We start from the raw sequence: 55712 nt of genomic DNA, 5'->3' as shown, positions 1-55712 counted from the left end.
AGGCCACCGGCGGGGCGGTGCTGACCTTCGCGGTCGACGCGATTGCCGTCGACCAGCCGTGCACCTCCGAGTACCCCGAGCCAGCCGAGAACGGCCACTTCGTCGTCATCGACCTTCGGATGGCCACTGCACCGGAGCTGGCCGACTCGTCCCTGGGCGGCTGGTTCAGCGTCAGCCCGTACGACTTCCGGGTCATTGGCCCGGACGGGCTCACCGTTGATGAGCTGGGCACCTTCGCCGCCTACTCCTGCCTTGCCGACACGGAGACGTTCACGTCCGACGCGCTGCGCCCCGCCCAGCAGTACGTCGGCAAGGTCGCCCTCGACGTGCCGATCACCAGCGGCACGCTGATCTACCAGCCGTCGGCGGTCTACGACGGCGGCTGGGAGTGGACCTTCTGACGAGGGGTACGTGAGAAGCCCTCATCCTCCGTGTGCGGGGACGAGGGTCGGTGGCAAGGCCGCCGATCTCAACCGGACTGCCAGCTCGGCGGGACCCAACTGATCTCGTCCGTGTTCTCAGCTGTCGCCAACTGCTTGTCGGTGAGGGACCTGTCAGTCAGTGTCGCCTCGTAGAGGTTGGCGCTGGTCAGGGTCGCCTCGTAGAGGTTGGCGCCGGTCAGGGTCGCCCCGAAGAGGTCGGCGCCAATCAGGTTCGCCCCGAGAAGGTTGGCGCCGGTCAGGTTCGTGCGGCTCAGGTCGATGGGGCGTTCGCCGTCCACGGGATGTCGGCGGCCGAGCACGGTCAGGACCGCCTGGACGTCCTCGGCGGGATGATACGGGGCCGGCGGGGGCGTTCCCCTCGCCAGCAGGACGGGCCGGGAACTATGCGGAGCGTGCTGGCGAACGAAGGCGGCCAGTGTCTCCATGATGGTCGGCTGGTCGGCCGGGTTGTCATGCATCAAGCGTTCGAGGGCGTAGATGCCACCGAGGCGGACCTCAATCTTCTCGTTGCCGAGCTGCTTAACGGCCTTGGAGAACCGGTCGGTGATGTGGCCCTCCCGGCTGAGGCGATAAGTCTCTTGGCTGAGCCGGTGGTTCTCTTGGCCGAGCCGATAGGTGCGGGCGGTGTAGGCCAGACCTCCGGCGGCGCCGATGGCGGCGAGCATGGCCACCAGGCCGGTGCGGGTGTCAGTGACCGCCTTGTGCCGCTCGGCTGGGTTATCGAGCTGGGGATGTCGGGTGAGCACCGACGGCAGGACCCAGACCACGACCACGAGGGCGGCGACGGCCACGACTCCGAGGTAAATCAGGACGGGCAGGCGTCGTTGTTGCAGGCGCTGACGTACGCGCTTGTGCCAGGGGACCGGCTCCCTGTCTGGCCGGGTGAGGTCGCTGGGGTCCTGCTTCTCTGCTCGCCCCGGTACCAGAGCAAGCAGCGCCCCGGCTGCGCCGAGCACGATCGCCAGGCCGCCCCACCACCAAGAGGCCCCCACCGTGGCAGTGTGTCGTGCCCTGACCGACGCGGGCACCCGCGGCTCTCTCGAGCAACGTGGGGAGCGTGTGAACGACGAAGGCCCCGCCCTCCACAAGGAGGACAAGGCCTTCACCAGCTGTGCTCAGGTGGTGTCCTGCTGCTCGGCCTCCCGGCGGCGGAGCAGGTCGGCGATCTCCTGAGCCTCCTCCGGGACGAAGTTGAGCAGCACGCGGCGGCCGTCCATCAGGAGCGACACGCGGCCAAAGTCGTCGCCGGGTAGGTGGTCGATGTGGAGGTCACAAGGCACGGGCTCGGCTCCTCTGAGGACGGAGTCCTGTCCGGGTGAGTGTGGATGAGGTCAGCCCGGCCAAGGAGTCACTCGTTGCTGGCGTTTCTTGGCGATTACCCAGGCACCCAAGGGGAACGGGACCACTTCGATGGCGTCGGCCAGATCACCAGGGTGCTGGCCGGCCGGGCCGACACCGAGCGCCTGGCCAACGCCCTCTACCAGCAGGCCTTCGCTGCGCGCAGCAGCTCGCAGGAGCGCGGGCCTGCTACGACGCCCAGCGCGCCTGCGCCGCCACCCATCACCAGCCCCTGCGGGTCTATCGCCCGACTCATCGGCAGTCTGTACGGCTATCGGCGCCAGCACACCGGCTATGTGGAAGCCCCTCGCCTGGCACGCCGGCTCCTGCCACGAGACCGTTACTCGACGGCTTATAGCCGTGGGATGTCTGAAGCCGCGCTAAAAGACGAACGTTGCCCGACGGCGGTGCTAGTTGCCGGCGGCGCGGTACTGCTCAACGACCTCGGCCTTGATCCGGCCACGCTCGTTCACTTCAATGCCGTTCGCCTTTGCCCAGGCGCGCACTGCGGCCGGGTCGACCTTGGACTGTGTGCGGGTAACTGGCCGGCCCGACTTGCTAAGCTTGCGGGCCGCTTTGACGTAGCGAGATAGCACCTCGCGCAGCTCGGAGGCATTCGCTTCTGTGAGGTCGATCTCGTAGTCACGGCCGTCGAGCCCGAAACGGACCGTGGTGTCCGCGGCTTCATCGGTCAGGTCATCCACCAGTACAACGCTTGTCTTGGTTGCCATGCCAACATGCTCCGGTCATCGACGGAGAAGTCAAGTAGGCCCATCGGTCAATTGCCCCTATTGAGGTGTCCAGAGCTAGCCTCAAAGGGCAATGACGGGCGTCGTTGTGCCCAAGGCCTTCCAGGAAGCCTTCGCACACGCGCGGTGTCAAGCAGAGACATGTTCATTTCCAATGCCGCCTATCCGGCGACATGTGCACCACCAAGTACGCCCCGGACATGAGCTGGCGCAGTCGCTATCTGATGCCAGACCTGACGGTGGCTGGCCACGAACGCATCAGTGTTGTCGATCAAGCCATGCGCGTCGTCGAGGCGGTGGAACTCCAGAAGCACCAACCCACAGGACTACGACGATCCCTCGTCGTCCGAACCGACAGTGTCTTGAGGCAGCGACTCGGGTCGTCGCCAGGCCCAGGGCACTTCGCCCCTGTTCTGACGCACGGCCCACCGAGGACACTCGATGACCCAACGTCCCTTCTAGGGGGAGGTAGACGTGCCTGAGTACCGGACTATGGCCGACAAATTCAGGGAAGACTTCTTCGGCCTTCCCCCGAAGCCGTCCACGCGCGCGCCGTACAAGACCTTGGCGGACAAGTTCGACGAGGACTTCAACGATCTGCCTCCTCGGCAAGCCGACCCGCGGTACAAGACCCTGGCCGAAAAGATGGCAGAGGAGCTCTGGGCGGCTAGGCACCGAGCACGCCACGACGGTTGACGCCGCGGCCGAGGCTGAACCCAAAATCTGGAACCTCCTGAACAACCGCCACAGGGCTGCTCATTGGGTCGCCGTGCGTCTTGCACGGCTATATCAAAGCTGGTCGAAGGTCCGCGCCTGCCGTGATGCAGGGGCCGTTGGCTGGCTGCATGACGGGCCTGCCCCCGGTCGTCCTACTACTCGAGGAGCGTCGCCTTTATCGCTGGCGGCCAGGACGGGCTTGATGAGCAGGCTCTCGACCTGCTCGGGGGTCAGGAGGACTTCGGCGGTGCCGGTGGTCAGGGTCATGCGTGCGACTCCGAGAGGTCGAGCCCCGGTGAGCGGGTGACTCCCGCGGGCCACGGACCCTCAGGTGCACCGCTGGCGCGTTGTGTCAGGCCCGGCATCAGATCCCAGATCAGAGACGCTCGAATCCAACTTGAATTGTACCCATGTCACCCGATAGGAAGCGATGGAGATCTTTCTCATTCTCCGTCTGACTTCTGCGGTTCCGCGCCCTCCTCATTAGTCGACCGCCCTGAAGGAGGATTTGCTAGGTGCCGAAAGCGATCGTGAAGGAGATCGGGCCACCAGTTCGACGCTTGCTCACATGGCATTAAGAAGGCCAGGTTGGTTTTCCCTGTGCCCTGCCCACCCACTACTGGGGCGAGTGGTGCCCCCTCGGTTATCGCTCTCGACACCACGAGAGCCAATGGGGACCGAGGAAGGTCACGTATTAGCGTCAGAATCTCTTCGAGCATCTCATACTCACTTCGTCGCGGCAGGGCCGCGGCAGGTGCACTCTCCGTGATTTCCACCAGCGAGTCCTCAAGCCAGGGCCACTGAATCTCGAAGAGGTAATTGACGACACTTGATTCGATCGGTTCACCCATCAGCTTATTCAAGCTAATCACCATGCGAGAGACGCCATCGCGGGTCGGCATGGTGTGTTGGAACTTACCGAGCGGACGAGGGACATCCGCAGGGCTGAGGCCGATAAGAACGGTCATCACGCGAGAGTGGCCCACGGCCTTGCCGATGGCCCCGGCCTCGTAGTGCAACCACGTCGACGCAAGATTCTCCGGGGTCAGAACGCAGATTCCAGCATTTGTTTCCTCAAGGCGCTCATCTAGTTCTTCTTCCCAGCGTCCGCCTGGTTCTAGGTCCTCGGTAGACATCCATGGATCGATCTGCCCTGGCAGCACCCGCTTCAGCCACTCATAAAGCTTTCCCGCAGCCCGGCGGCTGCGGTCCCCGGACCAACTGATGAAAACCCTCATCTGCGGCCCCTCCCGGGGTCCTGACGCGCGTGCTCGGAAGCGTAGCCCTGGACTGGCGCCGGCACGACCAACAACGACTGCCCCGGCAGGGGGCCGCTCACAGGCCGCCACAGCCCCTAGTCATGCCCGCGCAGGACGGCTCCCCAGGTGATGCCGCTGCCCTGGTCGACTGACATTTGGCGGCCCTGACCGAAGCTTCGCGAGGGCACGGCCGCCCCCTTGGCCAGCCCTGGCCGGGCGGCGATCAGCTCGGCGGCGACTGTCTTGACCTTGGTCGGGTCGACCATGCCGTCGTCGTTCAGGACGTCGGACAGCCTGCCGAACAGGACCAGGTCGCCGGGGTCGTGCAGGTACTCGGCGGCCAGCCGGGTGACTTCGGCCTCCTGCAGGTGGGCGACGCGCTCGGTCAACTCGGCGACCTGGGCGCGGGCCTCGTTGCGCTCGCGCCGATACCGGGCCTCCCGGCGGCCGGGGCGCTCGTCGTCTCGGTCCTCGTGGTCGGCCTCGGCGTCGTCCGTGCGCTCAGCGGCCGCCTGCCGGGCCTGGCGTGTCGTCGTAGTCAGCGGTCCCCGTCATGGCGTTCTCAGTCATGCTGCGCTCCCCTTCCTCTCATCCAGTGCCGCCGGATCACGCCCGGCGGCACAGGCGTGACGTGGGTCCACGGCTCGATGACGGCCGGGTCGGTCCCGACGGCGACCAGCAGGGTCCTCTCGGCGTCGGTGACCGGCCGGGCGAACGGCCCGAGCCACCCCGCCGGACCCCGTCGCCTCAACAGCTCCTGGTCGTCGCCCAGGACCAGTTCCAGCAGCAGGGCTACTGAGGCGGCCATGAAGGCCATCGCGGACCTGTTCGATGCCGGTCGCGAACTTGTGGCGGCTGCAGCGAGCGCTGGAGCGTCCGCACTTCCTGATGGAAGCAGTCCATGACGGAGTCCATCGAGCGTGCCGCGGCCGCCCTGGGGATCTCATCACCTTGGCCAGCCTCATCACTCGGCCGAAGTACGGTGAGGTCGCCGCGCATGAGTTCTCGAACTCGCAGTCCGCAGCCTTCCTCACCGCCGAGGTCGACTCATGCCGGTCCAGCTGCCACCTGAGCCCGTTCTGCGCCGGACGGCCCTCGCTCGTCTGCCGCTCCCTGCCGGCAGGTGGCTCGTCGCGCCCGGCCTGGAGGGCATTCCGTTCGCTGACTGCCCCGTGCTCGACGGGTCGGGCGACGTCACAGCCGTCTACCCGGTGACGGGATACCGCGAAGGGCATCCGTTGGCTTGGTCAGGCCAGCCGCCAGGGAGAGCTGCTCTTTGGCCGGCTCGCTGACCACGCCGGCGACCCCGGCAAGCGCGCGGCCTTTTCGACGGTCCGCTACCTGCACCTGGACGACTACACCCCCCCGCGCAGCCCTGGACGGCATCGAAGGCCGCTGCGCCGACCTCCTGGCGCTACGCGGGGTCATGGGTCGGCCTCAGTGGCCAGCAGCCGACGGGTGGGCGAACCTGGTCGCTTAACTCAAGTCGCGCGAGGCGGCCTCGGTGTGTGTTGCACGCCGACGGCCGCCTCGCGCCCCGCACGGCACCGCGGTTCACGAGTCATCACTACCCAGATGGCGCGGGACGCCGACCCAAGCACCAGCCGGGCGAGGGTGAAGCTGCCCCTGAGAAAACTCCGGACCACCAAGTTCAGGTACGGCGCGCCGCAACGAGCCCCCTCCCTGCTCCTAGCTATGCACAACACTGCGGGAGAGCCCCAGTTCGCCGACCATCAACGTCGGCATGACCCCCACCCAGCTCACCTGGGTCAAGCCCATGATGATCGCTCATTCACAGCGGCACCTTACCGAACGGCGGCCCGCAGGTCGGCCGCAAGCTGCTCATCGGAGGCGGGAGGAAAGCAATGGGGACCCGGGACAAGATTCGTGAGATTCTTGGGGCTCCTCATGGAGAGGTCCTGTCAGGCCTCACCATGCTAGGCGTTCTGGTGTACTCGGTCAGCTGGTTCGCCTACCGAGGCATTTATGGAGAGCTCGGCCTTGAGGCCAAAGATGTCGGCCTCACGTATTCATCCATCCTGACCTCCGCAGCACTCGGTATCGTTATGCTACTGGCTGCGTCCCTCCTTGTTCTTCTGGCTATTGGCCTGATATATGGCACAACGGAGGTCGACCCGCTGTTCCCCTCGGCTCCGATATCCCTGCAACTGCTCTACCGGCTGGGGTCAGGGATTGCAGTGTTGCTCCTTCTCAGGGGAGGTGTGTACATCGCTACGGACGTAACGGAGCCAATCGTCGACGTCCTCCCAAGGATCAGGAACGGACTCCTTGACACCCTTGTGCACGTGGCGGCATTTATCGTCTTGCTGCTGCTTTACCTCTCGCTGATCGGTGGAGCAATTGCCGTGGCGCCCCGGGTGCTGGGACCGGTCGCTCGGCGGGCCCGAAATTGGCTCTCTGAGACACTACCCCTGATCCTAGTGATCCTTATCGCGGCGCTTCCCTTTGCGGTGATCATCGGTCCCTATCAATTGGGTCGTCAGATCGGCGAGGAGATACGTGAGGGGAAGACGACCGGCCTTGTGGACTCGTTGGTGATTCGGTGGCTCTTAGACGTACAGGTAGAACGTGTCAATATCGCATGGTTAGGTGAACGCGGCCGGTGCAATGCCATGCCGACGCGCGACATCCTTTATCTTGGCGCAGCCGATGGGACGACTATCCTCTATGACCCCGACACTCATACCGTCTGCAGGACGCCCACCAGCTCGGTCCAGGTTGTGAGTACAGCCTAGCACTGCGAGCATTGGAACGGACGCGCGGCCAGCCGAATCAGTGGGCAAGGCAAATTCGCTCCGGCGGCACGGTCTGCAGGCGCTTGCCGCCGCCCCACTTGTGCTGCACCGAGGACTCGACCTTAGCCATCGACCCGCGGCCGTCGTTGCACAATAGTCGCCGACACAGGAAGCCGGGCCACCACTGACCGTCATGCTCGACAAGGATTGCGTCAGGTAGGTCGTACTGGTGTCCCTCGAGCAGCCGGATGCCGGCATGCTCCTTCATCACGTAGGCGCGAGGTGGCGTTTGGCCCGGCTGCGCCAGACGGCGTGACGAGTTGGCATCAATTGCCAAAGCGGTGTGTTGGCGATCCTGACCTGGTGACCTTCACCGCGCCCTCGGCGTGCCCGTAAGCCGACGAGGGGAGAGCCACCCTGGCGCTGCGCGGTCAATTGCGGGGCTCACGGCTGCGGCCATCGAGGCGCCCGACTGGTCAACCCTGGTCATCGCCCGGCCCTGCAGAGACCGTCGCCGCGCGCAGGCGAACCTGGTGGGTGCCTCCCGTCGAGAGCATTGCCGCATGGGTCGACCGCGACGCCCATCTGCCGCAATACTGCTTCGCGGCCGCCTCATTCCAGGGGGAGCTATGGCCGATGATGCAGGCCCAGTCCAACCCCGCCGGCCTCAGTGGTGGGAGCGCGTACCCAGACCTTGGCTCTGGCCTCTGGCGGCCCTCGCCGCGGTCGCGCTCGTCCTGTTCGTGCTCTTTGTGCTCTGGTGGGGCCCGTGGCTCTTCACTCGAGAACCCGACTATGGGCTCACCGCGGAGCAGGAGCTCAAGGCCAAGAGCGATGTCCGCACGGCCCTCGTGCAGGCCGTCGGTGGGCTCGCCGTGGCTGGCGGTTTGATCGTCACCTACCGCACCTACCTGCTGAACCAGCGCGATCAGGAGAACCAGCGACGAGAGCGGCAAAGGGCCTTCGACCAGAATCAGGAGGACTTGAGACAGCGGTGGAAAGAGCAGGAGCGCACCTACGAGCTGAACGTGTCTGCTCTGGTCACAGAGACGTATACCAAGGCCGTTGAACAGCTCGGCCACGACGAGGCCCCGGTCCGGCTGGGGGCGCTGCACTCCCTCGAACGCCTTGCCCAGGACAACCCTCCGCGACGGCAGACCGTCGTTGATGTGCTGTGCGCCTATCTGCGATTGCCCTACACGCCCTCGAATCGGCATTCTTCTGCAGGCGAATCCAACGCCAGTCCCGTGGGCTCTGGAGAGAACAAGGGGCGCGACGCCGCCCAGGAACTCCAGGTTCGTCAGACTGCACAACGCCTTCTTTTCGACCATATCCGCCGCCCACATGGCTTCTCTGAGGGGTCGTTCTGGCCCGGCATGAGCGTGGACCTCACCGGCGCAACCCTATATGATGTTGACCTGACGGGCGGGTCAGTCTCTAGTGCCTCTTTCAGGGGAGTGACCTTCCTGGGTGGGGCAGACTTCAGCCATGCCAATTTCGAAAGTGAGGCAGACTTCAGCGAGGCAGTCTTCACGGGAACGGCTGGCTTCTGGAGCGCACATTTCACCGTCGGCGCAAGCTTCGTCGGAGCGACCTTTCGCGAGAGAGTTTTCTTCCACAATGCACGGTTCGTGCGCGCTGCGGCGTTCCACCGAGCCCATTTCGAAGGGGATGCCGAGTTCGAGTACGTGATACTCGAGGGCGGGGCTGCCTTCAATGATGCCGTCTTCTCTGGAGCTGGACATTTCAAGAGAGTCAGCTTCCCTTTCGGTGCGTGGTTCACTGGGGCCAAATTCGAAGGGGTCGCCGCCTTTATCGATGCAGTCTTTAACGGCGATGCGTTTTTCAACGTGGCAAACTTTACCTCGGACGCATGGTTTACCGGCGCGGAATTCCATGGCGATACTCGGTTCAGTGGTTCCGTGTTCTGCAGGAGCGCTGGTTTCGTTGATTGCCAGTTTCTTGGCGCAGTCCGCTTCGTCAATGCGGCATTCGGCGGCAACGCGGGATTTGGCAGGGCCCGCTTCTCCAGTATTGCCCTCTTCGCGCAGGCGTCCTTCTCTGCCCCTATATCCTTTCGCGGGGCGAAAGTTCTCCACGTCGACGATCCTGACCTTAATAGACAAGCGCGTCGCGAGTGGCCTGACGGCTGGATGCTTCGCAAGGATGAGAGTGACCCGACGCAGGGCACGCTGGTCTGGGGTGACGGCGGGGAGGCGGCCGGGCCGGTCGAGGCTCCATCGGCTGCAACTTGATATGCCCGCGCAGTCGCTGTACTGGGTTTGGGCGAATGAAGCGGAGTTGCATTCCACACCTCCGCTGATGAGTATGACGTAGTCGAGGCCCGCCGGGCCAGCCGTGCTGTTCGTGGCAGTTCCTGCCGACGCGGCTGAACAAACTTCAGGCCTCGTTCAAGCGGAGTTGTCGAGCGGGAACTTGACCGGGCCCATCGGTTGTAGTCCTCCGGCCGGGGTGGCTGTACGGGTGCAGCAATGTATTTCGGCCATTGGAAGTCGGTCCGCCGGATCGAACGTCCGCAGCCGGGTCGGCGGCTCGGGGATGCTGCGGTCCCGATGCGGGCGTCGAAGCCTGGCGTTCGGCTCGTCCGCTCTTAGCCGCGACGACCCAAGGCGACGCGGCGCCGAGTGTGGCATCTCTCTTCTTGTGCACCAGGGTGCACGTTGCCGCCAAGCCTTGTCTACGACCGTCCGCGAGCCCTAGGTGGTTGGGGACGTCCAGCGAGCGTCATCGCTGGTCGAGGCTATGTATCGGATTACTCCGGGACGACCGGAACGAATCCTGTCGGTCATGCCGCCTATGGTGATGGACGTCGGCGCGAGCCCGGCCGACTGCCCACTGCGACGGAGGTAGCCCGTGTCGACCAGCAAGCCCGGTGGCCCCCCGGACGGCCTGCCGGAGCCGGACAGCGACGAGATCCGGCAGATGTTCTCCAACCGGGAGACCCGCGAGGCGTACCGGTTCCTCTACGAGCGCCGCAGCGGGCCTCTCCCGACGATGGGGGAGTGGGTCGCCGAGGCGGAGAGCGTCCTGGGTAAGGCCAACGTGCACACCCAGCGGCGGCTGCGCGATGTGCGGGACTACTTCATCGTCTCGACGCGGAAGGTCGGCTCGGACTGGGTCTACCAGCTCGAGGGGCGCAAGACGGACGCCGCTGCAGACGCGGGCGCCAAGATTTCCCCGCGCCTGCAGGCGGAGGTCTTCACGGTCAAGGGGCGGTTCTGCGCGATGTGCGGGCGCGGTCCCGCCGACGGCGTGAGGCTGCAGATCGACCACATCATCCCGCGGTCCTGGGGCGGGGAGACCACGGTGGAGAACCTCGAGCCGCTGTGCGTGGCGCACAACCACGGCAAGCAGGCCTTCTTCGAGTCGCTGAACCCCTACGCCGATGCGATCACCCGGGCGATCAAGCTCGAGACGCCGTGGGAGCGGATCGGCGAGCTGCTCATCGCGATGCGGGAGATTGGCAACCGGGTGCCGGCCGAGCTGCTGCCGATCGTGGGCCTCGAGAGCCACAAGGGCGACCCCGCCCGCCGCCTTCGCGACCTGCGCGTGGTGCTGGGCTGGGCGATCCGCGTGTACAAGCGCCGCGAGGGCCGAGCCACCGTCGTGGAGTACGAGCTGATCGAGGCCAAGCCGTGGCCGCCGGAGGGCCCCAAGGAGGCCGTCAACCGCTATGAGCGAGAGCGAAAGCGGCGCAAGGCCGCGCAGCGGTGCGGGGACGACCGATAGCTCGGAATGCGCCAACCGCGGTGCGGCCAGTCGGCGCTGCCGTCGGTGGACCCGTAGCCGTGGAAGTCCCCTGGCCCTGGTTACTCCAAAACCTTGGATGCCCGGGCATCGTCGAGGAGATCGAAACGCAGATCTGCGACGACCTGATTCAGGGTGATTACCCCTCGCAGCTTGTTGACGTAAGTGCGGAGGTCGCTCCAGGCGTCCCAGCCAATGTTTGCTGGGTTGCCCCGGATGTTTACGGTCGCCGGTTCGTCCGGTTCGTTACTCAGGTAACCGATCCGATACCGCTCGAGTTCGCCGCAGAGGTCGATGATCGTAGAAGCGTCGATTCTCAGTCGACGTTCGACTTCGAGCGCGCTGATCTCATAATCCGTCGCAGACGTCCAGCCCGACAGATCCTTTGCGTGGTCGAGCACGGTGACGACGAGTTCCCTGGCCTCCGGCGTGAGCTTCGCCAAAGCGTCTGCCAGCTGATTGAACCCCTGGATCGACTCGTCAAGTTGGTCCGCGTCCAGGTCGTTCCACTCGTCCATGATTTCCGAGAAGTCGCTCAGGCTGAGGCAGTACCGTACGCGAGGGACTCCAGTCGGCGCGGCCGACGCAAAGGATAGAGCTCCTCGACGTGCTCGAAGTCGCTTTAACTTGGCTACGTCAAGCGCAATGGCTGCCCCGACCTCGCGACGGAGGCTCGGAGCAGAGTTGTAGTCCTTGGTCAGTCCGTCTGCGCGCAGTTGGGAGATGTAATCCTTCAGCCGTACATACTCTGCGGGATTCAGATTGTTGGGCAGCGGCTTGGTGCAGACGAGAACGTGGACATCCTTCCCCATGTCGGTGGCTAGCGCAATCTCCTCGGCTGTCCCGGACGATGCCCGGGGTGTCGCTGTGCCAAGTTTCGAGTGAAGGAGTCCGATGACAATATCGGCACTTTCAACCTGTTGGTGATTAATCTGTTGCTGCCCATCGCCGCCCTGCTGTGCGACGGCTGATTCCCAGCCGACTGGCAAGAGCACGATCTGCTCATGCGCCGCGTTGTGGTCGTTCCACTCGAGGATTACTTGGGCTACCGTCTTGCGATCACGTTGAACATCGCCAGGCGACGCAATGAACACTCGGAGAACGTCAGCGGAGAACGGCACGTCGCCACGTTGTCACAGCCCGGCTGCCGGAGCCAGGCGACACCCCGGGGATCGGGGTTCACCGCCTTCCTAGCACCGCCTTGACGAGGGCTCAAGAGCGCGGCCGGGTCGGCGCTTCGCGACCTCCTCGTGTCGGAATCGGACAGGGCGGGGTCTTAGTTGTCCAGGGGTTGACTTCGCGCAGACCTGCGCCAGGTCCGCAGGCGAACCACGGTGAGTCAGCGCAACTCCCACGGGCGGTCAGCTCTCCATGTGCGGCCGCAGGTGCCTCGCGATGGCATGGGCGAGACCAACCGGCACTGCGTTGCCAATCTGCTTAGCCACCTGAATCTTCGATCCGCACCAGAGGAAGTTGTCGGGAAAGTCCTGCAGCCGCGCGGCTTCCAGGTGTGTGATCGGGCGGTTCACCCGTTTCGTAGGGTCCACGGCATCCCACTGCGGATGCAGGTACTGCCCCTTCTCAGGCTTGAAGAATTCGGTGCGGATAGTGAGCGACGGAGCATCCCAGCGCATGCGACCCATAACATCTGTGGTGCCGCTCGCCTTATTGCGCCAGCAGGCCGACTGCAGTTCGACGGGCAGGTCGAACCGCCCTCCGCCGGGAGGGATGTGGTCGTATCGCTCAAGAGACATCGGCTGCGCATTTCGGCCCACGTGAATATCGAGGCCCTTGAAGACGCCCGGCACCGTCTGGCCAAAGAAGGTTGCGGTGGACCTCGGCAATCCAGTGGTGCTGGGGAACGGCGGGAGGTCGGCAATCGCGCTGCGGACAGTCTCCCATGGCCTCAGGCCGCTGACCGGGGTCTTAGCGTGGGTCGGGGTAGGTAGGCCGATCCGGCCGATACGAGAACCGATGACGATGGCGCGGGGTCGGCGTTGGGCCACTCCATAATCGGCGGCGAGCAGCACGCCCCAGGATAGTTGGTAGTTCTGAATCACTCCGTAGTCGGCCTGGTTGAGAAGCATAGCGAACTCGCTGCTGGCTGGGAACCGCTCGACATTCTCCACGACGAAAGCCTTGGGCTGCACACGCTCGATGACGCGCAGGTACTGCTTCCACAATTTGTTGCGTGGGTCGTCGACGTTCTTGGTGCCGAGGTTGGAGAATCCCTGGCATGGTGGTCCTCCAATCACCACGTCGGCTTCCGGAAGGACCTGCGCATCAACCATCTCGATGTCGGCCCACACCATGTGCTCTCCACCGAAGTTGGCGGCGTACGTGGAGGCCGCGGGGAGGTCCCACTCAACCGCGCACACGGGCTCAAATCCGGCTTGAACGAAGCCGGCGGTCATGCCGCCGCAGCCGGCGAAGAGGTCGATCACGGTGGGGGAGGGCACGAGGCGGAGGTTAGGAGATGGCACCGACAACTTCCAGCTCGCCTAGAGCCAGCGGGAACGGTGGGGCCAGTGAAGACAAAGTGACCGGTTCCCCTGAACGGGCAAAGGGCAGACGGCCCTGGATGGGCTGACCTCTACATGGCGTGCTGCAACCGGCGCAGGTGCCGGGGTGGCACCCCACGTAACTCTGAGCCTATCCACCGAAGCTCAGTGCGGCCCCTGCTACCTCAGCGCCTCAGCCTGCTGAAAATTAGCCCACATTAGTTCGAGGACTGCACCTGCGGGCCGGTGCGCCGGTTCCTGCGGCGCGGCCAGCGGGGTCCCGTCGAGCACCTTGTACTCGGTGAAGTGCAGGGATCGTGACACCACTACGCGCCGCGACGCTGGGTCGATGGCAAGCAGCTGCAGGTCGAGCAACGTGTGGATGTCTGCTCGGAGCAGTAGGCCGTTAGTCACGGTGTTGGAGCTGGGCCCCCGGTACGGGCGCAGGTGTGCGGCCTCGAGCACCGCCTCGGCGGCGCAGCCGGTGATCGCACATCTGGCGTCGTAGGCCTTGAGCAAGGCGCGGCGGAAGGCTGGCTGGCCGCGGCGGCTGACGATCTCCCGGTAGGTGCGCCGCCGGGCTTCGTAGTCATCGGACGGCGGATCGGCGGGTGCCTGCCTCTCGGCTTCGGCTTCTGCGTCGGTGAGCAGCACGTCAGCCGCGGTGTCACCGCGAGGTCCCGCCGGCCCCTCGAGGCTCTCGAAGAAGAAGTATCCGTCCTCCCAGCCCACCGGGTAGGCCAGGCCCAGAACCCGGTACTGGGGACGTCGGCCGATCGGCGGCTCCTCGATCAGCACACCGACGGGCACACGGTCACGGATGCACGCCATCAGGCCGCGGTTGGTGAACAGGCGGTCGCGCTGCTGCGGGTCCGGCCCCTCCTGGTGGTAGGCGAAGAACCAGCTCCCGTCTGCCCTGTTTCTCACGCTGCCGTCCAGGTAGGGGCTGTCCCGCTTGATCTTGATGCTGAGCGCGTACTCGAGGTCCCTCGGCTTGTAGATCCCCTTGGGGGTGGAGACGAGGAACGCGCCGTCCTCCATGCGGCCTGGGAAGCCGGTCACCTGGCCGGCGCGCTCGGCGAACCAGGCGAGACGGCGCTGATGGCCAGCCTCGAGTTCTTCAAGGCCTAGAGCAGGTGGTGGGACGGTCACGAGGCCAAAGGTGACAGGCGCCGAGCGCGATGCGTGGCGCCACGCCGACGAGCCCGAGGCCAAGGACTTTCGTGGTGCCTCGCTTCACCCCATTCAGCGATGACGCCCACCGATGCCCTCCGAACCTGCGCGCGGCCTGCCGATTGCCTGCCTGACGGTCTGTAACGCGCTTCAGGCAGGGGCACCCATGAAATCCGCGAAGCTGGGCCGGTGGCGCCGCCCCGACTCATATGACGTGAGGCTCCTGGAAGGCCCCGAATGGGAAGCCGTTCTGCCTGGCGCCGCAGGGGAGGACCATTGCATCGTGCGCGTGGGCCGCGAGTGTGATGGCTTCCGCTATGCATGCTGGTGTGGGCGAGAGCTGGACGAAGTATGGAACGCAGAAATTGCGCTGCCGGGATCTTTTCCGGAGCTCGAACCGTGGTATGGCTGCACCCGGGCTCACGCGATTGCGCAGATGCCACTCGATTATCCGGCGATCGCTGCTGTCTTTGATGCCCTCGCTGGGAAGTGGCGGGGGTGGGGCGATGAGGCCGGATCTTTCGAGCAGGCCGCTGCCAAGGCGTCGTGGTTGTCATCGCAGCCCAGTCACATGCGACGGATTGCGCTGGACATCTGGCGCCATGCCCCCGGCCTCGGCGTGGACGCCATGGCGGAGGTGACCGCGGCGGCCACCACCTGAGCAGAGCGCAGGCCCGCAGTGTGGAGGAAGGCGATCCCTCGGCGATCGCCCCGCAACTCCGCGAAGGTAAGTCAGGGGCCCGCTTGATCGGGGCCTGTCCCGCTTCTGGTGCTGATGTGGGCCTTCGTTGCCTGCCCGCCTGGAGCCGCGGGTCAACCCCGACCCCTGTTCGCTGGAGTAGCGACGACGGTGGCCACGGTCAAGCGCTCGTCAATGGCGACGTGTAAGAGTTGAAGGGCCTCGGGGTCGCGGTTGCGCTTCCAGGCCCGGTAGAGGCCATGAATGGTTGCACCTGCCGCCGCGCCGCGGACGTCGCCGGGGAACGGCGGCGGCCGAGTTGACTAACTCGGCACGGAAACGCTGCCGACACGGATGCCATCTCGGCGCTGGTACCGCTCCTGATGCGGAGTGCCGCGTCGGCTCGCGACCTTCACGATGATGTCTGAGCCCGCTAACGGGACGACCGTGCCGATGGCCCGCCTGAAGTCCCGACCCGACTCGATGGTCACGGTGTCGCGGACCCTACTGAGATACGACAGGGCGTCGTTGACGGCTACTTCGCCGGCCAGCGGCAAGATCACGGGACCAGCGTGCCAGGCCCTCGTCCTCAGCGCGTGCAGGGAACACCTGACGCTTGAGGCGCCGGAGGTCAAGCCCACCTTCTTCTCGGTCGCCTGCGGTACCCCGTCGCGGCGGCTGGAGATCGCAGCGCCGCACAGATGCCGCGCCCACACGGCCACCTTTGCCGCACGAGCTGTTCCCTTATGAGCTTAGGGTGAGCCGGCTCGGTCACCGGCAGCACCAGGAGGATGACCGGTGCCGCAAGTGTCAGGGGCTCACTCTCCGGGGACCGACCGCCAGAGTGCCTGCGGACGGGTTGCACCCTGCCCGTTGCGACCTTGCCAGTCAGCCAGCACCTGGATTAGGGCACTATCCTGTTCGGACCTGACACAGGGGGCATCGATGCGGGGCTTCTTGCTCTCCGCCGGGGCGACCGTGATTGTTGTTGCCGGCGCCTTGACCGTCATAACCCTGGCCACCTATAGGAACTGGTGGCTTATTGCTGCATTAGGAGGGATAGCCCTTCTGATCTCTGAGCTATATAGGAAAGCGTCGCGGACGATACCTCGGCCAGGCCTGCCCACCGTGAATATCGAGCTCCGCAGACCCGACGACCGCGTAGTCCTTTCGGCTGGCACCCTTGAGCCGCCCAGCAGGCTGGCCGACGAGGATGTCGAACTGTTAGTTGCGCGTGTAATCAGTGGCCTATCCGAAAGCCGGTCCGACACCCAGCGAACCGACGCGTGGGCGCTCGCCCGCCAGTCGCTCGCCGCTACTGTCCGAGAAGGCAACGTAGCGATAGGAGGTCCTTCGCAGATGCGCCAAGGAAGCGTCGCGACGGTCGCCGTTACGATCTCCCCCGACCCGGCGGCCGGAGATGCCTTGCGCAAGGCGCTTAGCAAGTATGAGCAAGTGTCAGCGCAGGCGAGTCCCGTGAGTCCCGTCATGCGAGTTATGTGCGACGGCGACGGCTTCACTGTCAAAGCGCTGTCCGCGGAGGATCAACTTACAATCGATGGAGCAACTTGGACCTTTCGAGTACGCGCCGAACAGTCAGGACGACGAAGCCTGGTAATAACCGTCCAGATGAGGCTATCAACTGACGGAACCTGGATTTCCCGCCCCGCGCTAAGCCATGAAGTGCACGTCACCGTCGCGCCGGCGTTCGTCGCCCGGAGATTTATTGGCGACAATTGGCAGTGGGTCATGGGTGTTGCCTTAGGCGCCGCCGGGACGATCACCGCATGGCAGAAACTATTCTGAGGGTCTGGGAGGATGTGCCGCGCTACAGACCGCCGTCTCAGTTCTAGGCCTTACCCGTGGCTCAAGTGCACGGCCAAACTCGCCATACGGGTCGGCGAGAAGCCGGGCGTACCTCATGCCGTGCGCACGAACCTGCGCCCGCCGTTGCGACCCGATGAGTCCCACGATCAATCACCGGGACAACTGCGACTGGTCCGTTCTCGCGCTACCGAGGCTCGTCGGCGTAGAGGAACTCCGCGCTGCCCACTGGGTCCACCAGGATGCGCCTCGGCCCGTCAGTGAGACCTGTGCTTACAGCGACCCGGCGCCGTTCGGGTCTGGCCACCCTTGCCCGGACCAGGGAGACCACCCGGCCGAGGCTGTCCGCCAAGTCCTCACCCTCGACGCGGTGCTGCACCCCCGCGAGCACTACGTCGATCCGCTGCGGCGAGCGGACCGTGGCCTGGACCTCGAGCGGCGGGTCCCACGGGACCGCCAGTGCGTCGCGCACATCCGTGAGGCCGGTATGCACGGCGGTCCTGCGCGCGCGGGTGACGAGGCGGAGCTGGGCGTCGAGAACCGCCTGCGCCTGCACGGGGCTGAAGTCGTACACCTCATGCAGTCGGCGAATGGCCTCGTCGTCGTCCTCGCAGGCCGCAAGGAGAGCGACCAGCTGGCCGGGCTCAGCCAGGACCCGCGACAGAGCGCTCAGGACGGCGAGGCGGGGCTCGTGGCTGGCGTCGTCGCGCGTCACGGCGCGGATTGTGCTCGCCTCGGCCCCCTGCGACGACCGGTTGCACTCCACCGTCAGCCGCATCCGTCACACCTCCGCCGGCGAAGGCTGCGCCGCTCCTCCCGTCCGCCCGCGAACGCCCCTGCCGACATCCGGCAACGCGGCGGCCCGCAAGGTCACCCAGACAGGTGCCGCGGGGCCGGGTGCGGGCCCGGCGCCGATGGGGGGAGAGGGGCCGGGGCCACCGACTCGGCGGCTACCCGGGAGAGCGGCTCACGCCCGGCATCGGCACTCGTTCACCGGCGGCCAGCCGTCACTGCAGCACCCTTCGTGCGCGCCGTCCAAGCAGCCTTGCCTCTCACGCTTCCTGCTGGGGCGCAATGACACAAGTCAGCACCGCATTCCGGCCAGACTAGCTTCTGGAGGGTCAGCCGTTATCGAGGCCTGGTGGCTCTTGAATGCTCTCAACTGGCACCGCTCGGAGTCGCCTGCTTTCAACATCAACTGAATAGCTGTGATCGTAGCGCAAAGCACTTCGATCGACCGATAGTATTGCCAGTGCCTCTCGGTTCAAATCGCCTAACTTGATTGCCAATTGGATAGCGCCCTCTTCCAACTCTGAGTCACTTGGCGGTTCCGCCCCGGGAGCGATTGTCACATGATGAACGTGAACGACATCACCAGAGTTCTGATCGTAGATTGCGTAAGTCTTTTCGGACATGGAGCTAGCCCTTTCGTCTAGTAATGCAGGATGTACACCGATCGGGCGGCGACATCGTATGCGCGAATCGCGAATGCGACGCTAGCTATATTGGATCCTTTGTAGCTTGCAACCTCGCTGTCGTCGATGTTGACGCCATTGACCTCCGTAATCCAGGACCACACGGTTCCACCTGGCGGGACGCCGGGCGGGGAGGTCTTGTATAGGAGAGCCAGACCTGTCACGGCTGTGACCTCACGAGGAGCCTTCAGATACTGCGTTGTCGAACCCACGACTCCCCGGGGTGCGTCCACGGACCCAATGGCAATTCCCACAGCAACCACCGCTCTCAAGCTTGTAGAGCTCCATTTTTCATGACCGACTCTAGTATTCGACCATGCAAACCGACTGGGAAAATTCCAGTGCTGTTCCGGCAAGGGCAAAGGCAACGTCGGTAACGTTCGCGTGCTCCCAGGCCGAGGTGAATGGTGCGATGAAATTGGCCCCGTTGTAGGCGAAAATGTAGGCGTCGACCATCCAATGTGGCGCCTTCTCTTGAGGAGAGAGGATCGATACGAAGGTAGTGGCGTATACGTAGGAGGAGGTCGGCAGCACTACCCTATGTGAAACAGTGGTGTATCCGACTTGCGCGATCTCCGCTATCAGGATAGCCATGACCAGTCCCTTACTCCATTTGGATACATGACGCACTGCACTAGAAGTTCACGATGCACACACAGCGTGCAGAGACGACTCCGACCCCAAGGAGGTTGAAGGTGACAGAAGTTACGCCATCCTGTTCCCATGTCGGCGTGTTTTGATTGATAGGCACGCCGTTGGTGGAATGAACGTACGCCCCCACGAGATAGCCCCAGTTTGGCGGGGCGAAGGTAGTGACAGCAGCTATCAAGGTAGTCGCGTATATGTGGGACGGACCTGGTAGCAGAATCGTCACCTGCTTATTTGATGGGTCCTTGGCTGATGGGGGAGGATCGAGAGTTATGGAGCCGATTCGGACCGCCATTCCGTCTTCCTCCCAACGGGTCAATAGGCGGAATATGCGACCACTGTCGGCAGCGATCGCGGTTCTCGATTGCCGGGTCGCGCTGAAGGCTGCAGAACGGAGCGACTGCGGGGTCTGGGTGCGGGTTCAGTCAGTACATCACTGCGCCCGTCACCGCGGTGTCACGAGGTTGTCACTCCCGTCGGCGCCCAGGCCTGGACCATGAAGGCCGAGACGACCGCGCCCGTCCTGCTGCCTAGCCGCCTACGCCGGAGACGCAACGTCACCCCGCAATGACTGCGAAGGCAGTTGTCTCAGCCAGCGCGGCCGCCGGAGGCTACGGCTTCGCTCGATCAGTGCGACTCTCTCAATCCGCGTGGCCGCAGGTGACTTAAGACCTCATGCATGGCCAGCGGCGGGCGGCCGCTGAGTTGTTCGGAGCTGCGGTGATCACTTTGCAGCGCCGACCGGGAGAGCTCCCGGGTGGTGAAGCTGCTACGCCCAGCTTCGTACCGCCGCCGCTCATCCGGCAGCTGCGTGACCTGACCCGCTGCCGAGTCGACCTGCTCGCCGCCCGGACGGCGGAGAAGTAGCCGGAGGAGAACCTGGTCTGGGACGCGCCGACAAGCTCTCCGTGCTGTCCAGCGAGCCGTTCGGGGTCTCCGGCCGGACGATCATGGCCACCCTCGGCGTCGGCGAACGCGACCCCGCCGCACCTCAGCTGATGCGTGAGCGTCCTATCCGATGGGCGAATGCTTCGTGACGTTCATGGTCGTCCTGGCCGATGCACGCGTTGAACTTCCCGAGCCTGTACGCGGGACCGGCGCTGGTGTCTTCAATCTCGATGACGAAGTCCTTGCTGGGGTGGGCGATGCGCCGTTCGAGCTGGATGGCGTCGTAGGGCACCATCAGCTTGCTCAGAATCGCTGATGGGGTGAGGTAGCCGTCCGCCTCTTTGAGGACGCGGTACACGGGGTCATGCATGGTGGCGCTGGCCAGCTCCGGCATGTCATGAGGCTCACCGGCGTGCTCAAGGGCCCGCATGCTTGCGCGGCCCACTGCCTCTGCGACCGGTGGCGGGAAGGCATTGCCCACCTGGCGGTACTGAGCTGTCTTCCGGCCGGCCAGCTCCCAGCCCCATGCCTCGCTGAAGCCCTGGAGCCGGGCCGCCCTCGGCACGGTGTCGGGCAGCTGATGGCGATCAGTCACATGAAGGTGACTCGCGTGGCCAGGTCGCGGCAGGTTCGGATGTCCGAGCCAACGTCGCGCGGTCTTTGCATGCGGCGGTCGACCTCGTCGACGCACGGCGGCCCGTCGCGGATCCGTTGCATCGAGACGGCGCACTTATGTCGGTCTTCGTGGCTTGCTGGGGGGCACCTGGGGATCCGAAAGCGCGAGGCCTGTGCCTCCTCAGCCGGCATCAGCTCTTGCTGGAGCACTCCGAGACTTCGTCCATCAGGGTGGCCACGCTTCATGGCGCCCGGCCCAGATGAGCGTTCCGCGGTGGCCGCTTCTCGCCGGGGCTCGCCTGATGGTGTGACTTGACGCGCCCCGGAGTTACCACGGTAACCAAGGTCGACCAAGCTTCGACTCTCCGGCGTCACTTCTCGCCTCGCGTCCTCACACGTCTGCCCTGGAGACCCATGTCCGCGCCACGTCAGCCCTACGACTACGAAAGGGCCAAGGCCCGCGGTGCTCGCCAGGGGGAGGCCATCGCTGTTCTGCTGCTGGTCGCTGCTGCAGCCTTCGCGATTGGCAAAGGTATGAGCTCCCGGGAGCAGTCCCGGGACTGCACTCCTCAGTCCGCGGCCTTCTATCTTCGAGAGGGCCTCGAGGAGGATCTGCAGAAGTTGCTGGACGTTGGCTGGCGCGATGATCCCAACGACGGCCTCGAGGCCATCTATCCCCCGGGCTGCCTGGAGGGATAGACCTTTTCTCCGAGCTCTGTAGATGGGACCTCGACGAAGCGGCTGCCCGGGCGCAACGCATCCGGCGGCTAGTCAGTTCAGCTGATGCGTGAGCGCCCCACTCGATGGGCGAACGCCTCGTGCCGTTCGTGCTCGTCCTGACCGATGAAGGCTTTGAACTCCCCGAGCTTGTAGGCGGGGCCAGACCTGGTCTCCTCAATGTCGATGACGAAGTCCTTGCTGAGGTGGGCGATGCGCCGCTCGAGCTGAATGGCGTCGTAGGGCACCGTCAGGTTCCTCAGGATGGCCGCCGGGGTGAGGTAACCGTCTGCTTCCTTCAGCAGGCGGTATACGGGGGCGTGGAGGGTGGCGCTGGCCAGCTCTGGCATGTCGTGGGGCTGGCCGGCGTGCGCGAGTGCCCGCATGATCGCGCGGCCCACTTCCTCCGCGACCGGTGGCGGGAAGGCGTTGCCTACCTGGCGGTACTGAGCCGTCTTCCGACCGGCCAGCTGCCAGCCCCACGCCTCGTTGAAGCCCTGGAGCCGGGCGACCATTGGCACGGTGAGCTTTGGGGAGCTTCACGTCCCGGTGCGGGCTGTCTGGTCCCGGCGCCTCATCGGCCACACTCATCGCATCGGCGCCGAGCTCGCGCCAGGCCCGCTTGGCCCGGGTCGGGCCGAGGTCAGCCCCGCCGTGCCTTTTGCTGCGGCCCACCAGGGTCGAGGCTATGTCGCCGGCGACCCCGACCCACTCGTCGACGTGCGGCCAGCCGTTCGCCCCCATCAGGTCGCGCAACGTCTTACCGACTGACATGCGGACAGTCAGTTGGGCCCACTATCAGGCGGCTGGATGCAGCGAACTTGACGATCCGGGCTGACTGTGGCGAGGGCGGTGCAGCGTCCCTTGTTCGCCTGCCCTCGACCCCGCGACCCTCGCCGTCCTCCGCGGCGGGCGCCGTGGTCGCCGTGAAGGTTGCCGCCGCAGTGTCGCCCAACCCGGTCGTCCGGCTACAGGTTCGCTGCGGTTGTCCCCCGGTCGGGTTAGCTGCGATGGGACACCGCTCCCGGGCGGGAGTAACCGTTCAACGGCACCGTTGACCTACCTGATGTTCGTCGCTGAGGTCGGCGGCGCGGACTATGGTTTATGCCTTCTCGCGATGGAAACGACGCCCACGGTCAAGGCGAGGTTCATCACTGGGCCGACTTGACCCGGGCCGCCGCCAGCAACATCTCCTTGACGGTAAAGCTTCGCGCCATTGCCGCATGCAGCTCTACGGCCGCTTGGTGGAGTTCATCCAGTCGCTGACGAGGCTGGAATTCCTCAATATACGTCTTAACCTCGTCGCGGAGTCTTGCCCAATCACGTTGGCCCGGCGAGATAGATCGCCCCGACAGTATTGCCGGTACATCTTCCATTTTGTCTGGGAAGTACTGCATCATCAGGCTCTGCAAGGGGGCACTCGCTTCATCGTTGATACCAGTCACATACATAGCTTCAAGACTATTGATTGATGCCGCTAGCCGTGTCAGGCGTCCAAACTTTGAGTCGAGCATGGCTCCGAGGCCACTCCCGACGTCGGCGGTTGTGGCAATGAGGTAAACTCCCTCGGCCTCAAGAAGCTCTTTGAGCTGGATAAGGTTGCGGTGCTGTCTCTCGAGTTCATCGCGCACTTGCTGGATCATTATTGAGTGCACTTCTGGGCTAGCCACTTCGATCCAAGTCTCGGCGTAACGGACGATTCTGTACCCTGACGAAATGAGTTCATCGAGCTGAAGGTGAATCCTTAAGAGGGCCACCGCAATGTCGTCGAGCTTTCGCTTATCGCGCATACTGGGGACAACTTCGATCATCCTGATCAGGATATCATGAAGGGCCTTCAGAAGCTCAATCACGGCAGTCTCCGTGGTCTACCACTGATGTGCGAGTGAGCCAAAATAGCAAGCTTGACCGAAGATGGCGATGGGTGGGGCAACCGCGAAGCGCGCGAGCTGATCCGCCGGCCCGGGCTGAATCCGTTCACCAACCCCGGGCCGGTGCGCGTGCGGGTGCGGGCCGTGTTGGCCGACTGTTGGAGGGTCAATGCCCTCGGCGCTGCCGCCGATCGGGGATCCGGACACGGTCGTGTTCGACGTACTGGACCGGGTGGCCGCCATCGAGCGCTTCATGCACGCCTGAAACGACCGCTGCGCCCCGTTCCCCCTGGACCCCGACACCATCATCGCCAAGGCCACCGATCCGCGGCGCCGCTATACACAACGAACGCCAGCTACGGAGCGCTAGTAAATCATGGCCTCAGATACGGCGGAATCACGTTCGTAGCCGGCAGGCGGCGGTGCGCGTTGTGAGCCGGGTGCAGGTCTGATCTGCTCGTGATCAGTCGATCGGGCCAGTGTCGGGTACTCCAAACAGCCACTCGGGCGCAGTGGGGGCTGCATGCATAGGACCGTTTGACGCGTGAGATGAGCGCCACCTGCATCAGAGCCGAAGCAACCTTTTCTGTCTGCATGGAGGTCTCACATGGGGTCGACACCTAGAGGTCCAGGACGGCTTGACGTCGGGGCCCTCAATCCGTGGAGGAGATATGCGCAGCGATTTCGTCGCCGAGAAACTGCACTGCTTCGGCACCGTGGACGCGACGCATGGCGATGTCTACATCAAAATCGATGGCTACCAATTGGGGCGCATTTGGGCCTTGTGCCCTAACCAAGTCGTTACCGTAACCAATCCCGATCGCCGATCGCAGGCCTACGTCGTCAATGGGTCCAGGTTGCGCGTGGAGCTGTGCGACTACGGCTGAATCGGCCAGACGACTTGCTGGGAGCAACCGATGCACTTGCTTCAAAAGTTGACCAAGGGCCCGTGTGCAAAGAGTGCCAGGATGGCAGCAGTGGCGCTCACTACGGTGTCACGTACCAAGTATACAGGTTATGACGAAGGTCAACGGCCGGGCTGGGTTCGGCCCCGTCGCTGACCCACGCCGAATGCTGGGCGGACCGTTCCGCGCTTTCTGCAGGATCGGATCGGTGCCCTCATGGCGGACACTCCACTTCAGCTGATGCGTGAGCGCCCTGCCCGATGGGCGAATGCCTCGTGGCGGTCATGGTCGTCCTGCCCGACGAATGCCTTGAACTCTCCCAGCTTGTAGGCGGGACCTGACGTGGTTTCCTGTAGCTCGATGATGAAGTCCTTGCTGAGGTGGGCGATGCGGCGTTCGAGCTGGATGGCGTCGTAGGGCACCGTCAGCTTGCTCAGGATGGCGGACGGGGTGAGGTAGCCGTCCGCCTCCCTGAGGACGCGGTACACAGGGTCATGCATGGTGGCGCTGGCCAGCTCTGGCATGTCATGGGGCTCATCGGCGTGCTCAAGGGCTCGGATGATTGAGCGGCCCACTTCCTCCGCGACCGGTGGCGGGAAGGCGTTGCCTACCTGGCGGTACTGGGCGGTCTTCCGCCCGGCCAGCCGCCAGCCCCGCGCCTCGTCGAAGCCCTGCAGCCGGGCCACCATTGGCACGGTGAGCTTGGGGAGCTTCACGTCCGGATGCGGGCTGTCTGGTCCTGGTGCTTCGTTGGCCACGCCCAGTGCGTCGACGCCGAGCTCGCGCCAGGCTCGCTTGGCCCGCGTGGGGCCGAGGTCAGCGCCACCGTGCTTCTTGCTGCCACCGACCAGCGTTGGTGCGATGTCGTTGGCGAGCTTCACCCAGTCGTCGACGTGTGGCCAGCCGTTGGCGCCCATGAGGTCGCGCAGAGTCTCGCCGACGGTCTGGGGAGACGGCGTCGGCTCCGGCCATCTGAAGTAGGGCGCGTCCTCCTCCTTCAGGGCGACGAGGACGAAGCGCGGGCGCAGCTGAGCGAAACCGAAGTCGGAGGCGTGCAGGAGCCGCCAGTCACCGACATAGCCAGCCGAGGCGAGGCGATCCAGGACGTGCTGGCGGTAGGCGGCGAACCGCGGCATCGACAGGCCGCGGACGTTCTCCAGCATCAAAGCCCGCGGCTTCACCTCGGTGACGCACAGCTCAACGGCCCAGGCGAAGAGGTCGCGCTCATCACTCGCCCCGAGCTGCTTGCCCGCGATGGAGAAGGGCGGGCACGGCACCCCGCCGGCAAGCAGGGCGACGCCTTCGTAGTCGGCAGGGGTCCAGAGCCCGCGGTCGGCCACGTCGCCCTGCCGGACCTTCCACTGGGGCCGGTTCTGGCGGAGGGTCTCGCAGGCGTACCCGTCCAGTTCCACGGCCAGGGCGTGGCCGAAGCCGGCGCGCTCGAGCCCGATGGCCTGGCCTCCTGCCCCTGCGCAGATTTCGACGACCTCGTGGGTCACGCGGGGGTGGGGTTCAGGGGAAATGGTGGATGTGGGCAACGGTGGCTCCATGGGGCTGAGGCTGGACGGGGCGGGAGTGGTGGAGTCATTGCGTCTGCCAGAGGCCAATGTGACTTTGGCCCGTGGGCGCCGCCGGTGCAGGGCGCGACTATAAACGCGTCGTACATTCTCGGGGGAGGGCGCATGGCGAGCAGGGACGACGACACGCCGGCCAAGGCTGAAGGGCGGTGGCTGACTCGCGAGAAGCTCGTGCTCGCGATCATCGTTCCGGTATTGCTTGCGGTTCTTTCTGGGGTTCTGGCTTGGTGGCCTAATCGACCCACTACTGACATCGAAGTGGTGGGGTTGTCCGTGGTCCCGGGGGAGTTCGGGGATGGCGATGAGATCGTTCCACCGAAGGTGCAAGTCGCGGTGAGGAACGTCGGCGATCAGGTCTCCGTTGTCTCCGGTGCTCAGATAGAAATCTTGGAATACGCTCATCTGCAGGTGTGTGAGGCGGGTGGTGTGCTGAACGTCAGCGCTTCATACGACGTTGTCCTTCCTTTCGATCCGGAGCGGGGCGAGGTCCTCGAGGTGGACCTGGCGCAGGAGATCGAGCGCGATAGAGCCGACCGGTTCGAGTTCTCCATGCAGACTCCGGATGTGGACCTAGCTCGTGGCACGTACTTGTATCGACTCGAGGTGACACTCATCCGGGACGGCGATAATCCGCTGCCGGCCGGAGTTGCCATCGTTGCGGCGCCGCTTTCAATGTGCCGCCGTTGACCAATGAGGACCTCGAATACCCTGGAGAGGTCGGAGATTGCTACCGTCAGTTGGCTCGCGAGTGGGAGAGGGTGCGGGAGTGGGAGGGCGAGGCGTCGCCTGACATTCCTGACGGGGAGCTCTTCCGAGGCTGACGGTGGGGTGGGGGTATGACCCCCGCGGCCCTGTGACCCAGATCGCCGGGTCTCAGCAGCCGAGCTTGGGCCACCGTTTCAGAGTCGATCAACCTCGCTTCCGTGGTAGGGCTCCCGGGACTGCCCCAGCGTGTCGAGGGCGCCGTCCGGCGTCGCCTGGGAGCGGACTAGCCAGAGGTGGCGCAGACAGGCACCTGGCTACTCGTGTGGGTCTGGATCGGCTGGCTCGGCCGGCAGCGCGGTGATCAGCGGACGACCGCCCGGTCTGTCGCGGGGCACGTCCCGGAGCCGGTTGGCCAGCGCGTAGGCCAGCGGCACGAGAGGGACGACGGTCGCGGGCTGTTGTTCGGGTGCTGCCACCGGCTCGCGCCCGGCCAGCGCCTCGCGGGCTTCCTCGGTGGACCGGGAGCCCTTGACCACGTTGCATTCCAGGTGGGCCAGGCGCACGTTGCCGAGCGTGTGCGCTCCGCCCTGCTCAATCGGGACCACATGCTCGAGCGTGGCGCTGGCGGGTTGCCTGCCGTCGTCGAGGTCGCCGATGGTGGGGCGCCCGCACAGGTAGCAGTTGCCGTTGTCGCGTTCGTAGACGTCCCGGACCGTGAACTTGTCGATCGCCGCCCCGAAGCCCGCTTTACGAACCCGCTGCGCTGCGCCATGCAGGCGGGTAGCCAGGGATTTGGCGGCTCGCTGGCAGTCCGGGCGCTGGCAGTGGGTGTTCCGATTCCTGAGCAGGAACAGGTCACCGCACCGCCAGCACGCCGCCCACAGCTCTGAGCTGGCGTCGTACTCCCGTGCGCTCTTCGCTCGCGCGCGTTCCCGCGCGGCGGCGTTGCGTCTGTCCCGATTGCGTTCCTGGTTTGCTCGATTCCGGCACAAGTCGCTGCACCACTTGGCCTGTGGTCGCTTGCCTGGCATGGCCTGCCCGCAGCGCTGACAGGAGGCCACTGGCCGTGCCTGGTTGCGCTGGCCGCGGCGGTAGGCCCTGGCGCAGGCCCGGTCGCAGTAGAGGCGTCCTGTGCCTGGGTTCTCCGGCAGGGGTGTGCCGCAGTGCAGGCACTGCCAGTCCTGTGCCCGCTCCTGCTCGGTCGTCATCGTCATTGGTGGTTGTCGTCCTTCCGGTCTGGCATATGGGTGCGGGTTCTGTTGCGGGCACGTGGGCTCTGTCGTGCCTGTGGGGGGTGGCTGCAGGAGTGGCGGTCCGCTGGTGTTGACGGGGGAGTGCTGGGGGACAGGACCGCCCCCGCGGATGCCCGGCCTTTCCCGCGGTCAGCGAGTCAGGCCGGGACACGCATCGGGCTACGCGGATGTCCCCGGACCTGAGTCATGTCTGGTGGTCAGGCCGTCTTCTGGCAGGGGGCCGCCTGGGTAATACGCCGATGAACCTCGGCCCGTTCATCCCGCCTGTAAGCGCATGAGAGTGCGCAGGGAACAAAGGGGATAGAGAGCGGCCTCGACCGGCTCAGATCGGCTCTCAGGGCCATTACGGGCCACTGTGGCAGCAAGCTGCAGCTGTGATTCCCGAATGACTGATTCGTTCAGGCCGAGGTCGTGGACGTTCCTCGCCGCAGGCGGCAGCTTACGTCTTGCATCCCTTCTTGCGCTCCATCGCCTGAGCGCAAATCAGATGGCGTCGCCATTGATCGTCAGCTCGTAGTTGTGACAGTGAGTCCTTCCGTTGTTCCATGTCCCGGGATTCGAGTGGATTCGCACCGCCTTGTATCTGTCCTGCATGATTTTTATGACCCGCCCCACGTAGGGCCGGTCGTGGCCGATGTTCTGCGCCGTTCTCGTCTGACTCACGAGGGGCCGGGTGCTATTCGTCACGATGGCCTCATAGGCCAGCTCGTTGGCGACGTCCAGCATCACCCCGAAGAAGACGTCCTCGTACGCTTTCAGCCAGGCCTGGACCCGTGTGTAGATCTCTGTCTCGGGGCGGTAGTCGAAATCGATGTCCGCCTTGGCCTGGGCAATCGTGGCCCGGACCTCCCGGGGCTCCAGGCCACTGTCGATGGCAGCTTGCTCCAGGGTGCCCAGGTCGCCACCGCATCGGTACACCTCCAGGGCGTAGCGGTGGCACAGCACATTGCGGGAGCCCTCGGGCGTGTTCCTCATCTGAGAGGCGTAGGTCTTCGTGATGGTGTCCACTTTCAGGTCGAAGCCCAGTGCCGCCAGCTTCTCCCTGTACACACACTCTCTGTTCTCACTCTCTGGCACTACGCTCTGGACATAAGCTCTGGCGTCATTCCCTGTGCCAACTATCTTCAAGGTAGAAGTAGAAGTACAGGTACAGGCAAGGGTAGAAGTACAAGTACAGGTCCCTGGGGCGGGGGCAGGGTCCTCCGAGGACTGTCCTGACAGGGAAGACAGCCAATCCCAGACTGTTGCCCGGTCAGCGAAGGCTGAGGAGATGAACTCCTTGCCGGGGCCGGAGAAGATGGCGTAGCCGCCAGTCCCCAGGATGTCCACGCCTGGAGCGAAGCTGCGCTGTCGGCGTTCGCCCTCCCATGGGATCCAGATGTGCCCGCCCTTCTCGGTCTTCACGTTGAACGACACCGGTGGAGCCAGGTCGGGCTTATCGATGTCCACCACGAGAACACCGGACCGTTCGCCGTTGATGATCGCCAGGCCGGCCCACGGCCCCTTGAATTGATCGAGGTCAACGCCGTTGTTGAAGTTCCGAATGCCTGCGGCGGGCTTCTTGTTCCCCTGGACGGGCAGAATCGCCCGGTTGCCCAGCAGGTGAAAACCAAGCGTTTCACCGAGCAGGTCGATGGTGGTCTGCGCTACGGCTGCCTTGATCCTCGTGTCGCCGCGCTCGGCGGTCATGTCGGCAGCCCCTCAGTGCCGCTGACGCGGTCCACAACGTCTGTGCATGTGTGGACACGTACGGATGCTTCCGCGTGCCCTGACGGGCTTGACAGGGCGATTCCCGGGCGTTGCCTGCAAGAGATTACACACAAACACGTACTCATGCCCGCTTGCCCATCTCAATCCGGCCGGCTGCCACGAAGGCCCGCAGTTCCCCCATGTCGTAGAGGACCGTGCGCCCGACGCGGTGGAAGCTCGGACCGCGCCCAGGGATGCAGGCCCAGTTGGCGAGCGTCCGGGGTGCGAGCCCGAGGAAGCGGGCGGCCTCCCGGCGTCGCACGTACTCCGGTTGCCTGTCGCACCGGGGGTCAATCAGTGCGGGGTCATTCAGGCCTGGGGGTGTTGGTGATGACTTTGCCTTGCTGCGCTTCACTGCGGATGCCGCCCTGCTCTCCTGTGTTGGTGCCCCGGTCTAAACGTTCCGTGACCGTGCCGTCACGCAAGTGATTACACACTCCTCGACTGCTGGCAAGGGTGTTGTAGGTCACCAGGCCACATGCGCCCGGGGAGTGACGGCAGGGGTGCTTGCCCGCCGCCTCAGTCCGCCCGGTGCTTGGTCGTCAGCCTGGTGACGGGCCGGCGGATCACGTCCGTGTCCCCTTGTTGGCGCGGGACGATGCGGAACCCCTCCGGCGTGTCAGGGTCGTACTCCACGACCGCGTTCTGATCCGCCAGATTGCGCATGAAGTTGCGATGCCGTGCCGCGTCACCTTCACGGACCGGCTCCCCGGCGCGGGCGCGGGCTTCCAATCGCAGCATCTGGAGCGCATGTGCCCCACGGTGCTCGGGCTTGACCGCCCAGGGGATCAGCTCGTCGTCCCGAACGGTGCGCCGGGTCAGCCCCCGGCGTCGGCGGAAGTTGCCCCATAGTGACGGCCGGGTCTCGATGCCGTACTTGCGCCGGTACTCGTGGCACATCCAGTCGTAGGTCCGGCCCTCTTGGAACCAGCGGATAACCTCCTGCTCGTCCACGATCTTGCGGGCCGGCACCACTCATCCCCCTGCGTCCTTGACTGGACGTTTAGTCAAGGTGATCGGTGCCATTTACACACGACCGGCCGGGTCGGTGCCAGTTGCACACCCGGTGTCCTGCGTCACGGCTCGGACAACCCCTGGGCTGGGGTCAGCGGTCGAGCAGCCTCCGGCGGCGCGCACTAGGCGCGTAGCTCGCAAGACGCCTGGCTCGGACATCGGAGCCCTGTACTGCTCGCACGGGACAGACCGGCCGGGGGATCAAGTCGTCCGGCCCAGCGGTTGCTCAGGTCATCCCGCCAAGACGCCGGCCCGGGTGACGAGGCCGTCTGCATGGGGGTCCTCTGTCGCGCCTCCGAGTCGTCCAGGGGGAGGGCGACGTGACCGAAATTGTTACCGGTCATGTAGGTAACTGCCTGTCCCAGAGGTGATGACCGGGGTCATGGTGACGGTCGCCCGGCGCGATCTTCCCTGCTCAGAAGGCAGAACCGGGATGACCCATGATGATCAGGACCGCGCCCTGGCGAGGTGGGCCTGCCATGCGAGCGGTCGCCGGTTCGATCCCGGCCGCGCCCACCACTCCGCATCTGCCGTGCCGGTCCGGCCGGCACCCGAGCCGGCCGCGCGCCACGCCGGCACCTGCGCGGTCCGGTCGTCCTCCGGCGCGTGGCGCGCCGCCTGGCCGGCGTCCGGTCGACGCCGCCCTGTCTCGTATTGCGAGTGATGGACCGGTGACGCTCGAGTGACGCCGCTGCGGGTTCACTGTGTCCTGTCCCTCGAGCGGTCGCTGTGCCGACGCCGCTGAACGGTGCAGGGACGCGACCGCCGGGGAGGCTCGAATCCTGCTGCCTGCGGCGAATCACTCGCCCGTCATCGGAGGGGACGCTCAATGACGACGCCGGTGGAATGCGTGATCCTCGACATCCCGAACGGACTGCGTCTCGATCTGCTGGGTCTCGTCGTCGAGATCGGTCGGGTCCGGATCCTGGCGGACCGGTCCGGCCTGCTCGGCGCACTCCTCGCGTCCTTGACGTGCGGCGGCGCGTCGGCGGCGGACAACCTCGAAGCGATGGCGCAGATGCTCCGGGCATCGGACGGATCCGCGGCAACGAGCGGCCCGCAGCAGGCACAGACACCCCAGCCGGCAGCGGCCAGTTAGCGCCCGTCCTCGAACCCTCCCCGCGCCGCCCGCCGAGGGACAGCGCTTCCGCAGGATCGTCGCGCTGCGGGTCCCGGAGGGTCCTGGCGGATCCTCCGGGACGTCCGCCCCGTGCGTCGCCCACGTGGACACCGCGTTGACACCCGCACGACCGCTCTCGTCGAACGGCAGGAGCCCCGGCGAGCACGGCGTTCGAGCCCGTGCCCGGGAGGTCCGGCCGAGGACCTCCCGGGCAGGGCGGTGCGGCTCGCAGCGGCCGCGATCAGGCCTGGGCGGTGGCCGAGCGGGACCCGATCCGTTCCAGCGCCTGCAACAGGTAGCGCCGGAAGACCTCGTGGTTCTCGCTCATCGGGAAGTGGCCGATGTCCTCCATCTCGATGAAGTGGGCGTTCTTGATGTGGTCGGCGGTCCGACGCCCGTCGTCCGGGGTCGTGAGGTAGTCATAGGTGCCGGTCAGCATGACCACGGGGCACCGTTCCCCGTCGATCTGGTCGAGCTTGTCCCGCAGGTCGTGGTCGACCGAGTAGAAGTAGAGGTCGCCCTTGAACGCCTCCGAACCCTGCGTGTAGTAGAACCACGTCTTCCACCGGTCGGCCTCCGGGGACTGCGGGGCCATGAGGTCCCAGACCCCGCTGGCGCACACCTGCGCCGCGTTCGCGTGGGGGTGCTGCCACCAGTCCAGGTAGAAGCCGGGGGAGTAGTCGGCGCCCTCGACAGGGATCACGGCGCGGAATCGGTCGGGATACCGCAGGGCCAGTTGCAAGGCCACGTTCCCGCCGAAGGACGACCCCATGAAGATCGGTTGGTCGAGCTCCAGCTCGTCGCAGAGGGCGACGATGAACTTCGTGTAGTGGTCGGCGGTCAGCCGGTACTCCTCCTTCCACCACTCCTTGTTCTCGGGTGGGTCGGACTTGCCGTGCCGGGGGAGGTCGTACGCGATGACCCGGTGGTCCCTGGTGACCTCCTCGTCCTCCAGCAGCCCGCGCCACTGGTGGTTGTGGCAACCCGCGGTGTGCTGGCACACGAGCGGTTGACCACTGCCGTTCTCCAGGTAGAAGACCTTGTACTGGATGTCGTCGACGTCGACGGTCACGTAGCGCCCGGTGACGGGGGAGATCCGTGGCATGGGAGAGGCTCCAGGAATCAGACGGGGACGCGAACGGTGCGGAGCAGTTCGATCTGGCGGGTGATGCAACGCAGGTTCTGCATGAGGACGAGCACGTCGCCCTCCAATTTCATGTCCCGGCGGAAGGTCGCTGCCCAGATGCCGTGGTACATGGGTGCCGGGATCTCGGTCGCGAAACCGCGCCACGTCTCAGCGCTGGCGCGAATGGCGAACTGGTAGCCGACATCGAGTGGGCCGGGGTCCACTGCGACCTCGGCCACCCTGCCCGAGGTCATCCGTACGACGAAGTGGTGGTTCTCCATGTCGAGCAGGTAGCCGCAGGTGAAGTACTTGCCGTGCGCTTGGATTTCCGGGTCGTTGTCGGAGGCGTCGGTGAAGGAACGAACCCACTCCTCGACGGGAACGGTCGAGGAAGACGCGGTGGCTGTCACTGGAGATCTCCTGACCTGGCTGTGCCGGACCAGGCGCGAGCGGCGAAACGCCGTCGGTGCTGCGGGCGCCTGGACCCGGGCGGTTACTCGAGGGTGTGCCGCGGCGAGCCCATCGGACGGGGGCGTCGAGGCGGTCGGACGTGTCGGCGGTGCCGGCCCGACGGGTCCGCACCGGACCGGTGGTCCGGAGCGGAACAGGGCGCGCAGACCTGGCTGAGATGCCAGGGCGGCGACCGCCCCGAGCACGACGGCAGGTCTCGCATCGCGACCTCGATCCGGACGGCTCTGTTCCGGCTGGGGTCCTCGCGACGCTACTCCGGGCCACTCGTGCCCGCAGCGGAGCGGAGGTGCTGAGGAGCCGCTCGCGACACGACGTCCCGCCGCGCGTGTCAGGTGGTCGGCCAGGAGGCCGGCACGCCGCTCGGCACCGACCGGGGGAGCGCCGCCTTGCTCACGGGACGTGGGGGTCCGGGGTCTGGTCCGGCAGCACGCGGCCGAGGTCTTCCCGAGGAGCGAGTCGGCGATGGCGGACGCAGGACCGGGGGACCCCCTGGACACGACGAGGGCCCGGCGACCGTGCGGTCACCGGGCCCTCGTCGTCGGTGCGGTCAGGCCGCGGCGGCCTCGCCGGCCAGCGGCGCCGGGACGTCCGGGCGGGGGAAGGCCGGGCGCAGGAACACCGGCGGCCGGAACGGTCGCCAGGCACCCTCGGGCTGGGCGAGCCGGTCGGCGATGGCCCAGAGGGCGGCCGGGTGGTGGCCGAGCCCCAGGTGGCTGGCCATCACGGCGATGTTCTCCGCCCGCTCGCCGGGGGTCTCGAGGCAGGTCTGCCAGTGGACGATGCCGTCGAGGTGCGAGTAGATGGACGTCGCGGGCACCGGCAGCGGCGTGCAGTCGGGCTCCAGCGGCAGCGAACGGTGCTCGACGTGCAGGTGCGAGTACCGGTCGAAGACCCGCGAGGCCCGGCTCTGGCTGTGCCGGGTGATCCGGAACGGGCTGCCGAGGGTGACCACCTGGCGCACCGAGTCCGGTGTCCGGCGGGCCAGGTCGCGGGCGAAGATGCCGCCCAGGCTCCAGCCGACCAGGGACAGCGGCCGGCCGTAGCGGTCGCTGAGGTCGTCGAGGCGGTCGCGCATGCCGGCCACGCAGGCGGCGGTGGGGCCGATGTTGCGGCCCAGCTGCCAGCCGTGGACGCGGTAGCCCAGCCGGCGCAGCGTCGCGCGCAGCACCCGCGTCGAGGCGTCGTCGGCCATCAGCCCCGGCAGCACGAGCACCGGGTGCCCGTCGCCCTGCGGCAGCCGCGGCATCAGCGGCCGCGCCGCCAGGTACAGGCCGAAGTCGGCCATCGCCCGGCCGGGCTCGCTCAGGTAGAGCGGCAGCGCCGGTCCATCGCCTCGGATCACGTCGTCCTCCTCGTCAGCCGGCCTCCCTGGGCGGCCCGCCGTGCAGGTACCACCCGGTACTGCTCCTGACACTCCAGAGCGGCACCTGATACACCCATCGGCAGTCTGGCTGTGCGGTGTGACACATCCCGGCGACCCCGGGCCCGGGAGCCGGGGCGGTGATCCGGGCGTGGCACGGTACGGACATGGACGCCCAGACCGACGCCCGGGACACCCCCGGGCACAGCCGCACCGTGGACATCGACGGCCCGGTGCACCACGTCGACTTCGGCGGCCGGGAGGACGGGCCGATCGTCGTCCTGGTGCACGGCCTGGGCGGCTCGCACCTCAACTGGGACCTGTTCGCACCGCTGCTCACCCCGCACGCGCGGGTGCACGCCCTCGACCTGCCCGGCTTCGGCCGCAGCGAGCCGGGTCAGCGGACGGCCAACGTGCGGGACAACGTGGTGGTCCTCGACCGCTTCGTCCGCGAGGTGACCGGCGGGCCGGTGGTCCTGGTCGGCAACTCGATGGGCGGGATGGTCTCGGTGCTCGAGGCGCAGCGCTCGCCGGCGAAGGTCAGCGGCCTGGTGCTGGTCGACCCGGCGCTGCCCGGTCCGCGGGGGCGTCCGGACCCCCGGGTCGCGGCGGCGTTCGGGCTCTACGCACTGCCCGGCGCGGGCCTGCGCTACCTGGCCGGCCGTCGCCGGAGGCTCGGCGCGCGCGGCACGGTCCGGGAGATGCTCGTGCTCTGCGGCGTCGACCCCGACGCCGTCCCGCCGGCGCTCATCGACCGCTCGGTCGCGCTGGTCGACGAGCGGCGCGACGTCGTCGGCATGGACCGCGCCTTCCTCACCGCGGCCCGCTCGCTGCTCCTGCTCCTGGCCGACCCGCGGTTGATGCGCCGCGCGATGGCCGGCGTGCAGGTGCCGGTGCTGCTCGTGCACGGCGACCGCGACCGGCTGGTGCCGGTGTCGGTGGCGCGTGACGTCGCCCGGCGGCACCCGGACTGGCGCTACGTCGAGCTGCCGGGCGTCGGTCACGTGCCGCAGCTGCAGTGCCCGGAGTCGCTGGCCGAGCACGTCCTGGCCTGGCTGCCCCGGTGAGGTGCTGGAACGGCCCCGGTGCGGGGGCCCGCGCCGAGCTCGCGAGGCGTGGGCGGCACCGGGGTCCTTCCTTCAGGCCAGCGTCGCCCGCAGCGCCTCCCACCCGGTGAAGTGCGGCCGCCAGCCCAGCTGGCTCTTCGCCTTGGCGGTGTCCATGATCACCGGCCGGGTGAACGCCTCCACCCACTCGGCGACCGGCGGCAGGAACGGGACCCGGGTCACCGCGCGGGCGGCCAGCTCGGCGGGTGCGGCCGGTACCGGCAGGGGGAGCGCGCCGAACTCGCGCAGCACGTCGGCGGTGGTCAGGACGCCGTCCCCGGCGATGTTGTAGGCGCCGGCCGGACCGGCGCCCACGACGCACAGCTGCAGGGCGCTGCCGACGTCGTCCTCGTGGATGAACTGGAACCGCAGCTCGGGCGCGAGCACCGGCACCGGGAGCGGCAGCCGTCGCGGGCGGCTGAACAGCGCCCGCCCGATGGGCGCGAGCGGGCCGGGCAGGACGTCCTTGGCGCCGACCGCGTGGGGGCCGAGCACCACCGGCGGGCGCAGCAGGTACAGCGCCAGGTCGGGGGTGGTGGCGGCCTCGGCGTCCAGGAGCTGCTCGAGCTCGGCCTTCTCCTGGCCGTAGAACAGCCGGGTGGCCGGGCGCACCGGCCAGTCCTCGGGGATCGGCTCGGGGTTGTCGGGGTGCCAGCCGTAGGCTGCCACCGACGAGGCGTACACGAAGCGGCGGGCGCCGGCGGCGGCCGCGGCGCGGAAGACGTTCAGCGTGCCGTCGACGTTGATCTCCCGGGTCGTCCCCCGGGAGGCGTTGCCGGTGATGAGGAACGCCAGGTGCACGACGACGTCGGCGCCGGCGAAGGCCTCCCCCAGGGCCGCGGGGTCCCGGACGTCGCCGCGCCGGTACTCCATCTTCGTCCAGCCCCGCTCGGCCGGGTCGAACGGCCGCCGGGCGATGCCGACGATGCGCGCCACGCGGTCGTCGGCCTGCAGGAGCGGGACGAGGCCGCTGCCGAAGGTCCCCGTGGGACCGGTGACGGCGACGGTGAGGTCGGATTCGAGGACTGGCATCCCGTTGCTCTCCCAACTCGGTGGCCCCGTCCCGGGTCCCGCCCTGAGCTCGCGGAGGGTGGGGAGGACGGGGTCCTTCTTCAGGTCGCGGCGCTCGCCGGGGTGGCCTGCCGGGCGGCGGCGACCAGCTCGTCGATGCCGCGCCGGATGCCCCCGGAGAGGACGTCGACGTCGGGGAAGGCGTCGAAGTCGGCGTTGATCCCGAAGGTCATCGTGTTGAGGTAGGAGAAGATCCCGATCGACACGCGGGTGCCGCCGGCGATCGGCACGTAGGCGTGCGCCGAGCACATCCGGCGGCCCAGCACGTACAGCGGCACCCGCGGCCCGGGCACGTTGGTCGTGACGGCCTGGCACCACATCTGGCCGGCGGCCAGCGCGGCCCGCACGCCCATGGACAGCAGCGTCGGCGCCACGAAGTCGCCCATCGCGATGATCGAGCGGGCGTCGACGGCCTGCAGGACCTTCTTGTGCTCGTCCATCTGCCGGCGCACCGAGGTCAGCCGGGCCACCGGGTCCGGCTCACCGACGGGCAGGTCGACGAACACGGCCGAGATCTGGTTGTCCAGCTGCCCCCGCTGGTCGGCCTGGCGCACCGAGATCGGCACCATCGAACGCACGACCAGTCCCTGGCGCAGCGAGCCGCGCCGCTCGAGCAGGTCCCGGAAGCCGCGGGTGATGGCGGCGAGGACGACGTCGTTGACGGTGCCGCCGAGCGCCGTCCGGACGCCCTTGAGCTCGTCGAACTCCGCGTCGGTCCAGGCCCAGCGCCGGTGCGGGCCGATCGGCCCGTTGAGCGAGCGGGCGGTCGGCGTGGCCAGCTGGCGGGCCATGGAGGGGACGCCGGTGGCCAGTGACCGGCCGGCCCGGACGGCGTTGCGGCCCGCACCGCGCACGCCCTCGGTGCCGGACAGCCGGGTGAGCTCGCGCAGCGGGTGGGTGACGGCGTCCTGCACGGCGCCGGCGACCACCTCGAGGGACGACGGGTTGCGCTGCGGCGCCCAGTCCTGCGGCTCGCCGTGCGTGGCGTCGGGCGTCAGGTCGAACATCAGCTGCATCAGGTCGGTCCCGGCGATGCCGTCGACCATGCAGTGGTGGACCTTGGAGATCAGCGCCCAGCGGCCGTCCTCCAGGCCCTCGACCAGCCACAGCTCCCACAGCGGCTTGGCCAGGTCCAGGCGCTGGCCGAGGACGCGTCCGGCCAGGTTGCGCAGCTGCTCCTCACCGCCCGGGCTCGGCACGGCGGTGTGCCGGACGTGGTACAGGATCTGGAAGTGCGGGTCGTCGACCCACAACGGCCGGCCCAGGTCGAGCGGCACCCGGCGGACCCGCTGGCGGTACCGCGGCACCAGGGGCAGCTTGCCCAGCAGCAGCCGCACGACGTCGCCGTAGGAGGGGGCCGGCCCCTCGAACACCGCCACGGAGCCCACGTGCAGCGGCGTGTTCTCGCTCTCCGCGTAGTAGAAACCGGCGTCGGTCGGGCTCATGCGGTCCACGGTCAGCTCCTCCCACCCCCGCCTCGTCCGGGCGGGCCATCGTCCCTGCTCCGCGGGGGCTCCCGGAACGCCGCGCCCCCCATCCGGGTGGCCCCTACCCGACCACGTGGCCGAGGTCACGTCCACCGGAGCTCAGGCCGCGCGCGTCACGCCCTCCGCCCGGTCGAGCAGCCGCAGGAACGCCGCGTCGACGACCGCGGTGCGGGTCAGGTTCACGCTGTGCCCGGCGCCGTCGACGACGACCAGCTCGGCCGACGGGCCGATCTCCTCCGCGAGCCGCCGTCCGTGGGGCAGCGGGGTGAGCCGGTCGTGGGTCGCGGCGACGACGGTGACCGGCACCCGCCCGAGCACCGGCAGCGCGGCGGACTCGTCGTGGTCGAGGAAGGTCGCGTAGAAGGCCATCGTCACCGGCAGCGGGGTCTCCTCCAGCAGGTCCTGCACCACCCGCACCTGCTCCGGGTCGGCGTCGTCCCGGCCGAACAGGTAGCGCCGCGTGTACCAGCGGCCGATCCGGGTGCCGCGGCGGCGGAACCGCTCCAGCAGCGGCGCCCACAGCTGCAGCAGCCACAGGTAGACCGGCAGCAGGCCGAGCGCGCGCAGCAGGCGCACCGCGAGGCCGACGACGCCGGTCGTGACCAGCCCGCCGGCGGAGGTGGCCAGCAGGAAGGCGCCGACGACGCGGGTGCCGAACAGCTCGGGGCGCTGCCGGGCCAGGGCCATGACGCTCATCCCGCCCATCGAGTGGCCGGCCAGCACCACCGGTCCCTCGGGGACGGCGGCGTCCAGCACCTGGCCCAGGTCGCGGCCGGTGCGGTCGATCGTCGCCCGGGTCAGCGGCGTCCAGCCGGAGCGGCCGTGCCCGCGCTGGTCCCACAGCACCAGCCGGGCGCGGCCGCGCAGGGCCTCGCGCTGCAGGTCCCACTCGCCCAGCCGGGCGGTGAACCCGTGGCTGAGGACGACGGTCAGGGAGGCGTTCTCGGCGCCGTCCACCTCGACGTGCAGGTCGACGCCGTCGTCGGTGCGGACGGTCAGCTCGCGAGCGGTCACCCGGCCATCCTCACCCGGGGGGCGCCGGCCTACTCGTCGGCGACGGCGGTGCCGGGACGGCGGCCGGGGGCGGCGTCGCGGACCAGCCGGCGGGCGGCGTCCACCTCGCGGGCGACCGGGGCGAGGACGCCGTCGGCGTGGATCTCGGCGTCGTCCGGCGGGCGGTGCGCGCGGATGTCGTCCTCCAGCTCGCGGATGGCGCGGCGGAGGACGGCGACCTGCGCCAGGTCGGGCGCCGGCTCGCCGTGCCGGGTGGCGATCACGGCCTCGGTCACGGCGTCCGACGTCCGTTCCAGCTGGACGATGACCGGCCAGAAGGCGGCGGCGCGGGTGCTGACCGGCGGCGGCTCGGCCAGCCGGCGCTGCAGCTGGGTCTGCAGCTCGGTGAGCGCGCGGTAGCTGCGCCGGCGGGCTCGGCGCCGCTCGGCCGGGCTGCCGGTGAAGGCCGCCTCGACGAACTCGTCGAGGGCGTGCGCGGCGTCGCGGAGCGCCTCGTCGAGCGGCGCCCGCCACGTCTGCGGCCACAGAAGGTAGCCGAAGACCAGCACGATCGCGCAGCCGATGAGGGTGTCGAGCAGCCGCGCGCCGACCAGCCCCGGGCCCCCGGGCAGGGCGATGTCCAGCAGCAGGATGATCACCGGCGTCTGGAAGACGGAGAACAGGCCGAAGTTGGCGCCGCGGGCCCACGGCAGCAGCGCGGCGGCCGCGGCCATGGCGACCAGCACCCACGCGTTGCGCGGCAGCGCCGCCAGCAGCACCGAGCCGAGGAGGACGCCGAGCAGCGTGCCGGCGCCGCGCTGGACCGCGCGGGTGAACACCGACCCGAAGTCGGGCTTGAGCACGATCGCGACGGTGAGCAGCACCCAGTAGGGCCGCTCGATGGGCAGGTACTGGCGGGCGATCTCGGCGATCGTCATGCACAGGGCCAGGCGGACGGCGAAGCCGCGGGTGTCGGGGCTGCCGAGCGTGCGGTCGACGAGGTCGCGCAGGCGCAGCCGCCAGTCCAGCCGGATCGGGGGGACCGCCGCCCCGGCCCGCTCCTCGGGGTCGCCGACGACGTTCCACGCCAGCCGCAGCCCGTGGCGCACCGCCCGGCGGGTGGGCTCGCCCTCCTCCAGGGGCTCCGGCCGGTCCTCGGGCAGGTCCTGTCTGCCGGCCACCGCGGCCGCGAGGGCGTGCACGGCGCCGACGTCCTGCGGGTCGGCGGGCACCCCGGCGCGGGCGGTGGCCACCGCGCCCTCGACCAGCGGTGCGGCCGCGTTGAGGACACCGGCCAGCTCGGAGAGCGCGCGGCTGCGCCCCGCGCTGCGGCTGCGCGAGCGGATGACCCGGTCGTAGGCGTCGTTGAGGGCGGTGGTCAGCTCCCGGCGCGCGTCCTCGGCCCGGGGCTGCCCGGCCGCGGCGAGCAGCTCGCCGATGCGGGTGAAGACGGTGGCGACCGCCGTCCGGTCGGGGTCGCCCCGCTCGGTCGCGTACTGCACCAGGGTGGTGAGCGTCGCCCACGCCGTCCCGGCGACGAAGCAGCCGACCTCGGCGACGGCGGACAGCGGGGTGACCAGGCCCGAGGCGAGGGCGGTGTAGACGAGCAGCTGGAGGGAGCCGAGCGAGAGGGCGGCGTTGACCGCGCTGATGAACGCCGCCAGGGCAGCAGCGACCGCGACGACGACCACCGGCAGCCACCCGCCGCCGGAGGCGAACTGGCCGATGACCAGCCCGATGCCGCCGAAGACGGTCGCCGCGGCGGTGCGGCGCAGCCGGTCGCGCAGCGGACCGCCCTGCGGGGCGAGACTGCCGGCGAGCGCGCCGGTCGTGGCGAAGACGCCCGCCCCGAGCACCGGGCCGGGCTCGATGCCGCCCTCGACCGCGACCGCCACGGCGAGGGGCGCGGGCACCGTCACGGCGAAGCGGACGACGTCCCGCCACGGCACCGGGGGAGGGGTCGTGCGCACCAGCTCCTCCAGCCAGGCCGGTGCACGCAACGCCCGCTCCGCCACGGTTCCCGAGCTTTCCACCCCGCCGCTCTGGGACGCTCCGGGCGTGGCCGGTGTCGCTGCTGTCCGGGTCGCCTCGGCCGCCGACCTGCGGGAGGTCCCCGCGGTCGAGGAGGCCGCCGACGAGCTGTTCCGGCAGCGCGGCGTGCTGGACCTGCCGGTCGCGGCTCCGGCCGACCTGCGAGCCCGGGCGTGGCGGGTGCTGGTGGTCGGGCGGCCGGTGGTCGGGTTCGCCGTCCTGGAGCGGGTGGACGGCGACGTGCACCTGGAGCAGCTGTCGGTGCACCCGTCGGCGATGCGGCGAGGCCTGGGTGCGGCCCTGCTCTCGGCCTCGGTCGACGAGGCCCGGGCGGCCGGCGCCCGGCGGGTCACCCTGCTGACCTACGCGGACGTGCCGTGGAACGCGCCCTGGTACGCCCGGCACGGGTGGCAGGTGACCGACGACCTCGGTCCCGAGCTGGAGGCGCTCGCCGGGCACGAGGTGGAACTCGGCCTGACCCGGCACGGCCGCCGCGTCGCCATGGCGCGGCCGGTGTAGCCGCCTCCGCGCCGGGTGCGTCCCGCTCGCGCCGCCCGCCGGGTCGCTGTCCTAGGGTCGGCGCGCGTGAGCGTGACACTGGGGGAGGTCATCGCCGCGCTGGAGGCGCGCTACGACCCCGCGTTGGCCGAGGACTGGGACGCCGTCGGGCTGGTCTGCGGGGATCCGGACGAACCGGTGGAGCGGGTGCTGTTCGCCGTCGACCCGGTGGCCACCGTCGTCGACGAGGTCGTCGAGAGCGGCGCCCAGCTGCTCGTCACCCACCACCCGCTCTTCCTGACCGCGGTCCACGGCGTCCCGGCCGACGACCCCAAGGGCCGCCTGGTGCACCGCCTCGTCCGCTCCGGCGCCGGCCTGTTCGTCGCGCACACCAACGCCGACCGGGCGCCCGGCTCCGGCGTGAACGACGCTCTCGCCGCGGCCCTCGGCCTCACCGGCACCCGCCCGCTCCAGCCGGCCGCCACCGACCCCCGCGCCGGGCTCGGCCGCGTCGGCCGCCTCCCCGAGCCGGTAACCCTCGCGGAGTTCGCCGAGCGGGTGGCCGCAGCCCTGCCGGGGACCGTCGGCGGCGTCCGCGCGGCCGGGAACCCGGGACGCCGCATCGAGACCGTCGCCGTCTGCGGCGGCAGCGGCGGCTCGCTGCTCCCCGCCGCAGCGGCGGCCGGGGCCGACGTCCTCCTCACCAGCGACCTGCGGCACCACCCCGTGTCGGAGGCGCAGGAGGTGCGGGGTCCAGCGGTCTGTGACGTGGCACACTTCGCCTCCGAGTGGCCCTGGCTGCCCGTCGCGGCCGACGTCCTCGCCCGCGACCTGTCCGGCCGGGTGGACGTCGCCGTGTCCCGGCGGCGCACCGACCCGTGGACGACGCACGCCGGGGCCAGCCGCTGATCCGGTCGCAGCCGCGGCCGGACGACGACGCCCCGGGGCCGTCCCCGGAGGAGGAGGCCGGCCGATGAGCGCGGGGACCGAACCGCCGGCGGACCCGCGCCCGCGGGACGTCGCGCCCGCCCGCAGCGACCGCAGCCCGTGGAACTGGCTGCTGCTGGTCGCCGTCGTGGTCCCGCTGCTGGTCCCGCTCTACAACCGGGTCGAGCCCACGCTCTTCGGCTGGCCCTTCTTCTACTGGGTGCAGCTGGCGTTCGTGCCCCTCGGCGTCCTGGCCACGTTCCTCGCCCACCGCGCGACCCGGCGCCGCCCGACCGCCGGCCGCACGGCTCGGGGGCGCTGAGCGGTGGACGGGGTCGACGTCGTCGAGCTGGTCATCGTCTGCGTCCTGTTCCTCCTCGTGACGGTGATGGGGTTCGTCGCCGCCCGCTGGCGGCGCGCCGAGGACCTCATGCACCTGGACGAGTGGGGCCTGGGCGGGCGCAACTTCGGCACCTGGGTCACCTGGTTCCTGCTCGGCGGTGACCTGTACACGGCCTACACCTTCGTCGCCGTCCCGGCGCTGGTGTTCGGCGCGGGCGCGGCCGGCTTCTTCGCCGTCCCGTACACGGTCGTGGTGTACCCGCTGGTCTTCCTGGTGGTGGTCCGGCTGTGGTCGGTCAGCCACGTGCGCGGGTTCGTGACGCCGGCGGACTTCGTGCGCTCCCGGTTCGACTCGCCCACGATGGCGCTGCTGGTGGCGATCACCGGGATCGTCGCGACGATGCCCTACATCGCGCTCCAGCTGGTCGGTATCGAGGCCGTGCTCAAGGCGATGGGCGTGGAGGGCGAGCTGCCGCTCATCGTCGCCTTCATCATCCTGGCGCTCTACACCTACAACTCCGGGCTGCGGGCGCCGGCGCTCATCGCGTTCGTCAAGGACACGCTGATCTACCTGACGATCATCGTCGCGGTCATCGTCATCCCGTCCAGGCTCGGCGGCTGGGACGCGATCTTCGGCGCCGCCGAGGCGAAGTTCGCGTCCACCGGCACCGGCGGCGTCGTGCTGGGCGAGGCCTCGCAGCTGAACTACGCGACGCTGGCGCTGGGCTCGGCGCTGGCGCTGTTCCTCTACCCGCACACGCTCACCGGTGCGCTGGCGGCGAGCGACCGCGACGTCCTCAAGCGGAACATGAGCGCGCTGCCGCTCTACAGCTTCGCGCTGGCCTTCATCGCCCTGCTCGGCTTCATGGCCATCGCGGCCGGGGTGGAGCCGATCGGCGGCGACGGGAACACCGTCGTCCCGGTGCTCTTCCAGCAGATGTTCCCGAGCTGGTTCGCCGGCATCGCCTTCGCCGCCATCGGCATCGGTGCGCTGGTGCCGGCCGCGATCATGTCGATCGCCGCGGCGAACCTGTTCACCCGCAACATCTACAAGGAGTTCCTCAAGCGCGACGCCACCGCACGGCAGGAGGCGCAGGTCGCCAAGGTCGTCTCGCTGGTGGTCAAGCTGGGCGCGGTCGCGGCGATCATCTTCATCGACCCGCAGTTCTCCATCGACCTGCAGCTGATCGGCGGCGTGATCATCCTGCAGACGCTGCCGTCGGTGGCGATCGGCCTCTACACCCGCTGGTTGCACCGCGGCGGCCTCGTCGCCGGCTGGGTGGCCGGCATGGCCGCCGGCCTGCTGGCGCTCTACGTCACCCAGCGGGTCGGTCCCGACGGCACGGTGCTACGCGAGCACTTCGGCGGGTCGGCGTTCGCGTTGTCCGACCTCGGCCTCGACACGGCCGTCACGGTCTACGCCGGCTTCGTCGCGCTGCTGGTCAACCTGGTGGTCACCGTCCTGGTCACCGCGGCGCTGCGGGGAGCAGGGGTGGACCCGGGTGTCGACGGGACGGCGGACACCGACTACACCGCCGAGCGGGACGACCCCACCTTCCGCGAGCTGCCCGACCCGCTGGAGTCGGCACCGCCAGGAGCGACGGGGGAGCGACCGGCCCGCCGGTGACGGACCCCGTGAAGGGCCCCCCTGCCCCCCACCGCTCGCGAGCTCGCGGCGGGCCCCTGCAGGGGGGCCGACGACGCTCGCGGCGTGGCCCCGCACGGGGGCCGGGACCGGGGCGGTGCCCCGGTAGGTTGGACGGGTGAAGGCCGACCACTTCGACCAGCAGAAGCTGCTGGCCCTCGCCGCCGAGGACGTCGCCCTGGGCCAGCTCGCCCACCGCCGGCGCACCCTCCCCGAGAACGCCGCGGTCGAGGCCGCGGCCGGGAAGGAGCGAGAGCTGGCCACCGCCGTGGTGCGCGCCGAGACCGAGGTCCGCGACCTGCAGCGGGAGGTCAAGCGGCTCGAGGGCGACGTCGAGACGGTGCGCGCGCGGGTGACCCGCGACCAGGGGCTGCTGGACTCCGGCAGCGTCTCGGCCAAGCAGATGACCGACCTGCAGCACGAGATGCAGTCGCTGGCGCGGCGACAGTCCGACCTGGAGGACCAGGAGCTCGAGCTCATGGAGCAGCTCGAGACCGCGGAGGTCGCCCTCGCCGAGGCGCAGGAGGGACAGCAGACGGCCCAGGCCGAGCTGGAGCGTGCCCAGCAGCTGCGCGACGACGCCCTGGCCGACATCGCCGACGGGACGGCGCAGCACGAGGCCGCCCGCACCGAGGCCGCCGCCCGCATCCCGGCCGACCTGCTCGCGCTCTACGAGCGGATCCGCACCCAGACCGGCAGCACCGGCGCGGCCGTGCTCAAGGCCCGCCAGTGCCAGGGCTGCCGCATCGAGCTCTTCGGCAAGGAGCTCGCCGCCGTCCGCAACGCCGACCCCCACGAGGTGGTGCGCTGCGACAACTGCGGCCGGATCCTCGTGCGCACCGCGGAGTCGGGGCTGTGACCCGCCGGCTGGTCGTCGAGGCCGACGGCGGCTCGCGCGGCAACCCCGGCCCGGCCGGCTACGGCGCTCTCGTGCGGGACGCGACGACCGGCAAGGTGCTGGCGGAACGGGCCGAGTCCGTCGGGCGGGCGACGAACAACGTCGCCGAGTACGGCGGCCTGGTCGCCGGGCTGCAGGCCGCGCTCGACCTCGACCCGACCGCCGACGTCGAGGTGCGGATGGACTCCAAGCTCGTCGTCGAGCAGATGTCGGGTCGGTGGAAGGTCAAGCACCCCGACATGCAGAAGCTCGCGCTGCAGGCCCAGCAGATCGCCCGGCAGCTGGGCAGCGTCCGGTACACCTGGGTGCCCCGTGCGCAGAACGGCGCCGCCGACGCGCTGGCCAACAGCGCGATGGACGGCCGGCCGGTCCACCGCGACCTCGCCGCCGAGCCCACCACCGCGGGCGACGACGTCCAGCCGGTGCCCCCGCGTGCGCCGGCCGTCACCACCGTCACGCACCTGCTGCGGCACGGGCGGACCGAGCACACGCCGGAACGTCGCTACAGCGGCCGCAACGACCTGCCCCTGTCGGCGATCGGCAGGGCCGAGGCCGAGGCCGGGGCGAAACGGGCCGCGGAGCTCGGCATCGACGTCATCGTGGCCTCGCCGTTGCGCCGCACCCGGGAGACCGCCGAGGTGGTCGGCGCGGTGCTCGGGCTGCCGGTGCAGTACGACGACGACCTGGTCGAGCTGGACTTCGGCGACTTCGAGGGCCTCACCGCCGAGGAGGCCAAGCAGCGGCACCCGCTGGCGGCCCGCCGGTTCGCCGAGGACATCAGCGTCGCAGCACCCGGCGGGGAGTCGGTCGCCGACGTCAGCGACCGGGTCGCCCGCGCCCGGGCCCGCATCCTGCGGGGGCACGCCGGGAAGACGGTGCTCGTCGTCTCCCACGTCACGCCGATCAAGCTGCTGCTCGCCGCCGGCCTCGACGTGCCCGACGACGTCGTCCACCGGGTGTTCCTCGAGGCGGCGTCCCTCAGCACCATCGCGTGGCGCTCCGACGGGCGGGCCGCCGTCCGCCTGGTCAACGACACCGGGCACCTCCGCTAGGAGCAGGACCCGTCCTCCCACCCCGGCACGCTCGGGGCGGGGCCACCGGGCGGAGGCGCCCGGCGGCGGGAGGCGACGGTGATGGCCGCGAGGACCCGCGGGTGGCGGAGGGACGGCGGGTCAGGCACCTCCTCCACGACGTCCGGCGGTGCCGGGAAGCGCGGACGGGGGGACGGCGTTGGTCGGGGTGCCCCGCGCCACAGCCACCGTGTCACGCGGGGCATCATGTGGCCGCCGCCCACCCCGCCGAGGAGCTCCGTGACCACCACCACCGCGCCCGCCACCCCCGCCGTCGCCGGCGACGAGCGCACCCTCTCGCCGGCCGAGTACGAGACCTGGGCCGCAGAGGTCCGCCGGCTGGCCGAGGAGCGCGGCGCGGTGGTCCTGGCGCACAACTACCAGGTCCCCGAGATCCAGGACGTCGCCCACTTCACCGGCGACTCGCTGTACCTGTCGCGGGTCGCGGCGCAGACCGACGCCCGCGAGATCGTCTTCTGCGGCGTCCACTTCATGGCCGAGACGGCGAAGATTCTCTCGCCGGACAAGACCGTGCTGCTGCCCGACCACGAGGCGGGCTGCTCGCTGGCCGACTCCATCACCGCCGAGCAGCTGCGCGAGTGGAAGGCCGAGCACCCCGGCGCCGTCGTCGTCAGCTACGTGAACACCACCGCGGCGGTGAAGGCCGAGACCGACATCTGCTGCACGTCGTCCAACGCCGCCGACGTGATCCGGTCGATCCCGGAGGACCGGGAGGTCCTCTTCTGCCCCGACCAGTTCCTCGGCGCGCACGTCAAGCGGGTGACCGGGCGGGAGAACGTCCACGTGTGGGCGGGGGAGTGCCACGTGCACGCCGGCATCAGCCCGTCCGACGTCCGCGCGCAGGTGGCCGCCCACCCGGACGCCGAGATCCTCGTGCACCCGGAGTGCGGCTGCACCACCTCGGTGCTCGACCTGGTCAGCCACGGCGACCTGCCGGCCGAGCGCACGCGGGTGCTGTCCACCGGCGGCATGGTGGAGCAGGCCGCGACCACGCGCGCCCCGCAGGTCCTGGTGGCCACCGAGGTCGGCATCCTGCACCAGCTGCGGGCGCTCAACTCCGGGACGCAGTTCATCCCGATGAACGACCGCGCCGCCTGCCGCTACATGAAGATGATCACGCCGGCCAAGCTGCTGCGGACGCTGCGCACCGGCGAGGGCGCGGTGGACGTCGACGCCGGGACCGCCGCCCGGGCCCGTCGGGCCGTGGAGGCGATGATCGCGATCGGGGAGCCGGGCCGCGGCGGCGAGTGAGTTCCCGGCCATCTCCGCGGAGATGGCCGGGGACTCACCGCAGGACGTCGTCGGAGATGTCGGCGACGATCGCCCGGAAGGTCCGGGTGTCGACCTCGTCGTCCACGGTGACGCGGACGATGTCGGAGACCTGCTGCTCGGACGTCGGCCGCACGGCCGCGGCCCGCGCCGCGGCGATCAGGTGCAGCTGCTGGACCCGGGCGGCGTCGTCCACGTCCCGGACCGGGGAGAGTCGGTTCTCGCGCATGACCCGACGCTAGGCAGGGCCCCGCGTCCGGCGGGGACGCGCGGGGCGTGTCCGCGTCCGGGTGGACCCCTCCGTCACACGTGTAACGCGGCCCACAGCGCGCGCGGGGCCCCGCGCGGTCAGATCCGCGTGAACAGGTAGAGCGAGACCGCGACGCCGAAGACGACGATGAACACCCGCAGCGGCCTGACCGGGATCCGGGTGGCGATGCGGGCGCCGAGGAAGCCGCCGAGCAGGCTGGCCGGCGCGGCGACGGCGACGACCTGCCAGGCGACCGGTCCGAACAGGCCGAACACGACGACGGTGACGGTGGCGGTGACCGCCGAGAGCGCCGACTTCAGCGCGTTGGCCAGCTTGAGCCGGTGCAGGCCCACCCCGAGGACGCCGACCAGGATGACGCCGAGGGCACCGCCGAAGTAGCCGCCGTAGACCGTGGCCAGGAACAGCGCCGCGTACAGCCACCCCGGGTCGCGCCGCGGGCCGCCGTCCTCGGTCTGCTTCAACCGCCGGGTGAGCAGCGGCTGCACCGCCAGCAGCAGGCTGGCCAGCAGGACCAGCACGGGGACGACGACGTCGAAGGCCTCGCTGGGCGTCGTGAGCAGCAGGACGCTGCCGGTCACGCCGCCGAGCAGCGCGGCCAGGCCGAAGCGGAGCAGCCGTCCGCGCTGGCCGGCGTACTCCGAGCGGAAGCCGAGTACGCCGCCGAGGTAGCCCGGCCACTGGGCGATCGAGTTGGTGACGTTGGCGGCCACGGTCCCCAGCCCCAGTGCGACGAGCGTGGGGAAGAGGATCAGCGAGCCGCCGCCGGCGACGGAGTTGATCGCGCCGGCGACGAGGGCGACGCCCGCCGCGATGGCCAGGTCGAGGGCGGACACGAACGGCGAGCCTACGGTGACCGCGTGGAGCTCACACGGACGGCGAGGGTCCTGGCGGCGGCGCTCGGCGGGTCGGGGGTGCTGCACCTGGTCCGGCCGCGCACGTACGAGTGGCTGGTGCCGCCGGAGCTGGGCGACGCCCGCGCCTGGGTGTACGCCAGCGGGGTGGCCGAGATCGGGACGGCCGGGCTGATGGCGGTGCCGGTGACGCGGCGGGCCGGGGGGTGGGCCGCGGCAGCGCTGCTGGTCGCCTTCCTGCCCGCCCACCTGCACACCGTCCGCGTCGTGCCGCGGCGGGCGCTGCCGATGGCGGTGGCCGCCGTCCGGCTGCCGCTGCAGGCGCCGCTGATCCGCATCGCGCTCGACGTGGCGCGGGGCCGGTGACCACCGTCGTCCTGGTGGCGGGGGCCTGGCACGGCGCCTGGTGCTGGGCGCGGGTGCTGCCGGCGCTGGAGCGGGCCGGGCACTCCGTCCTGCCCGTGCCGCTGACCGGGGTGGGGGAGCGGGCGCACCAGCTCTCGCCGGAGGTCACCCTCGCCACGCACGTCGAGGACGTCGTGGCCGCGGTGCGCGCCGGCGAGTGCTCCGGCGCCGTCCTGGTCGGGCACAGCTACGGCGGACTCGTCGTCACCGGCGCGGCCGACCGGCTGGGTGAGGAGGTCGGCCGGCTGGTGTACGTCGACGCCGTCGTCCCGACGCCCGGGCAGAGCTGGGCCGACGGCAACCCGCCGGAGACGCGGGCCGCCCGCCGCGCGGTGATCGCCGAGCGCGGGCACATCCCGCCGCCGCCGGCGTCGGCCTACGGCCTCACCGGGGACGACGCCGCGTGGGTGGAGCAGCGGCAGACCCCGCAGCCCGGTGGGGTGTACGAGGACCCGCTGCACTTCGACGCCGACCGGTGGGCCGCCCGGCCGCGCACCTACGTCGACTGCACCGCGCCGGCGCTGCCGACCATCGACCCCTCGCGCCGGCTGGTGCGGTCCCAGCCGGGGTGGGAGGTCGTCGAGCTGGCCACCGGCCACGACCCGATGGTCAGCGCGCCGGACGAGCTGGCCGCCGTCCTGCTGGAGGTCGCCGGGCGCCGGGGTGCGTCCCTCGACGCCGTGGGAGACGGTGACCTGCACGTCCCGGCAGGTGCCGGGCCACCCCTGGAGGAGAGGGAGGGCGCATGAGCCGCCTCGTCGCCGCCGCCAAGCTGCTCTGCGGCGGCGGGCTGCCGTGGCTGCGCGCCGCCCGGGACGGCCTGGCCGCCGTCCGGCTCGCGGTGGGTGCCGCAGGCCTGTCCACCGGCGTGCTCGAGTGCCTGCGGGACGGGCCGGCCGACACCGCGTCCGTGCGCGCGCAGCTGGGCCTCGACGACGCCGGCCTGCTCGAGCCGTGGCTGCGGGTGCTGCAGGCCCACGGACTCGTCCGCGCCTCGGCGGGCGGGTGGTCGCTGTCGCGGCGCGGCCGGCGGCTGCTGGACGACGCGGTGCTGCGCGGCGCGTACGAGGGGTTCGCCGGCTTCCACACCGGGCTCTACCGGGAACTGCCCTCCCAGCTGCGCGGGGGGCCGCCACGTCGCGACGTCGCCGAGCGGGGGGAGACGATCGCCCAGCTCACCCGCGCGATGGAGCCGGTCCTGCACGAGGTCCTGGGAACTGCGGTGCGCGAGGTGCGCCCCGCGCGGGTGCTGGACGTCGGGTGCGGAGCGGGGCAGAACCTGGCCGCGATGCTGGCCGCTGCGCCGGCGGCGGAGGGCACGGGCATCGAGGTCGACGAGGCCGTCGCCGACATCGCCGAGCGGCTGCTCGCGCGGCGGGGGCTGCGCGGGCGGACCCGCGTGCTGCGCGGCGACGTGCTGGCCCTCGCGGCCGGCGGTGAGGCCGGCGGCCCCTACGACCTCGCGCTCCTCGCCAACGTCGTCTACTACCTGCCGCTCGCCGAACGCGTCCGCCTGTTCCGGGCCGTGGCGGGGCTGCTGTCGGAGGGCGGCGCGCTGCTCGTCACGACGACCGCGGCCACGCCGGACCCCTTCAGCCGGCACTTCGACCTGCTGCTCCGCGCCCAGGGCGAGGGCATGGAGCTGCCCGAGGTCGAGCCGCTGCGCCAGCAGCTCGCCGAGGCGGGCCTGCGGCCCGCACCGGCCCGGCGGCTCGTGCCGGGGCAGCCGCTGGTGGCCGTGCTGGCCCGGCGCTAGGACGCCGGGCCCTGGCCGAACCGTCGCCGGTGCAGCTCGTGGACCTCCTCGTCGAGGCCGGCCACCGGGCCCTCGACCGGCACGCCCGGAGCCACCTCGCCGATCGGCAGCGGGCGGACGGGTGCCGGCGGGACGCCGAGCTCGGCCGACCAGGACGCGAGCTGCGCCGACGAGCTGGCGTAGACGATGCGGCCGAGCCCGACCCAGGCGTGGGCGGCGGAGCACATCGGGCAGTGCTCGCCGGAGGTGTAGACGGTCGCCGCGGTCCGCTCGTCGGGGGTCAGGTGCTCGGCGGCCCAGCGGGCGATGGCGAACTCGGGGTGCTGGGTGGCGTCGCCACCGGCCACGTGGTTGGAGTCCTCGAAGCGGACCCGCCCCTCGGCGTCGACCAGCACCGACCCGAACGGCTCGTCGCCGGACTCGAGGGCCGTGCGGGCGAGCGCCACGCAGCGGCGCAGGTGGGCGAGGTCCGCGTCGTCGACCATGCGCCCATCCTGCGACGGCTCACTGCGGGGTCACCACCGGCCGCGGGTCGAAGGTGACCTGGATGCGCACGATCCGCCCGTCCTCGGTGTGCATCCAGTTGGCCGTCGGTGCCGGCGGCGCCCCGGTGGTGTGCAGGTCGAACCAGGTCAGGACGTCGTCCCCGTCGACGAACCGGTGGCGGACGACGACGTCCTCGAGCACCCGGCTCATCCCGCGCAGCCCGGCGACGCAGGTGTCGGCGTCGTCGGCCGTGCCCAGGGGGCCGCGGAACGTGCAGTGGTCGGCCAGTACGGCGCGGAGGGTGTCGAAGTCGCGGGCCAGCCAGGACCGGAAGTAGGTCTCGGCCAGCTCGGCGGGGGTGGCGGTGTCGGTCATGGCTCCACCGTGCGGCCGGCCGGGCCAGAACTCCAAGACACGGTGGTGCTGGCTTCCATAGCCTGCAGTGATGGAACTGCACCAGCTGCGGTACGTCGTCGCGGTGGCCGAGGAGGGCAGCTTCACGGCGGCCGCGCAGCGGGAGCTGGTGGCCCAGCCGGCGGTGAGCGCGGCGGTCCGGTCGCTGGAGCGGGAGCTGGGCGTGCAGCTGTTCCGGCGGGGGCGCAGCGGTGCGCAGCCGACGGAGGCCGGCGTCGCTGTGCTGGCGCACGCGCGGGCGGCGCTGGCCGCGGTGGCGGCGGCCCGGGACGTCGCCGACGAGGTCACCGGGCTGCTGCGCGGGCGGGTGGCGGTCGGCATGGTCGTCGGGTGCACGTCGACCGTGCTGGCCGACCTGCTGGCCGACTTCTCCACGGCCCACCCCGCCGTCGAGGTGGTGCTGGTCGAGGGCTCCGGTGCCGACCTGCTCGCCGCGCTGTCCACCGGCCGGCTGGACCTGGCCTGGGTGGGGCGGGCCCAGCCGCCGCCGTCGGGCGTGGAGACGGCGGTCCTCCACGAGGAGGAGCAGGTCGCTGTGGTGCCGGTCGCCGGTCCGCCGCGCGGGCGCTCGCTGGCCGTGGCCGAGCTGGCCTCCCACCGGCTCGTGGCGCTGCCACGGGGCACCGGTGGCCGGACGGCGCTCGACGCGGCGTGCGCGGCCGCGGGGGTGGCGCCGGTGGTGGCCTGCGAGGCGACCGGCCTCGAGATGGTGTGCCTGCTCGCCGAGCGCGGCCTGGGCACCGGTGTCGTCCCGGCGTCGGTGGCGGCCGCGGCGGCGGACCGGCTGCGGGCGCTGCCGCTGGACCCGCCCGTGACCTCGCGCATCGAACTGGCCTGGCGCACCGGCGGGCCGTCGTCCCCCGCCGGTGCCGCGCTGCTCGCGGTGGCGCGCCGGCACGTCGAGGCCGCCCGGAAGCGGTGAGGTCCGCCGTCTCGCCGATCGTCGTCCCCCCGGAGCAGACTGCCCGCCATGCCACCGCTCCCGATGCCCGACGACTGGCAGCGCGCCCTGGTCGTGGCCGCGCACCCCGACGACATCGAGTACGGCCTCGCGGCCGCCGTCGCGGCCTGGACGGCCGCCGGCAAGGAGGTCCACTACCTGCTGGCGACCCGGGGTGAGGCCGGGATGGCCGGCCTCCCGCCGACCGAGGCCGGTCCGTTGCGCGAGGAGGAGGAGCGCCGCTCGGCGGCCGTCGTCGGGGTCTCGGAGGTGGAGTTCCTCGACCACCGGGACGGCGTCCTCGTCGCCGGACCGGAGCTGCGCCGCGACCTGGCCGCGGCCATCCGCCGGCACCGCCCCGAGATGGTGGTCACCGGGTACTTCGGCGCGACCTGGACCCCGCCCGGCGTCTCGCCGGCGTACGTGAACTCCGCCGACCACCGCGCGCTCGGGCAGAGCACCATCGACGCGGTCGCCGACGCCGCGAACGAGTGGATCTTCCCGGACCTCCCCGAGGAGCCGTGGCGCGGCGTCACGTACATCGCCGTCAGCGAGTTGTCCGACCCGCCGCACGAGGTGGACGTCGCCGACCATGTCGAGAAGGCGGTGGCCTCGCTGTGCGAGCACCGCCGCTACCTCGAGCTGCTCTCCGACCAACCGGTCGAGGAGCAGGCACGGCAGATCGTCGACATGGGGACGTTGACCGAGGACGAGCGGCGGCGGGTCGGCTTCCGCCTCTACTGGGGCTGAGGCCGGCCACTAGACTGGTCGGCACGACGGACGAGTCGGCCGGGCGGTCGCGTCGGCGGGGGAGACCCCGTCGCCGAGGAACGTCCGGGCTCCACAGGGCAGGGTGGTCGCTAACGGCGACCCGGGGTGACCCGCGGGACAGTGCCACAGAGAACAGACCGCCAGCGGCTCGCCGCTGGTGAGGGTGAAACGGTGGTGTAAGAGACCACCAGCGCACCGGGTGACCGGTGCGGCTCGGTAAACCCCACCCGGAGCAAGGTCGAGAGGGACGGCGGTCCGCTGCCGTCCTGCGCAGGCGTTCGAGGGCTGCCCGCCCGATGCCTGCGGGTGGACCGCTGGAGCCTGCCGGCAACGGCAGGCCTAGATGGATGGCCGCCCATCGGGATGCCGTGAGGCACCCGTGGACAGAACCCGGCGTACAGGCCGACTCGTCCGTCGTCCGCCCCTTGACCCGCGAGAACGCGGTCGGAGGTGGGCGTCGGTCCGCACAGCGTCCGCGGCGCAGGCCCGACCGGCCGTGCCGAGCGAAGACCGGCGGGACCGATGAGATCGTCCGCGTCCGCCGGTCCGAGCTCCCGGACCGAGTCGTGGATCAGGAGGACGCGTGCGGAAGATCGTCGTGCACATGATGCTGTCGCTGGACGGCTACTTCGAGGGGCCGGACCACGACCTGAGCTGGCACCTCGTCGACGAACAGCTGCACGCGCACTTCAACGAGCAGCTCGCGACCAAGAGCGCCTTCATCGAGGGCCGGGTCAGCTACGAGCTCATGGAGTCGTTCTGGCCGACCGCCGACCAGGACCCGGACAACCCGCCGGTCATGCGCGAGTTCGCCGGCATCTGGCGGGCGGTGCCGCAGATCGTGTTCTCCCGCACGCTGCAGGAGGTCGGCCCCAACGCCTCGCTGCGGGCAGAGGTGGACCCCGACGAGATCCGCGCACTGAAGCAGCAGCCCGGCGGGGACATGACGCTCGGCGGGGTCGACCTGGCCGAGACCTTCCGCCGACTGGACCTGGTCGACGAGTACCGGCTCTACGTCAACCCGGTCGTCATCGGCCGCGGTCGACGGCTGTTTGAGACCGCCGACGACCCGACCGACCTGGAGCTGGTGGAGAACCGGCGGTTCGGCAACGGTGTCGTCCTGCTGCGCTACGCCGTCCGACGGCCCTAGGCGTCGACGTCGAGCGGTCTGAGCAGGACGAATGGGCGTCTGCCAGCACCTGGCCGTGCTGCGCCCGGAGCGGGTGGGCTCAGCAGGTACCTCGACGGCGACGGTCGTCCACCGGGCGTGACCTTGGCCGCGGTCGCCACGAGGTGCCGATGTCCGCAGAGGCCAGAGGTTGCACGGTCCCGGTCGCAGTAAGGGAGCGCGGCGGCGGCCCGAGAAGTCCGATGGTCCCCGAGGCAATCGTCGTCAGCCCTCCCCGGGAACCGGCGCCAGACCCGCGGCGCGTACGTGGTCACGGACGCTGGCGCCTCGTTGTCCTGAGCTGACCGACGTCAGAACTGCCACTCCCAGCCGGTCGGCTCACCGGGCACCTTGTAGATCAGTGTGCCGCTGGTGACCGGGGAGTCGATGACGACCGTGCCGGCGTACTGCTGCGCAGGCCCCAGCTGGTCAGTCGTGAATGAGCCCGCGGTGCCCAGACACGAGTAGGCGGTGCCCCACACGTCGGTGACCGTCAGCCCATCGGGGCCGATGACCTGGAAGTTGTCCGCCGAGATCTGGATGAACCAGTCCGCAGGCAGGTTGGGAGTCGTGGCTGCTCGGACGTCGATG

59 protein-coding genes, 1 other RNA gene and 1 pseudogene (2 of these 61 running past the window's edge) are annotated in these 55712 nt (G+C 69.3%); 26 read left to right on the top strand and 35 right to left on the bottom strand.

Features of this window, described 5'->3' with window-relative positions; translation table 11 throughout:
• Positions 1-401 carry the 3' portion of a DUF4352 domain-containing protein gene (locus tag BLS21_RS15110; protein ID WP_091219874.1) on the top strand. 226 nt of this gene lie to the left of the window's left edge, so 401 of the gene's 627 nt are visible here — the last part of the coding sequence; its start codon lies off the left edge, out of view; it ends in the stop codon at positions 399-401.
• Positions 402-469: 68 nt separating this feature from the next.
• Here the strand turns inward: BLS21_RS15110 and BLS21_RS15105 are convergent, their stop codons facing one another.
• The 3 genes from BLS21_RS15105 to BLS21_RS15100 form a co-directional block, all read right to left on the bottom strand.
• Positions 470-1435: a pentapeptide repeat-containing protein gene (locus BLS21_RS15105; protein ID WP_091219871.1), complete on the bottom strand. Its 966-nt coding sequence runs from the start codon at positions 1433-1435 to the stop codon at positions 470-472.
• A gap of 123 nt (positions 1436-1558) precedes the next feature.
• On the bottom strand, positions 1559-1723 hold the full coding sequence (locus tag BLS21_RS25190) for a hypothetical protein (RefSeq protein WP_175479575.1): 165 nt from the start codon (positions 1721-1723) through the stop codon (positions 1559-1561).
• A gap of 468 nt (positions 1724-2191) precedes the next feature.
• Positions 2192-2512, bottom strand: coding sequence for a histone-like nucleoid-structuring protein Lsr2 (locus BLS21_RS15100; protein WP_091219869.1), 321 nt, complete (start codon positions 2510-2512; stop codon positions 2192-2194).
• Between the two features lie 492 nt (positions 2513-3004).
• On the opposite strand from BLS21_RS15100, the gene BLS21_RS15095 reads away from it, so the two are divergent.
• Positions 3005-3226 carry a hypothetical protein gene (locus BLS21_RS15095; protein WP_091219867.1) on the top strand — a complete coding sequence of 74 codons (222 nt, stop codon included), beginning with the start codon at positions 3005-3007 and terminating at the stop codon, positions 3224-3226.
• Positions 3227-3690: 464 nt separating this feature from the next.
• Here BLS21_RS15095 and BLS21_RS15090 read toward each other — a convergent pair whose 3' ends face one another.
• The 3 genes from BLS21_RS15090 to BLS21_RS15080 all read right to left on the bottom strand — a co-directional run bounded on the left by BLS21_RS15090 (position 3691) and on the right by BLS21_RS15080 (position 5314).
• Positions 3691-4485: a toll/interleukin-1 receptor domain-containing protein gene (locus BLS21_RS15090; RefSeq protein ID WP_091219864.1), complete on the bottom strand. Its 795-nt coding sequence runs from the start codon at positions 4483-4485 to the stop codon at positions 3691-3693.
• A 116-nt stretch (positions 4486-4601) separates the two neighbouring features.
• Complete coding sequence (locus tag BLS21_RS15085; protein WP_091219860.1) at positions 4602-4895, bottom strand: hypothetical protein; 294 nt, start codon at positions 4893-4895, stop codon at positions 4602-4604.
• A gap of 173 nt (positions 4896-5068) precedes the next feature.
• Positions 5069-5314 carry a hypothetical protein gene (locus BLS21_RS15080; protein ID WP_139177142.1) on the bottom strand — a complete coding sequence of 82 codons (246 nt, stop codon included), beginning with the start codon at positions 5312-5314 and terminating at the stop codon, positions 5069-5071.
• 1057 nt (positions 5315-6371) lie between these two features.
• Between BLS21_RS15080 and BLS21_RS15075 the strand changes: the two genes are divergently transcribed.
• Positions 6372-7262: a hypothetical protein gene (locus BLS21_RS15075; RefSeq protein WP_091219855.1), complete on the top strand. Its 891-nt coding sequence runs from the start codon at positions 6372-6374 to the stop codon at positions 7260-7262.
• 37 nt (positions 7263-7299) lie between these two features.
• Here BLS21_RS15075 and BLS21_RS24680 read toward each other — a convergent pair whose 3' ends face one another.
• The gene (locus tag BLS21_RS24680; RefSeq protein ID WP_139177140.1) at positions 7300-7533 is read right to left on the bottom strand and encodes a hypothetical protein; all 234 of its coding nucleotides are present in this window, start codon (positions 7531-7533) and stop codon (positions 7300-7302) included.
• Between the two features lie 472 nt (positions 7534-8005).
• Here BLS21_RS24680 and BLS21_RS15070 point away from each other — a divergent pair, with 472 nt between their 5' ends.
• Together BLS21_RS15070 and BLS21_RS15065 are read left to right on the top strand one after the other, a co-directional pair.
• On the top strand, positions 8006-9517 hold the full coding sequence (locus tag BLS21_RS15070; protein WP_175479574.1) for a pentapeptide repeat-containing protein: 1512 nt from the start codon (positions 8006-8008) through the stop codon (positions 9515-9517).
• Between the two features lie 619 nt (positions 9518-10136).
• Positions 10137-11012 (top strand): HNH endonuclease, encoded by an 876-nt coding sequence (locus tag BLS21_RS15065; protein WP_217636140.1) that lies wholly within the window; start codon positions 10137-10139, stop codon positions 11010-11012.
• Positions 11013-11092: 80 nt separating this feature from the next.
• Here the strand turns inward: BLS21_RS15065 and BLS21_RS15060 are convergent, their stop codons facing one another.
• The 3 genes from BLS21_RS15060 to BLS21_RS15050 all read right to left on the bottom strand — a co-directional run bounded on the left by BLS21_RS15060 (position 11093) and on the right by BLS21_RS15050 (position 14683).
• On the bottom strand, positions 11093-12151 hold the full coding sequence (locus BLS21_RS15060) for a DUF4062 domain-containing protein (protein WP_091219848.1): 1059 nt from the start codon (positions 12149-12151) through the stop codon (positions 11093-11095).
• A gap of 240 nt (positions 12152-12391) precedes the next feature.
• Positions 12392-13474 (bottom strand): DNA cytosine methyltransferase, encoded by a 1083-nt coding sequence (locus BLS21_RS15055; protein ID WP_091219966.1) that lies wholly within the window; start codon positions 13472-13474, stop codon positions 12392-12394.
• 237 nt (positions 13475-13711) lie between these two features.
• The gene (locus BLS21_RS15050; RefSeq protein ID WP_139177138.1) at positions 13712-14683 is read right to left on the bottom strand and encodes an HNH endonuclease; all 972 of its coding nucleotides are present in this window, start codon (positions 14681-14683) and stop codon (positions 13712-13714) included.
• 187 nt (positions 14684-14870) lie between these two features.
• Here BLS21_RS15050 and BLS21_RS24675 point away from each other — a divergent pair, with 187 nt between their 5' ends.
• Positions 14871-15365, top strand: coding sequence for a hypothetical protein (locus BLS21_RS24675; RefSeq protein ID WP_139177136.1), 495 nt, complete (start codon positions 14871-14873; stop codon positions 15363-15365).
• A 341-nt stretch (positions 15366-15706) separates the two neighbouring features.
• Here BLS21_RS24675 and BLS21_RS24670 read toward each other — a convergent pair whose 3' ends face one another.
• On the bottom strand, positions 15707-15946 hold the full coding sequence (locus BLS21_RS24670; protein ID WP_139177134.1) for a hypothetical protein: 240 nt from the start codon (positions 15944-15946) through the stop codon (positions 15707-15709).
• Positions 15947-16328: 382 nt separating this feature from the next.
• Here BLS21_RS24670 and BLS21_RS24665 point away from each other — a divergent pair, with 382 nt between their 5' ends.
• Positions 16329-17189, top strand: a complete 861-nt coding sequence (locus BLS21_RS24665) for a hypothetical protein (protein ID WP_139177132.1) — start codon at positions 16329-16331, stop codon at positions 17187-17189.
• A 205-nt stretch (positions 17190-17394) separates the two neighbouring features.
• Here BLS21_RS24665 and BLS21_RS15035 read toward each other — a convergent pair whose 3' ends face one another.
• From BLS21_RS15035 to BLS21_RS26340, 4 genes and pseudogenes are all read right to left on the bottom strand, one after another.
• Complete coding sequence (locus BLS21_RS15035; protein WP_091219834.1) at positions 17395-17985, bottom strand: hypothetical protein; 591 nt, start codon at positions 17983-17985, stop codon at positions 17395-17397.
• Positions 17986-18985: 1000 nt separating this feature from the next.
• The gene (locus BLS21_RS15030; RefSeq protein WP_091219831.1) at positions 18986-19276 is read right to left on the bottom strand and encodes a hypothetical protein; all 291 of its coding nucleotides are present in this window, start codon (positions 19274-19276) and stop codon (positions 18986-18988) included.
• A 1045-nt stretch (positions 19277-20321) separates the two neighbouring features.
• Positions 20322-20612 (bottom strand): hypothetical protein, encoded by a 291-nt coding sequence (locus BLS21_RS25930; protein ID WP_245700438.1) that lies wholly within the window; start codon positions 20610-20612, stop codon positions 20322-20324.
• A 51-nt stretch (positions 20613-20663) separates the two neighbouring features.
• Positions 20664-20783: pseudogene (locus BLS21_RS26340) on the bottom strand (DNA cytosine methyltransferase); the annotation flags it as partial.
• Positions 20784-21247: 464 nt separating this feature from the next.
• Between BLS21_RS26340 and BLS21_RS15015 the strand changes: the two are divergent.
• Positions 21248-21532: a hypothetical protein gene (locus BLS21_RS15015; RefSeq protein WP_091219823.1), complete on the top strand. Its 285-nt coding sequence runs from the start codon at positions 21248-21250 to the stop codon at positions 21530-21532.
• Positions 21533-21609: 77 nt separating this feature from the next.
• Here the strand turns inward: BLS21_RS15015 and BLS21_RS25590 are convergent, their stop codons facing one another.
• Both BLS21_RS25590 and BLS21_RS15005 read right to left on the bottom strand, forming a co-directional pair.
• Positions 21610-22071, bottom strand: a complete 462-nt coding sequence (locus BLS21_RS25590; RefSeq protein ID WP_281241941.1) for a DNA cytosine methyltransferase — start codon at positions 22069-22071, stop codon at positions 21610-21612.
• A 630-nt stretch (positions 22072-22701) separates the two neighbouring features.
• Complete coding sequence (locus tag BLS21_RS15005) at positions 22702-23403, bottom strand: hypothetical protein (protein ID WP_091219821.1); 702 nt, start codon at positions 23401-23403, stop codon at positions 22702-22704.
• A gap of 689 nt (positions 23404-24092) precedes the next feature.
• On the opposite strand from BLS21_RS15005, the gene BLS21_RS15000 reads away from it, so the two are divergent.
• Entirely contained in the window at positions 24093-24308 is a 216-nt protein-coding gene (locus tag BLS21_RS15000; protein WP_091219818.1) for a hypothetical protein, read from the top strand.
• A gap of 251 nt (positions 24309-24559) precedes the next feature.
• Here BLS21_RS15000 and BLS21_RS14995 read toward each other — a convergent pair whose 3' ends face one another.
• Complete coding sequence (locus tag BLS21_RS14995; protein WP_217636138.1) at positions 24560-25825, bottom strand: DNA cytosine methyltransferase; 1266 nt, start codon at positions 25823-25825, stop codon at positions 24560-24562.
• Between the two features lie 183 nt (positions 25826-26008).
• Here BLS21_RS14995 and BLS21_RS14990 point away from each other — a divergent pair, with 183 nt between their 5' ends.
• On the top strand, positions 26009-26590 hold the full coding sequence (locus BLS21_RS14990; protein WP_091219813.1) for a hypothetical protein: 582 nt from the start codon (positions 26009-26011) through the stop codon (positions 26588-26590).
• 332 nt (positions 26591-26922) lie between these two features.
• Here BLS21_RS14990 and BLS21_RS14985 read toward each other — a convergent pair whose 3' ends face one another.
• The 5 genes from BLS21_RS14985 to BLS21_RS14970 form a co-directional block, all read right to left on the bottom strand.
• Positions 26923-27822 (bottom strand): HNH endonuclease, encoded by a 900-nt coding sequence (locus tag BLS21_RS14985; RefSeq protein ID WP_091219810.1) that lies wholly within the window; start codon positions 27820-27822, stop codon positions 26923-26925.
• A 522-nt stretch (positions 27823-28344) separates the two neighbouring features.
• Complete coding sequence (locus BLS21_RS14980; RefSeq protein WP_091219808.1) at positions 28345-29550, bottom strand: bifunctional DNA primase/polymerase; 1206 nt, start codon at positions 29548-29550, stop codon at positions 28345-28347.
• 142 nt (positions 29551-29692) lie between these two features.
• On the bottom strand, positions 29693-29872 hold the full coding sequence (locus BLS21_RS14975) for a hypothetical protein (protein ID WP_217636137.1): 180 nt from the start codon (positions 29870-29872) through the stop codon (positions 29693-29695).
• 43 nt (positions 29873-29915) lie between these two features.
• Positions 29916-30080, bottom strand: coding sequence for a hypothetical protein (locus BLS21_RS25185; protein WP_175479565.1), 165 nt, complete (start codon positions 30078-30080; stop codon positions 29916-29918).
• Positions 30081-30129: 49 nt separating this feature from the next.
• Positions 30130-30582 (bottom strand): hypothetical protein, encoded by a 453-nt coding sequence (locus BLS21_RS14970; protein WP_091219960.1) that lies wholly within the window; start codon positions 30580-30582, stop codon positions 30130-30132.
• 871 nt (positions 30583-31453) lie between these two features.
• On the opposite strand from BLS21_RS14970, the gene BLS21_RS14965 reads away from it, so the two are divergent.
• The gene (locus BLS21_RS14965; RefSeq protein ID WP_091219805.1) at positions 31454-31723 is read left to right on the top strand and encodes a hypothetical protein; all 270 of its coding nucleotides are present in this window, start codon (positions 31454-31456) and stop codon (positions 31721-31723) included.
• Between the two features lie 262 nt (positions 31724-31985).
• On the opposite strand, the gene BLS21_RS14960 is transcribed toward BLS21_RS14965, so the two are convergent.
• The 3 genes from BLS21_RS14960 to BLS21_RS14950 all read right to left on the bottom strand — a co-directional run bounded on the left by BLS21_RS14960 (position 31986) and on the right by BLS21_RS14950 (position 34683).
• Entirely contained in the window at positions 31986-32849 is an 864-nt protein-coding gene (locus tag BLS21_RS14960; protein WP_091219803.1) for an alpha/beta fold hydrolase, read from the bottom strand.
• Positions 32850-32866: 17 nt separating this feature from the next.
• Positions 32867-33280: a hypothetical protein gene (locus BLS21_RS14955; protein ID WP_091219801.1), complete on the bottom strand. Its 414-nt coding sequence runs from the start codon at positions 33278-33280 to the stop codon at positions 32867-32869.
• Between the two features lie 608 nt (positions 33281-33888).
• Positions 33889-34683, bottom strand: coding sequence for an esterase/lipase family protein (locus BLS21_RS14950; protein ID WP_091219797.1), 795 nt, complete (start codon positions 34681-34683; stop codon positions 33889-33891).
• Positions 34684-34868: 185 nt separating this feature from the next.
• Between BLS21_RS14950 and BLS21_RS14945 the strand changes: the two genes are divergently transcribed.
• Complete coding sequence (locus tag BLS21_RS14945; protein WP_091219958.1) at positions 34869-35768, top strand: alpha/beta fold hydrolase; 900 nt, start codon at positions 34869-34871, stop codon at positions 35766-35768.
• A 72-nt stretch (positions 35769-35840) separates the two neighbouring features.
• On the opposite strand, the gene BLS21_RS14940 is transcribed toward BLS21_RS14945, so the two are convergent.
• The 4 genes from BLS21_RS14940 to BLS21_RS14925 form a co-directional block, all read right to left on the bottom strand.
• A complete protein-coding gene (locus tag BLS21_RS14940; RefSeq protein ID WP_091219794.1) occupies positions 35841-36839 on the bottom strand; it encodes an NAD-dependent epimerase/dehydratase family protein in 999 nt (332 codons plus the stop codon).
• Positions 36840-36919: 80 nt separating this feature from the next.
• Positions 36920-38323, bottom strand: coding sequence for a WS/DGAT/MGAT family O-acyltransferase (locus tag BLS21_RS14935; protein ID WP_245700436.1), 1404 nt, complete (start codon positions 38321-38323; stop codon positions 36920-36922).
• A 141-nt stretch (positions 38324-38464) separates the two neighbouring features.
• Positions 38465-39379, bottom strand: a complete 915-nt coding sequence (locus BLS21_RS14930) for an alpha/beta fold hydrolase (protein WP_091219789.1) — start codon at positions 39377-39379, stop codon at positions 38465-38467.
• Positions 39380-39408: 29 nt separating this feature from the next.
• Positions 39409-41391 (bottom strand): FUSC family protein, encoded by a 1983-nt coding sequence (locus BLS21_RS14925; RefSeq protein ID WP_091219786.1) that lies wholly within the window; start codon positions 41389-41391, stop codon positions 39409-39411.
• A gap of 25 nt (positions 41392-41416) precedes the next feature.
• Here BLS21_RS14925 and BLS21_RS14920 point away from each other — a divergent pair, with 25 nt between their 5' ends.
• The 7 genes from BLS21_RS14920 to nadA all read left to right on the top strand — a co-directional run bounded on the left by BLS21_RS14920 (position 41417) and on the right by nadA (position 48041).
• On the top strand, positions 41417-41908 hold the full coding sequence (locus BLS21_RS14920) for a GNAT family N-acetyltransferase (protein ID WP_091219784.1): 492 nt from the start codon (positions 41417-41419) through the stop codon (positions 41906-41908).
• 66 nt (positions 41909-41974) lie between these two features.
• Positions 41975-42796, top strand: a complete 822-nt coding sequence (locus BLS21_RS14915; RefSeq protein ID WP_091219781.1) for a Nif3-like dinuclear metal center hexameric protein — start codon at positions 41975-41977, stop codon at positions 42794-42796.
• Between the two features lie 64 nt (positions 42797-42860).
• On the top strand, positions 42861-43136 hold the full coding sequence (locus BLS21_RS14910; protein WP_091219779.1) for a DUF3311 domain-containing protein: 276 nt from the start codon (positions 42861-42863) through the stop codon (positions 43134-43136).
• 3 nt (positions 43137-43139) lie between these two features.
• Complete coding sequence (gene mctP, locus BLS21_RS14905) at positions 43140-44783, top strand: monocarboxylate uptake permease MctP (protein WP_245700434.1); 1644 nt, start codon at positions 43140-43142, stop codon at positions 44781-44783.
• Between the two features lie 136 nt (positions 44784-44919).
• Complete coding sequence (locus tag BLS21_RS14900) at positions 44920-45660, top strand: zinc ribbon domain-containing protein (RefSeq protein ID WP_091219777.1); 741 nt, start codon at positions 44920-44922, stop codon at positions 45658-45660.
• Positions 45657-46751, top strand: a complete 1095-nt coding sequence (locus BLS21_RS14895) for a bifunctional RNase H/acid phosphatase (protein ID WP_091219774.1) — start codon at positions 45657-45659, stop codon at positions 46749-46751. Before BLS21_RS14900 ends, BLS21_RS14895 begins: the two co-directional genes overlap by 4 nt.
• Positions 46752-47009: 258 nt before the next feature.
• Complete coding sequence (nadA, locus tag BLS21_RS14885) at positions 47010-48041, top strand: quinolinate synthase NadA (protein ID WP_091219768.1); 1032 nt, start codon at positions 47010-47012, stop codon at positions 48039-48041.
• A 34-nt stretch (positions 48042-48075) separates the two neighbouring features.
• Here the strand turns inward: nadA and BLS21_RS14880 are convergent, their stop codons facing one another.
• Positions 48076-48288 carry a hypothetical protein gene (locus BLS21_RS14880; protein ID WP_091219766.1) on the bottom strand — a complete coding sequence of 71 codons (213 nt, stop codon included), beginning with the start codon at positions 48286-48288 and terminating at the stop codon, positions 48076-48078.
• 119 nt (positions 48289-48407) lie between these two features.
• Complete coding sequence (locus tag BLS21_RS14875) at positions 48408-49163, bottom strand: sulfite exporter TauE/SafE family protein (protein ID WP_091219763.1); 756 nt, start codon at positions 49161-49163, stop codon at positions 48408-48410.
• Positions 49164-49187: 24 nt separating this feature from the next.
• Between BLS21_RS14875 and BLS21_RS14870 the strand changes: the two genes are divergently transcribed.
• Genes BLS21_RS14870 through BLS21_RS14860 form a run of 3 tightly spaced genes read left to right on the top strand, consistent with a single transcriptional unit; the run spans position 49188 to position 51342 of the window.
• Complete coding sequence (locus tag BLS21_RS14870) at positions 49188-49547, top strand: DoxX family protein (RefSeq protein WP_091219761.1); 360 nt, start codon at positions 49188-49190, stop codon at positions 49545-49547.
• Positions 49544-50335: an alpha/beta fold hydrolase gene (locus BLS21_RS14865; protein ID WP_245700432.1), complete on the top strand. Its 792-nt coding sequence runs from the start codon at positions 49544-49546 to the stop codon at positions 50333-50335. The genes BLS21_RS14870 and BLS21_RS14865 overlap by 4 nt, the downstream gene beginning before the upstream one ends.
• Positions 50332-51342 (top strand): class I SAM-dependent methyltransferase, encoded by a 1011-nt coding sequence (locus tag BLS21_RS14860; protein WP_091219758.1) that lies wholly within the window; start codon positions 50332-50334, stop codon positions 51340-51342. Before BLS21_RS14865 ends, BLS21_RS14860 begins: the two co-directional genes overlap by 4 nt.
• Here BLS21_RS14860 and BLS21_RS14855 read toward each other — a convergent pair.
• On the bottom strand, positions 51339-51827 hold the full coding sequence (locus tag BLS21_RS14855; RefSeq protein ID WP_091219756.1) for a nucleoside deaminase: 489 nt from the start codon (positions 51825-51827) through the stop codon (positions 51339-51341). The two genes, BLS21_RS14860 and BLS21_RS14855, sit on opposite strands and share 4 nt — an antisense overlap.
• Positions 51828-51846: 19 nt before the next feature.
• Positions 51847-52203, bottom strand: a complete 357-nt coding sequence (locus BLS21_RS14850) for a nuclear transport factor 2 family protein (RefSeq protein ID WP_091219753.1) — start codon at positions 52201-52203, stop codon at positions 51847-51849.
• 70 nt (positions 52204-52273) lie between these two features.
• Here BLS21_RS14850 and BLS21_RS14845 point away from each other — a divergent pair, with 70 nt between their 5' ends.
• From BLS21_RS14845 to BLS21_RS14830, 4 genes are all read left to right on the top strand, one after another.
• Positions 52274-53164 (top strand): LysR family transcriptional regulator, encoded by an 891-nt coding sequence (locus tag BLS21_RS14845; RefSeq protein WP_091219750.1) that lies wholly within the window; start codon positions 52274-52276, stop codon positions 53162-53164.
• 48 nt (positions 53165-53212) lie between these two features.
• The gene (locus BLS21_RS14840) at positions 53213-53932 is read left to right on the top strand and encodes a PIG-L deacetylase family protein (protein ID WP_091219748.1); all 720 of its coding nucleotides are present in this window, start codon (positions 53213-53215) and stop codon (positions 53930-53932) included.
• Positions 53933-53963: 31 nt separating this feature from the next.
• Positions 53964-54367: RNase P RNA component class A (rnpB, locus tag BLS21_RS14835), an RNA gene on the top strand.
• 169 nt (positions 54368-54536) lie between these two features.
• Positions 54537-55103, top strand: a complete 567-nt coding sequence (locus BLS21_RS14830; protein ID WP_091219745.1) for a dihydrofolate reductase family protein — start codon at positions 54537-54539, stop codon at positions 55101-55103.
• A 329-nt stretch (positions 55104-55432) separates the two neighbouring features.
• Here BLS21_RS14830 and BLS21_RS14825 read toward each other — a convergent pair whose 3' ends face one another.
• A protein-coding gene (locus BLS21_RS14825; RefSeq protein ID WP_139177128.1) for a hypothetical protein crosses the window boundary here: on the bottom strand, positions 55433-55712 show its end. Its footprint extends 323 nt past the window's final position; 280 of the gene's 603 nt are visible here — the last part of the coding sequence; its start codon lies off the right edge, out of view; its stop codon occupies positions 55433-55435.

It is taken from the genome of Geodermatophilus siccatus, assembly GCF_900103785.1.
GTDB classification, from domain to species: domain Bacteria; phylum Actinomycetota; class Actinomycetes; order Mycobacteriales; family Geodermatophilaceae; genus Geodermatophilus; species Geodermatophilus siccatus.
Note: the sequence above shows the minus strand (reverse complement) of the source record. Positions and strands in the feature narration are given on the sequence as shown.

What these genes read in the sequence shown, in the direction of transcription:
- BLS21_RS14935 (WP_245700436.1), bottom strand. Translation starts at nt 38,323, where the DNA reads ATGAGCCCGACCGACGCCGGTTTCTACTACGCGGAGAGCGAGAACACG.
- BLS21_RS14860 (WP_091219758.1), top strand. Translation starts at nt 50,332, where the DNA reads ATGAGCCGCCTCGTCGCCGCCGCCAAGCTGCTCTGCGGCGGCGGGCTG.
- BLS21_RS14855 (WP_091219756.1), bottom strand. Translation starts at nt 51,827, where the DNA reads ATGGTCGACGACGCGGACCTCGCCCACCTGCGCCGCTGCGTGGCGCTC.
- BLS21_RS24665 (WP_139177132.1), top strand. Translation starts at nt 16,329, where the DNA reads ATGCGGGGCTTCTTGCTCTCCGCCGGGGCGACCGTGATTGTTGTTGCC.
- BLS21_RS15035 (WP_091219834.1), bottom strand. Translation starts at nt 17,985, where the DNA reads ATGCGGCTGACGGTGGAGTGCAACCGGTCGTCGCAGGGGGCCGAGGCG.
- BLS21_RS15075 (WP_091219855.1), top strand. Translation starts at nt 6,372, where the DNA reads ATGGGGACCCGGGACAAGATTCGTGAGATTCTTGGGGCTCCTCATGGA.
- BLS21_RS14945 (WP_091219958.1), top strand. Translation starts at nt 34,869, where the DNA reads ATGGACGCCCAGACCGACGCCCGGGACACCCCCGGGCACAGCCGCACC.
- BLS21_RS15100 (WP_091219869.1), bottom strand. Translation starts at nt 2,512, where the DNA reads ATGGCAACCAAGACAAGCGTTGTACTGGTGGATGACCTGACCGATGAA.
- BLS21_RS15090 (WP_091219864.1), bottom strand. Translation starts at nt 4,485, where the DNA reads ATGAGGGTTTTCATCAGTTGGTCCGGGGACCGCAGCCGCCGGGCTGCG.
- BLS21_RS14910 (WP_091219779.1), top strand. Translation starts at nt 42,861, where the DNA reads ATGAGCGCGGGGACCGAACCGCCGGCGGACCCGCGCCCGCGGGACGTC.
- BLS21_RS15080 (WP_139177142.1), bottom strand. Translation starts at nt 5,314, where the DNA reads ATGGCCGCCTCAGTAGCCCTGCTGCTGGAACTGGTCCTGGGCGACGAC.
- BLS21_RS14840 (WP_091219748.1), top strand. Translation starts at nt 53,213, where the DNA reads ATGCCACCGCTCCCGATGCCCGACGACTGGCAGCGCGCCCTGGTCGTG.
- BLS21_RS15015 (WP_091219823.1), top strand. Translation starts at nt 21,248, where the DNA reads ATGTCCGCGCCACGTCAGCCCTACGACTACGAAAGGGCCAAGGCCCGC.
- BLS21_RS14990 (WP_091219813.1), top strand. Translation starts at nt 26,009, where the DNA reads ATGGCGAGCAGGGACGACGACACGCCGGCCAAGGCTGAAGGGCGGTGG.
- BLS21_RS15030 (WP_091219831.1), bottom strand. Translation starts at nt 19,276, where the DNA reads ATGGCTATCCTGATAGCGGAGATCGCGCAAGTCGGATACACCACTGTT.
- BLS21_RS14940 (WP_091219794.1), bottom strand. Translation starts at nt 36,839, where the DNA reads ATGCCAGTCCTCGAATCCGACCTCACCGTCGCCGTCACCGGTCCCACG.
- BLS21_RS14985 (WP_091219810.1), bottom strand. Translation starts at nt 27,822, where the DNA reads ATGACGATGACGACCGAGCAGGAGCGGGCACAGGACTGGCAGTGCCTG.
- BLS21_RS14850 (WP_091219753.1), bottom strand. Translation starts at nt 52,203, where the DNA reads ATGACCGACACCGCCACCCCCGCCGAGCTGGCCGAGACCTACTTCCGG.
- BLS21_RS14880 (WP_091219766.1), bottom strand. Translation starts at nt 48,288, where the DNA reads ATGCGCGAGAACCGACTCTCCCCGGTCCGGGACGTGGACGACGCCGCC.
- BLS21_RS25930 (WP_245700438.1), bottom strand. Translation starts at nt 20,612, where the DNA reads ATGCCGGAGCTGGCCAGCGCCACCATGCATGACCCCGTGTACCGCGTC.
- BLS21_RS24675 (WP_139177136.1), top strand. Translation starts at nt 14,871, where the DNA reads ATGAAATCCGCGAAGCTGGGCCGGTGGCGCCGCCCCGACTCATATGAC.
- BLS21_RS14965 (WP_091219805.1), top strand. Translation starts at nt 31,454, where the DNA reads ATGACGACGCCGGTGGAATGCGTGATCCTCGACATCCCGAACGGACTG.
- BLS21_RS14980 (WP_091219808.1), bottom strand. Translation starts at nt 29,550, where the DNA reads ATGACCGCCGAGCGCGGCGACACGAGGATCAAGGCAGCCGTAGCGCAG.
- BLS21_RS14845 (WP_091219750.1), top strand. Translation starts at nt 52,274, where the DNA reads ATGGAACTGCACCAGCTGCGGTACGTCGTCGCGGTGGCCGAGGAGGGC.
- BLS21_RS15000 (WP_091219818.1), top strand. Translation starts at nt 24,093, where the DNA reads ATGCGCAGCGATTTCGTCGCCGAGAAACTGCACTGCTTCGGCACCGTG.
- BLS21_RS14960 (WP_091219803.1), bottom strand. Translation starts at nt 32,849, where the DNA reads ATGCCACGGATCTCCCCCGTCACCGGGCGCTACGTGACCGTCGACGTC.